This window comes from Bradyrhizobium sp. USDA 4538, assembly GCF_024171045.1.
Taxonomy (GTDB): Bacteria; Pseudomonadota; Alphaproteobacteria; order Rhizobiales; family Xanthobacteraceae; genus Bradyrhizobium; species Bradyrhizobium australafricanum.
This window is the reverse complement of record NZ_JALJZE010000001.1, coordinates 2,643,098-2,697,632: the sequence shown is the minus strand read 5'-3', so window position 1 is coordinate 2,697,632 and position 54,535 is coordinate 2,643,098. Positions and strand designations below refer to the sequence as shown.

The 54,535-nt window shown below is 64.6% G+C and carries 57 protein-coding genes, 1 other RNA gene and 1 pseudogene (1 of these 59 only partly in view); 44 read left to right on the top strand and 15 right to left on the bottom strand.

The features are described from left to right. Positions 1–81: 81 nt before the first annotated feature. The 4 genes from fba to tkt all read right to left on the bottom strand — a co-directional run bounded on the left by fba (position 82) and on the right by tkt (position 5,807). Positions 82–1,149: a class II fructose-bisphosphate aldolase gene (gene fba, locus J2R78_RS11940; protein WP_057016199.1), complete on the bottom strand. Its 1,068-nt coding sequence runs from the start codon at positions 1,147–1,149 to the stop codon at positions 82–84. Between the two features lie 119 nt (positions 1,150–1,268). Continuing rightward, entirely contained in the window at positions 1,269–2,477 is a 1,209-nt protein-coding gene (locus J2R78_RS11935) for a phosphoglycerate kinase (RefSeq protein WP_253604547.1), read from the bottom strand. Positions 2,478–2,656: 179 nt separating this feature from the next. Then, a complete protein-coding gene (gap, locus tag J2R78_RS11930) occupies positions 2,657–3,664 on the bottom strand; it encodes a type I glyceraldehyde-3-phosphate dehydrogenase (RefSeq protein ID WP_016842563.1) in 1,008 nt (335 codons plus the stop codon). Positions 3,665–3,824: 160 nt separating this feature from the next. Then, complete coding sequence (tkt, locus tag J2R78_RS11925) at positions 3,825–5,807, bottom strand: transketolase (RefSeq protein ID WP_253604545.1); 1,983 nt, start codon at positions 5,805–5,807, stop codon at positions 3,825–3,827. Positions 5,808–6,143: 336 nt separating this feature from the next. Here tkt and J2R78_RS11920 point away from each other — a divergent pair, with 336 nt between their 5' ends. From J2R78_RS11920 to J2R78_RS11900, 5 genes are all read left to right on the top strand, one after another. Further along, positions 6,144–6,464: a DUF4164 domain-containing protein gene (locus J2R78_RS11920; protein ID WP_018269681.1), complete on the top strand. Its 321-nt coding sequence runs from the start codon at positions 6,144–6,146 to the stop codon at positions 6,462–6,464. Then, positions 6,461–6,844, top strand: coding sequence for a cell division protein ZapA (locus J2R78_RS11915; protein ID WP_092087615.1), 384 nt, complete (start codon positions 6,461–6,463; stop codon positions 6,842–6,844). Before J2R78_RS11920 ends, J2R78_RS11915 begins: the two co-directional genes overlap by 4 nt. A 240-nt stretch (positions 6,845–7,084) precedes the next feature. Then, positions 7,085–7,245: non-coding RNA, 6S RNA (gene ssrS, locus J2R78_RS11910), on the top strand. Positions 7,246–7,416: 171 nt separating this feature from the next. Beyond that, on the top strand, positions 7,417–7,995 hold the full coding sequence (locus J2R78_RS11905) for a 5-formyltetrahydrofolate cyclo-ligase (RefSeq protein WP_057016202.1): 579 nt from the start codon (positions 7,417–7,419) through the stop codon (positions 7,993–7,995). Positions 7,996–7,997: 2 nt separating this feature from the next. Beyond that, positions 7,998–8,822: a TIGR00282 family metallophosphoesterase gene (locus tag J2R78_RS11900; protein ID WP_253604542.1), complete on the top strand. Its 825-nt coding sequence runs from the start codon at positions 7,998–8,000 to the stop codon at positions 8,820–8,822. Between the two features lie 106 nt (positions 8,823–8,928). On the opposite strand, the gene J2R78_RS11895 is transcribed toward J2R78_RS11900, so the two are convergent. Next, the gene (locus tag J2R78_RS11895; RefSeq protein WP_253604540.1) at positions 8,929–10,353 is read right to left on the bottom strand and encodes a methyl-accepting chemotaxis protein; all 1,425 of its coding nucleotides are present in this window, start codon (positions 10,351–10,353) and stop codon (positions 8,929–8,931) included. A gap of 197 nt (positions 10,354–10,550) precedes the next feature. Continuing rightward, a complete protein-coding gene (locus J2R78_RS11890; protein WP_253604538.1) occupies positions 10,551–12,317 on the bottom strand; it encodes a methyl-accepting chemotaxis protein in 1,767 nt (588 codons plus the stop codon). 212 nt (positions 12,318–12,529) lie between these two features. Between J2R78_RS11890 and J2R78_RS11885 the strand changes: the two genes are divergently transcribed. From J2R78_RS11885 to J2R78_RS11850, 8 genes are all read left to right on the top strand, one after another. Next, positions 12,530–13,276, top strand: a complete 747-nt coding sequence (locus J2R78_RS11885; RefSeq protein WP_016842553.1) for a YebC/PmpR family DNA-binding transcriptional regulator — start codon at positions 12,530–12,532, stop codon at positions 13,274–13,276. Between the two features lie 171 nt (positions 13,277–13,447). Continuing rightward, complete coding sequence (ruvC, locus tag J2R78_RS11880; protein WP_028343970.1) at positions 13,448–13,975, top strand: crossover junction endodeoxyribonuclease RuvC; 528 nt, start codon at positions 13,448–13,450, stop codon at positions 13,973–13,975. Beyond that, entirely contained in the window at positions 13,972–14,589 is a 618-nt protein-coding gene (gene ruvA / locus J2R78_RS11875; RefSeq protein WP_253604535.1) for a Holliday junction branch migration protein RuvA, read from the top strand. The genes ruvC and ruvA overlap by 4 nt, the downstream gene beginning before the upstream one ends. A gap of 193 nt (positions 14,590–14,782) precedes the next feature. Further along, positions 14,783–15,832 carry a Holliday junction branch migration DNA helicase RuvB gene (gene ruvB, locus J2R78_RS11870; protein WP_253604533.1) on the top strand — a complete coding sequence of 350 codons (1,050 nt, stop codon included), beginning with the start codon at positions 14,783–14,785 and terminating at the stop codon, positions 15,830–15,832. Between the two features lie 239 nt (positions 15,833–16,071). Beyond that, the gene (locus J2R78_RS11865) at positions 16,072–16,989 is read left to right on the top strand and encodes a metallophosphoesterase (RefSeq protein ID WP_253604531.1); all 918 of its coding nucleotides are present in this window, start codon (positions 16,072–16,074) and stop codon (positions 16,987–16,989) included. A 192-nt stretch (positions 16,990–17,181) separates the two neighbouring features. Further along, positions 17,182–17,799, top strand: a complete 618-nt coding sequence (locus J2R78_RS11860) for a hypothetical protein (protein WP_076825032.1) — start codon at positions 17,182–17,184, stop codon at positions 17,797–17,799. 100 nt (positions 17,800–17,899) lie between these two features. Further along, a complete protein-coding gene (ybgC, locus tag J2R78_RS11855) occupies positions 17,900–18,349 on the top strand; it encodes a tol-pal system-associated acyl-CoA thioesterase (protein WP_253604529.1) in 450 nt (149 codons plus the stop codon). A 271-nt stretch (positions 18,350–18,620) separates the two neighbouring features. Beyond that, positions 18,621–19,088, top strand: a complete 468-nt coding sequence (locus tag J2R78_RS11850) for a nuclear transport factor 2 family protein (protein WP_057016209.1) — start codon at positions 18,621–18,623, stop codon at positions 19,086–19,088. Positions 19,089–19,940: 852 nt separating this feature from the next. Here the strand turns inward: J2R78_RS11850 and J2R78_RS11845 are convergent. After that, positions 19,941–20,585 carry a glutathione binding-like protein gene (locus J2R78_RS11845; protein WP_229192760.1) on the bottom strand — a complete coding sequence of 215 codons (645 nt, stop codon included), beginning with the start codon at positions 20,583–20,585 and terminating at the stop codon, positions 19,941–19,943. Positions 20,586–20,678: 93 nt separating this feature from the next. Here J2R78_RS11845 and J2R78_RS11840 point away from each other — a divergent pair, with 93 nt between their 5' ends. From J2R78_RS11840 to J2R78_RS11830, 3 genes are all read left to right on the top strand, one after another. Then, positions 20,679–21,338 carry a TetR/AcrR family transcriptional regulator gene (locus tag J2R78_RS11840; RefSeq protein ID WP_253604525.1) on the top strand — a complete coding sequence of 220 codons (660 nt, stop codon included), beginning with the start codon at positions 20,679–20,681 and terminating at the stop codon, positions 21,336–21,338. Between the two features lie 89 nt (positions 21,339–21,427). Beyond that, the gene (locus J2R78_RS11835) at positions 21,428–22,078 is read left to right on the top strand and encodes a dihydrofolate reductase family protein (RefSeq protein WP_253604523.1); all 651 of its coding nucleotides are present in this window, start codon (positions 21,428–21,430) and stop codon (positions 22,076–22,078) included. Between the two features lie 213 nt (positions 22,079–22,291). Continuing rightward, positions 22,292–23,296: a transposase gene (locus J2R78_RS11830; RefSeq protein WP_253636009.1), complete on the top strand. Its 1,005-nt coding sequence runs from the start codon at positions 22,292–22,294 to the stop codon at positions 23,294–23,296. Here J2R78_RS11830 and J2R78_RS11825 read toward each other — a convergent pair. Then, the gene (locus J2R78_RS11825; protein WP_069279857.1) at positions 23,234–24,667 is read right to left on the bottom strand and encodes an IS4 family transposase; all 1,434 of its coding nucleotides are present in this window, start codon (positions 24,665–24,667) and stop codon (positions 23,234–23,236) included. The two genes, J2R78_RS11830 and J2R78_RS11825, sit on opposite strands and share 63 nt — an antisense overlap. A 231-nt stretch (positions 24,668–24,898) precedes the next feature. Here J2R78_RS11825 and J2R78_RS11820 point away from each other — a divergent pair, with 231 nt between their 5' ends. The 4 genes from J2R78_RS11820 to J2R78_RS11805 all read left to right on the top strand — a co-directional run bounded on the left by J2R78_RS11820 (position 24,899) and on the right by J2R78_RS11805 (position 27,450). Continuing rightward, positions 24,899–25,249, top strand: a complete 351-nt coding sequence (locus tag J2R78_RS11820; protein ID WP_253604519.1) for a transposase — start codon at positions 24,899–24,901, stop codon at positions 25,247–25,249. Continuing rightward, a complete protein-coding gene (gene tnpB / locus J2R78_RS11815) occupies positions 25,246–25,590 on the top strand; it encodes an IS66 family insertion sequence element accessory protein TnpB (protein ID WP_027583889.1) in 345 nt (114 codons plus the stop codon). The genes J2R78_RS11820 and tnpB overlap by 4 nt, the downstream gene beginning before the upstream one ends. Positions 25,591–25,664: 74 nt before the next feature. After that, on the top strand, positions 25,665–27,257 hold the full coding sequence (locus J2R78_RS11810) for an IS66 family transposase (protein WP_253604517.1): 1,593 nt from the start codon (positions 25,665–25,667) through the stop codon (positions 27,255–27,257). A gap of 10 nt (positions 27,258–27,267) precedes the next feature. After that, complete coding sequence (locus J2R78_RS11805) at positions 27,268–27,450, top strand: hypothetical protein (protein ID WP_253604515.1); 183 nt, start codon at positions 27,268–27,270, stop codon at positions 27,448–27,450. Between the two features lie 223 nt (positions 27,451–27,673). On the opposite strand, the gene J2R78_RS11800 is transcribed toward J2R78_RS11805, so the two are convergent. Further along, positions 27,674–28,639: a glyoxylate/hydroxypyruvate reductase A gene (locus J2R78_RS11800; protein ID WP_253604513.1), complete on the bottom strand. Its 966-nt coding sequence runs from the start codon at positions 28,637–28,639 to the stop codon at positions 27,674–27,676. 521 nt (positions 28,640–29,160) lie between these two features. Between J2R78_RS11800 and J2R78_RS11795 the strand changes: the two genes are divergently transcribed. The 5 genes from J2R78_RS11795 to J2R78_RS11775 all read left to right on the top strand — a co-directional run bounded on the left by J2R78_RS11795 (position 29,161) and on the right by J2R78_RS11775 (position 32,905). Beyond that, positions 29,161–29,529: a YciI family protein gene (locus tag J2R78_RS11795; protein WP_028332829.1), complete on the top strand. Its 369-nt coding sequence runs from the start codon at positions 29,161–29,163 to the stop codon at positions 29,527–29,529. Beyond that, positions 29,526–30,803: an RNA polymerase sigma factor gene (locus J2R78_RS11790; RefSeq protein ID WP_253604511.1), complete on the top strand. Its 1,278-nt coding sequence runs from the start codon at positions 29,526–29,528 to the stop codon at positions 30,801–30,803. Before J2R78_RS11795 ends, J2R78_RS11790 begins: the two co-directional genes overlap by 4 nt. A gap of 592 nt (positions 30,804–31,395) precedes the next feature. Beyond that, positions 31,396–31,806, top strand: a complete 411-nt coding sequence (locus J2R78_RS11785; protein WP_253604509.1) for a DoxX family protein — start codon at positions 31,396–31,398, stop codon at positions 31,804–31,806. 33 nt (positions 31,807–31,839) lie between these two features. Further along, on the top strand, positions 31,840–32,376 hold the full coding sequence (locus tag J2R78_RS11780) for an SRPBCC family protein (protein ID WP_253604507.1): 537 nt from the start codon (positions 31,840–31,842) through the stop codon (positions 32,374–32,376). 118 nt (positions 32,377–32,494) lie between these two features. After that, positions 32,495–32,905, top strand: coding sequence for a VOC family protein (locus J2R78_RS11775; RefSeq protein ID WP_253604505.1), 411 nt, complete (start codon positions 32,495–32,497; stop codon positions 32,903–32,905). A gap of 188 nt (positions 32,906–33,093) precedes the next feature. Here J2R78_RS11775 and J2R78_RS11770 read toward each other — a convergent pair whose 3' ends face one another. The 3 genes from J2R78_RS11770 to cobT all read right to left on the bottom strand — a co-directional run bounded on the left by J2R78_RS11770 (position 33,094) and on the right by cobT (position 35,112). After that, positions 33,094–33,516 carry a hypothetical protein gene (locus J2R78_RS11770; protein ID WP_057016263.1) on the bottom strand — a complete coding sequence of 141 codons (423 nt, stop codon included), beginning with the start codon at positions 33,514–33,516 and terminating at the stop codon, positions 33,094–33,096. A gap of 113 nt (positions 33,517–33,629) precedes the next feature. After that, positions 33,630–33,920, bottom strand: coding sequence for a hypothetical protein (locus J2R78_RS11765; RefSeq protein WP_253604503.1), 291 nt, complete (start codon positions 33,918–33,920; stop codon positions 33,630–33,632). 178 nt (positions 33,921–34,098) lie between these two features. Next, positions 34,099–35,112 carry a nicotinate-nucleotide--dimethylbenzimidazole phosphoribosyltransferase gene (gene cobT / locus J2R78_RS11760; RefSeq protein ID WP_253604501.1) on the bottom strand — a complete coding sequence of 338 codons (1,014 nt, stop codon included), beginning with the start codon at positions 35,110–35,112 and terminating at the stop codon, positions 34,099–34,101. A 178-nt stretch (positions 35,113–35,290) separates the two neighbouring features. Between cobT and cobS the strand changes: the two genes are divergently transcribed. Beyond that, positions 35,291–36,043 (top strand): adenosylcobinamide-GDP ribazoletransferase, encoded by a 753-nt coding sequence (gene cobS / locus J2R78_RS11755; protein ID WP_253604498.1) that lies wholly within the window; start codon positions 35,291–35,293, stop codon positions 36,041–36,043. Between the two features lie 70 nt (positions 36,044–36,113). After that, a complete protein-coding gene (locus J2R78_RS11750; protein ID WP_253604495.1) occupies positions 36,114–36,680 on the top strand; it encodes a histidine phosphatase family protein in 567 nt (188 codons plus the stop codon). A 209-nt stretch (positions 36,681–36,889) separates the two neighbouring features. Here J2R78_RS11750 and J2R78_RS11745 read toward each other — a convergent pair whose 3' ends face one another. Further along, complete coding sequence (locus tag J2R78_RS11745; protein ID WP_253604493.1) at positions 36,890–37,678, bottom strand: SDR family NAD(P)-dependent oxidoreductase; 789 nt, start codon at positions 37,676–37,678, stop codon at positions 36,890–36,892. 428 nt (positions 37,679–38,106) lie between these two features. Between J2R78_RS11745 and J2R78_RS11740 the strand changes: the two genes are divergently transcribed. The 9 genes from J2R78_RS11740 to J2R78_RS11700 all read left to right on the top strand — a co-directional run bounded on the left by J2R78_RS11740 (position 38,107) and on the right by J2R78_RS11700 (position 43,984). Next, positions 38,107–38,778 (top strand): glutathione S-transferase family protein, encoded by a 672-nt coding sequence (locus tag J2R78_RS11740; protein ID WP_253604491.1) that lies wholly within the window; start codon positions 38,107–38,109, stop codon positions 38,776–38,778. Positions 38,779–38,922: 144 nt separating this feature from the next. After that, positions 38,923–39,294 carry a nuclear transport factor 2 family protein gene (locus J2R78_RS11735; protein ID WP_092087578.1) on the top strand — a complete coding sequence of 124 codons (372 nt, stop codon included), beginning with the start codon at positions 38,923–38,925 and terminating at the stop codon, positions 39,292–39,294. A 134-nt stretch (positions 39,295–39,428) separates the two neighbouring features. Further along, entirely contained in the window at positions 39,429–39,845 is a 417-nt protein-coding gene (locus tag J2R78_RS11730; protein WP_057016223.1) for a YciI family protein, read from the top strand. A 155-nt stretch (positions 39,846–40,000) separates the two neighbouring features. After that, a complete protein-coding gene (locus J2R78_RS11725; RefSeq protein WP_028332843.1) occupies positions 40,001–40,426 on the top strand; it encodes a YciI family protein in 426 nt (141 codons plus the stop codon). A gap of 103 nt (positions 40,427–40,529) precedes the next feature. Further along, positions 40,530–40,895 (top strand): hypothetical protein, encoded by a 366-nt coding sequence (locus tag J2R78_RS11720; protein ID WP_253604489.1) that lies wholly within the window; start codon positions 40,530–40,532, stop codon positions 40,893–40,895. Between the two features lie 194 nt (positions 40,896–41,089). Continuing rightward, positions 41,090–41,620 (top strand): dihydrofolate reductase family protein, encoded by a 531-nt coding sequence (locus tag J2R78_RS11715; protein WP_253604486.1) that lies wholly within the window; start codon positions 41,090–41,092, stop codon positions 41,618–41,620. 122 nt (positions 41,621–41,742) lie between these two features. Then, on the top strand, positions 41,743–42,444 hold the full coding sequence (locus J2R78_RS11710; RefSeq protein WP_092087570.1) for a TetR/AcrR family transcriptional regulator: 702 nt from the start codon (positions 41,743–41,745) through the stop codon (positions 42,442–42,444). 130 nt (positions 42,445–42,574) lie between these two features. Then, positions 42,575–43,066, top strand: a complete 492-nt coding sequence (locus tag J2R78_RS11705) for a DUF2852 domain-containing protein (protein WP_253604484.1) — start codon at positions 42,575–42,577, stop codon at positions 43,064–43,066. Positions 43,067–43,219: 153 nt separating this feature from the next. Beyond that, positions 43,220–43,984: a serine acetyltransferase gene (locus tag J2R78_RS11700; RefSeq protein WP_253604481.1), complete on the top strand. Its 765-nt coding sequence runs from the start codon at positions 43,220–43,222 to the stop codon at positions 43,982–43,984. Between the two features lie 237 nt (positions 43,985–44,221). Here the strand turns inward: J2R78_RS11700 and J2R78_RS11695 are convergent, their stop codons facing one another. Together J2R78_RS11695 and J2R78_RS11690 are read right to left on the bottom strand one after the other, a co-directional pair. Then, complete coding sequence (locus tag J2R78_RS11695) at positions 44,222–45,295, bottom strand: tartrate dehydrogenase (RefSeq protein ID WP_253604478.1); 1,074 nt, start codon at positions 45,293–45,295, stop codon at positions 44,222–44,224. A gap of 20 nt (positions 45,296–45,315) precedes the next feature. Next, the gene (locus J2R78_RS11690) at positions 45,316–46,629 is read right to left on the bottom strand and encodes an MFS transporter (RefSeq protein ID WP_253604475.1); all 1,314 of its coding nucleotides are present in this window, start codon (positions 46,627–46,629) and stop codon (positions 45,316–45,318) included. A gap of 250 nt (positions 46,630–46,879) precedes the next feature. Here J2R78_RS11690 and J2R78_RS11685 point away from each other — a divergent pair, with 250 nt between their 5' ends. The 8 genes and pseudogenes from J2R78_RS11685 to J2R78_RS11650 form a co-directional block, all read left to right on the top strand. After that, complete coding sequence (locus J2R78_RS11685) at positions 46,880–47,797, top strand: LysR family transcriptional regulator (RefSeq protein WP_253604474.1); 918 nt, start codon at positions 46,880–46,882, stop codon at positions 47,795–47,797. 461 nt (positions 47,798–48,258) lie between these two features. Further along, entirely contained in the window at positions 48,259–49,746 is a 1,488-nt protein-coding gene (locus tag J2R78_RS11680) for a hypothetical protein (RefSeq protein ID WP_253604473.1), read from the top strand. Between the two features lie 24 nt (positions 49,747–49,770). After that, the gene (locus tag J2R78_RS11675; RefSeq protein WP_057016230.1) at positions 49,771–50,511 is read left to right on the top strand and encodes a class I SAM-dependent methyltransferase; all 741 of its coding nucleotides are present in this window, start codon (positions 49,771–49,773) and stop codon (positions 50,509–50,511) included. A gap of 46 nt (positions 50,512–50,557) precedes the next feature. Further along, a pseudogene (locus J2R78_RS11670) lies at positions 50,558–50,902 on the top strand (LysR substrate-binding domain-containing protein); the annotation flags it as partial. Positions 50,903–52,027: 1,125 nt separating this feature from the next. Further along, entirely contained in the window at positions 52,028–52,219 is a 192-nt protein-coding gene (locus J2R78_RS11665; protein WP_253604472.1) for a hypothetical protein, read from the top strand. A 5-nt stretch (positions 52,220–52,224) separates the two neighbouring features. Continuing rightward, entirely contained in the window at positions 52,225–52,980 is a 756-nt protein-coding gene (locus tag J2R78_RS11660) for a metal ABC transporter ATP-binding protein (RefSeq protein ID WP_028332852.1), read from the top strand. 5 nt (positions 52,981–52,985) lie between these two features. Continuing rightward, positions 52,986–53,855, top strand: coding sequence for a metal ABC transporter permease (locus J2R78_RS11655; RefSeq protein WP_168857863.1), 870 nt, complete (start codon positions 52,986–52,988; stop codon positions 53,853–53,855). 5 nt (positions 53,856–53,860) lie between these two features. After that, positions 53,861–54,535 carry the 5' portion of a metal ABC transporter substrate-binding protein gene (locus J2R78_RS11650; protein WP_253604471.1) on the top strand. Its footprint extends 198 nt past the window's final position, so the window shows 675 of its 873 coding nt (coding positions 1–675); it begins with the start codon at positions 53,861–53,863; its stop codon lies beyond the right edge, outside the window.

Here is a 54,535-nt window from a genome sequence, read left to right as displayed (position 1 = left end):
TCTAACCGCATTCGTCGCTCGTGGAAGCAGCCCCTCACCCCAACCCTCTCCCCGCGAAGGGCGGGGAGAGGGAGAGATACGTCAGGCGACCTTGGGGTCGAGCTGGCCCGCGGCGTAACGCTTGGCCATTTCGGCCGTGGTCAGCACCTTCTTGATCTTGCTGGCCTGGCCCGCGGTGTTGAACTCCTGCAGGCGCTGCTTGCACAGCTTGGTCATCGCCTCCATCGCGGGCTTCAGGTACTTGCGCGGATCGAACTCTTCCGGATTGTCCTTCAGCACCTTGCGGATCTGGCCGGTCATCGCCATCCGGTTGTCGGTGTCGATGTTGATCTTGCGCACGCCGTTCTTGATGCCGCGCTGGATCTCGGCGACCGGCACGCCCCAGGTCGGCTTCATCTTGCCGCCATTGGCGTTGATGATCTCCTGCAGCTCCTGCGGCACCGACGAGGAGCCGTGCATCACCAGATGCGTGTTAGGCAGCTTGCGATGGATTTCCTCGATCACGTTCATGGCGAGGATGTTGCCGTCGGGCTTGCGGGTGAACTTGTAGGCGCCGTGCGAGGTGCCCATCGCGATCGCCAGCGCGTCGACCTTGGTTTCCTTGACGAACTTCACGGCCTCGTCCGGGTTGGTCAGCAGCTGGTCGTGCGACAGCTTGCCCTCGGCGCCATGGCCGTCTTCCTTGTCGCCCATGCCGGTCTCGAGCGAGCCGAGCACGCCGAGCTCGCCTTCCACCGAGATGCCGCCGAGATGGGCCATGCCGGTCACGGTCTTGGTGACGCCGACATTGTAGTCCCAGTCGCCGGGGGTCTTGCCGTCGGCCTTCAGTGAGCCGTCCATCATGACCGAGGTGAAGCCGGCCTGGATCGCGGTCATGCAGGTGGCGGGCTCGTTGCCGTGGTCGAGATGCACGCAGACCGGGATCTGCGGGTAGATCTCGGTGACGGCGTCCATCATATGCTTGAGCATGACGTCGTTGGCGTAGGACCGCGCGCCGCGCGAAGCCTGGATGATGACGGGTGCGTCGACCTCGGAGGCTGCCGCCATGATCGACAGCGCCTGTTCCATGTTGTTGATGTTGAAGGCAGGTACGCCGTAATCATGCTCGGCCGCGTGGTCGAGCAGTTGCCGCAACGTTATGCGAGCCATTCCATTTCTCCCTGTAGTGCAAGTTCGCGGATGTGAAGCGCGATGAGCTCATTTTCATCGCGCTTTTGCTCTTTGTTTGAGCATGATCTCTTCGGAAAACCGCTTCACACTTTTCCGGATCATGCTCTGGACCAACGGTTTTTCAGAACTTCGACGCCCGGCAGCGGCTTGCCTTCCATCCATTCAAGAAACGCGCCGCCCGCGGTCGAGACGTAGGAAAAATCGCCGCCCACGCCCGCCTGGTTCAGCGCCGCGACAGTGTCGCCGCCGCCGGCGACCGAGATCAGCTTCCTGGCCTTGGTGCGTTCGGCGGCATGTTTGGCCGATACCACGGTGCCGCGGTCGAACGGCGTCAGCTCGAAGGCGCCGAGCGGGCCGTTCCAGACCAGCGTCGCCGCGTCGTCGATCGCGGCATGGATGCGCGCGATCGATTGCGGACCGACGTCGAGGATCATGCCGTCGGCCGGGATCGCATCGAGGCCATAGGCATGCGACGGCGCGTTGGCGGCAAACTGGTTGGCGACGACAGCGTCGACGGGGAGGATGATCGCGCAATTGGCCGCGTTGGCCTTCTCCATGATCCGCAGCGCGGTCGGGGCAAGATCCTTTTCGGCGAGCGACTTGCCGACGGCGACGCCCTGCGCGTGCAGGAAGGTGTTGGCCATGCCGCCGCCGATCACCAGCGCGTCGACCTTGCTCACGAGGTTTTCCAAGAGGTCGATCTTGGTCGAGACCTTGGCGCCGCCGATGATCGCGATCACCGGCTTGGTCGGCGCTTCCAGCGCCTTGCCGAGCGCGTCGAGCTCGGCCTGCATGGTGCGGCCGGCATAGGCCGGCAGCTTGTGGCCGAGGCCTTCGGTCGAGGCGTGGGCGCGATGCGCGGCGGAGAAGGCGTCGTTGACCCAGATGTCGCCGAGCTTGGCGAGCTCTGCAACGAAGCCGGCGTCGTTCTTCTCTTCCTCCTTATGGAAACGCGTGTTTTCCAGGCAGAGGATGTCGCCGTCCTTGAGGGCCCCGACAGCGGCGGCCGCGGGCTCGCCGATGCAGTCCTCGGCGAAGGCCACCGGGCGCTTGATCACTTTCGACAGCGCTTCCGCGACCGGCTTCAGCGATTCCTTGGGATCGCGTCCCTTGGGGCGGCCGAAATGGGCCAGCAGGATCACCTTGCCGCCCTTGTCGGATATTTCGGTGATGGTGGGGGCCACGCGCTCGAGCCGGGTGGCGTCGGTGACGCGGCCATTTTCCATGGGGACGTTGAGGTCGACGCGCAGCAGCACGCGCTTGCCCTTCACGTTGACGTCGTCGAGGGTGCGGAACGATTTTGTCATGGGGGGTGTCGAACTCCTGGGGTCATTCCGGGGCGATGCGGAGCATCGAACCTCAGATGCGCAATTGCGCATCGGGGAATCTCGAGATTCCGGGTCTGGTCCTGCGGACCATCCCGGAATGACGGAGCGGCAAACACGCAGATGCCCGGCGGTGAGCCGAGCATCGCGAACAGTCGAACTTAAACCAGCTTGCCGATCGCGACGGCGGTGTCCGCCATACGGTTCGAGAAGCCCCACTCATTGTCGTACCAGGACATCACGCGCACGAAGTTGCCGTTCTGCACCTTGGTCTGGTCCATGTGGAAGGTCGACGAGTGCGGATCGTGGTTGAAGTCGATCGAGACGTTCGGCGCGTTGGTGTAGCCGAGGATGCCCTTGAGCTGCTGCTCGGACGCACGCTTCATCGCCTCGTTGATCTCCTTGACGTCGGTTGCGCGCTTGGCGACGATCTTGAGGTCGATCACGGAAACGTTCGGGGTCGGAACGCGGACCGAGACGCCGTCGAGCTTGCCCTTCAGCTCGGGCAGCACGAGGCCGATCGCCTTCGCGGCACCGGTCGAGGTCGGGATCATCGACATCGCCGCAGCGCGGCCGCGATAGAGATCCTTGTGCAGGGTGTCGAGCGTCGGCTGGTCGCCGGTATAGGCATGGATCGTGGTCATGAAGCCGGTCTCGATGCCGACGGTGTCGTTCAGGACCTTGGCGACCGGCGCGAGGCAGTTGGTGGTGCAGGAGCCGTTCGAGATCACCAGGTGATCCTTGGTCAGCGTGTCGTGGTTGACGCCGTAGACGATGGTGGCGTCAGCACCGTCGGCGGGCGCAGACACCAGCACGCGCTTGGCGCCGGCGGTGAGGTGGGCCGAAGCCTTGTCCTTCGCGGTGAAGATGCCGGTGCATTCCAGCGCGACGTCGACGCCGAGCGCCTTCCACGGCAGCTTGGAGGGATCGCGCTCGGCCGAAACCTTGATCTTGTTGTCGCCGAGGCTGATCGTGTCGCCGTCGACCGTGACGGTGCCGGGGAAGCGGCCGTGCACGGAATCGAAGCGCAGCAGGTGTGCGTTGGTCTCGACCGGGCCGAGGTCGTTGATGCCGACCACCTCGATGTCCTTGCGGCCGGACTCGGCGATGGCGCGCAGAATGTTGCGGCCGATACGCCCAAACCCGTTGATCGCGACGCGGATTGCCATGCTCGTCTCCTCTAATGCTGTTGTCAGCCCCGCGGGAGCGCTCCCACGAGGTTTTTACGGCGGAACGCCCGGTTCGGCCGGGCGCGTACGGAAAAGATGGAGCTTAGGTAATCCTTTTTTGCGACAAGCTCAACCTTGGCCGACAGGTGTCAGGCCAGCGTCAGACGCGCTTCGTGGCAGCGTTAACGACGGCTTCAGCAGTAATGCCGAAATGCGGGAAAAGGTCCTTCGCCGGGGCGCTGGCGCCGAATCCGTGCATGCCGATGAATTCGCCGTCATGGCCGATCACGGCATCCCAGCCCCAGCGCACCGCGGCCTCGATCGCGATCTTGACCGGGGCGTTGCCGATAATGGCATTTTGCCGCTCGGCGGGCTGTGCCAGCAGCAATTCCAGCGACGGGACCGAGACCACCCGCGTCGCGATGCCGCGTCCGGCGAGCTGCTTCTGCGCCTCGACCGCGATCTGGACCTCGGAACCCGACGCGAACAATGACACTTTTGCGTCACCCTGCGCCGCGACCAGCTCATAGGCGCCGTGGCTGCACGGGTTGTCGTTCGGCGCCGTGGTGCGGAGCTGCGGCAGGTTCTGGCGGGTCAGCGCCAGCACCGTCGGTCCGTCGACGCGGTTGAGCGCCAGTTCCCAGCACTCGGCGGTCTCGACCGCGTCACAGGGACGGAACACGCGCATGTTGGGCATCGCGCGGAGCGCGGAGAGATGCTCGACCGGCTGGTGCGTCGGGCCGTCCTCGCCGAGGCCGATCGAGTCATGGGTCATGACATAGACGACGCCGGTGCCCATCAGCGCCGACAGCCGCATCGCGCCGCGCGCGTAGTCGGTGAACACGAGGAAGGTGGCGCCGTTCGGCGCGAAGCCGCCATGCAGGAAGATGCCGTTGAGGCACGCCGCCATGCCGTGCTCGCGGACGCCGTAATGGATGAAGCGGCCCTTCGGCGTCTTGGCACCGAACGCCGTCGCCGACTTCGCCTTGTTGTTGTTGGAGCCGGTGAGGTCGGCGGAGCCGGCGACGAATTCCATCGGCATCGCAGCCGCAATCACCTCGATCGCGGCTTCCGACGATTTGCGGGTCGCGACGTTGAGCGGATTTTCCAGAAGCCCCTTCTTGAAGGCGCGCAGCCCCTTGGCGAGCGACTGCGGCCGCTCGTGGCGAACGCGGCGTTCGAACTCGGCGCGCTTGCGGCTGCCGAGCTGCGCGAACTGCTCGTCCCAAGCCTTGTGCTCGGCGGCGCCGCGGGCGCCTGCCTCGCGCCAGGCCTTCAGCACATCGTCGGGCACCGAGAACGGCTCGAGCGAGATGCCGAGCTTCTCCTTGGCCGCCTTGAGCTCGTCGGCGCCGAGCGCCTCGCCATGCGCCTTGGCGGTGCCGGCCTTGTGCGGCGCGCCGTAACCGATCGTGGTCTTGCAGGCGATCATCGAGGGCTTGTTGGATTTCTGCGCGCGGGTGATTGCAGCGGCGATCGCCTGCGGATCGTGGCCGTCGATCAATTCGGCGGCCCAACCTGCGGACTTGAAGCGCTTCACCTGATCGACGGAATCGGAGATCGAGGTCGGGCCGTCGATCGAGATGCCGTTGTCGTCGTACAGCACGATCATCTTGTTGAGCCGCCAGACACCGGCGAGCGCGATCGCTTCCTGCGAGATGCCCTCCATCAGGTCGCCGTCGGAGGCGAGCACATAGGTGTGGTGGTTGACGATCTTCTTGCCGAACTCGGCGGCCAGCATCTTCTCGGCGAGCGCCATGCCGACCGCGGTCGCGATGCCCTGGCCGAGCGGACCGGTGGTGGTCTCGATGCCCCTGGTGTGGAAGTTCTCCGGGTGTCCCGGTGTCAGCGATCCGAGCTGGCGGAAATGCTTGAGCTGGTCGAGCGTCATGTCCTTGTTGCCGGTGAGGTACAGCAACGAATAGAGCAGCATCGAGCCATGGCCGGCCGAGAGCACGAAGCGGTCGCGATCGGGCCACGCCGTGTCGGCCGCATCGAATTTCAGGAATTTTGTGAACAGGACGGTCGCGACGTCGGCGGCGCCCATCGGCAGGCCGGGATGGCCGGAATTAGCCTTCTCGACGGCGTCCATGGCAAGGCCACGGATCGCATTGGCCATACGGGTGTGATCGACCTGCGTCATGATGAAAAGTCCGCCTAAAATGAGGAGCTGATTGCTGGACGGATCGGGGCGGGCAGCCGCGATACGCGCGTGGATGGCCTTACGGGTTGGGGGTGGATTAGCACCTCAATTCCGCAAGTCCAAGGCGATGAAACACCTCAAAACGGGGAAAAGTGGCCCGAAATCGCCCTATTTCATTCAACGGTGCATAGTTCTGCGCCGCCGTTGCGCTGGGCTCGCTTGCCACGTAAATTTCGTCCCGTAAACGCTTGCCGAACCGCCAGTTTTGCCGTGCGGCAGGCCTGTCTTCCGCAGGCTACCAAGGCCAACCGACTTGAAAGGTCCACGCCGCGTGTCATGAGTGATCGTCTCGCCAACGGGTCTGGCAATACCGAGGCACCGCTTGCCGATATCGATGCTGCGACCAAGCGGCTGATGGCAGCGCTTGATGCGCTGGAAAGCTCGGTGGAGCGGCGCCGCGAGGCCGACCGCGACGAGAACGAATTGGCGAGCCGCATCCAGGCGCTCGGCGCCGATCGCTCCAGGCTTGCCGACGAGCTCGACGGATCGCTGGTGAAGACGCGCAAGCTCGAGCGCGCCAATCGCGAGATCGCGGAAAAACTCGACGCGGCAATCGGCAGCATTCGCGCCGTGCTCGACGGCGGAGACAGCAGATGAGCCACATCAACGTCACCATCAATGGCCGGCAATACCGGATGGCCTGCGAGGAGGGCCAGGAGGTGCGGCTCCTAAAGCTCGCGGAAAATCTCCAGCAGCGCGTGGAATCGCTGCGCGGCAAGTTCGGCGAAATCGGCGATGCGCGGCTGACGGTGATGGCGGCGCTCACCGCCTGCGACGAACTGGTTGACGCCAGCGCACGCATCCGCAGCCTCGAGGAAGAGGTCGAGCAGCTGCGCAATGCGCGCGTCGCCGCCATCGACCGCGCCCGCGCGACCCAGACCGCGGTTTCCAACGCGCTCAACGCCGCCGCGGAGCGGATCGAGCGCACCACGCAGGTGCTCAACCGCACTGTCGGCGGCGGCATCGCGATCGGGTGATCTTATCCTCCCCTGGAGGGGGAGGATCGACGCTCATGAATGAGCGGCGAGGTGGGGTGACGGTCTTTCCACACGCGCAGTGCCCGCGTTGAGAGATCACCCCACCCCGGTTCGCATTCCGCTACGCTTCATGCGTACCGACCCTCCCCCTCCAGGGGAGGGTGGAGAGAAGTGCATGAGTCTCGGCTGCGTCTTCCTTACCGCTGGCGGATTGGGGCAACGATGGCTAGATTAGCCCCCGCGAAGCTGCGTCGTGCGTCAGGAGCCATATATCCCCGGGGCCTTATCGATCCTTTAGGGAACTGTCCCTGGCCGGGTCCGTGGACCCGGACATATGGTGCCCACCTACTTTCGTAGGGAACTCCGGGATCGAGCGCTCCAACGGCCTCTGCGGCTTCGCACTGATTTTTGCTGTTGCCTTGTCGTCGCGCTGCGGCGGTTGAATTGTCTAGCAGTGTTGTGCCCCGCGATACGGGTCGTCCAGCGCGCCGCGGCCTGGCCTTAACGAAAGCTAGCGTCTCTGGGATGATGGATCGTCCGTTGTCGCGGACGACGACAGCGGAAGATGGATCATGCACGCATCTCCATCGAAGGCCGAGCTCCGGGCACTTGCTCTCGCCAAGCGCGATGCGCTGAGCGACGAGCAGCGCGCGACGGCTGCCGAAGCGCTCGCCAAGCGCGGCGCGCCGTTCGAGATCGCGCCGGGCATGATCGTCTCGGGCTATGCGCCGATCCGCAGCGAGCTCGATCCGGCGCCGTTGATGAAGAAGCTTGCCGACAGGGGCGCGCGGCTCGCGCTGCCCTGCATCAATGCGCGCGGCCAGTCGCTGACCTTCCGCAGCTGGTCGCCGCAGGACCGGCTGATGCTCGGGCCGCTCGGCATTCCCGAGCCGTCGCCGGCCGCCGCCGAGGTGCATCCGGACGTGATGCTGGTGCCGCTCGCGGCATTCGACAAGCTCGGTCACCGCATCGGCTACGGCGCCGGTTATTACGACTATACCTTCGCGCATCTGCGCAAGGCCAAGCATGTGATCGGGGTCGGACTTGCCTTTGCTGCACAGGAAACCAAGGCGATTCCGGCGCTGTCGCACGACGTCCCGCTCGATTTTGTGCTAACGGAGCGCAAGACGTTCGATTTCCGGAGTAGCTAGCCTTGCGAATTCTCTTCGTTGGTGACGTCGTCGGCAGGACCGGCCGCACCGCCATCGCCGACCACCTTCCCGGCATGATCAGGGACTGGTCGCTCGATCTCGTGGTCGTCAATGGCGAGAATTCCGCCGGCGGCTTCGGCATCACCGAGGCGATCTATCAGGAGCTGCTCGACGCCGGCGCCGATGCGATCACGCTCGGCAACCACGCCTGGAATCAGAAGGAGGCGCTGGTCTTCATCGAGCGCGCGCCGCGCCTGATCCGCCCGCTGAATTTTCCGCGCCATTCGCCCGGCCGCGGCGCCACGCTGGTCGATACCAAGAGCGGCAAGCGCGCGCTGGTCCTCAACGCGATCGGCCGCGTCTTCATGGAGCCGTCCTCGAACGATCCGTTCAGCGCCATCGAGCGCGAGCTCGAGGCCTGCCCGCTGCGCGAGGGCTGTGACGCCATCGTGCTCGATTTCCATGCCGAGGCGACCAGCGAGAAGCAGGGCATCGGCTTCTTCTGCGACGGCCGCGTCAGCCTCGTGGTCGGCACCCATACCCATGTGCCGACCGCTGATCATCAGGTGCTGCCGGGCGGCACCGCCTATATGAGCGATGCCGGCATGACCGGCGACTATGACTCGGTGATCGGCATGCAGAAGGAGGAGCCGCTGCAGCGCTTCCTCACCGGCATTCCCTCCGGTCGTTTCGAGCCGGCGGGCGGGGTGGCGACACTGAGCGGTATCGCGGTCGAGACCGACGATGCAACCGGGCTTGCGGTGAAGGTCGCGCCGGTGCGCGCCGGCGGGCGGCTCGAGCCTGCGGTGCCGGGGTTTTGGACCTAGCGAGGAAACGTAGCCCCGGATGAAGCGAAGCGTAATCCTTGGTTCTGAAAGGTTGCACGACCGGTCCCGGATTACGCTTCGCTCCATCCGGGCTACGGAGCTGCCGTCAGCCCTGCCGAAAACCCATCCGGAATGCGCCCCAGTGGCGGCCGTTCACGACGATCGGCGATGACAGGTCCTTCATCAGCACGAAATTGCCGCCGCCCATGTCGCGGCGATAGGTCTGCAGCAGGAACGGTTTTGTGTTGGCCGCGACCTTGCTCACCGCGCGGTCGTTGAAAAGGCGGCGGTTGCGGCAATTGGCGTTGTTCCACACCGGGTCCGGCCCCTGAGGCTGTCGGTAGTTCGGATTGTGGGTCGGCAGATAGCCGCTGCGCGCCCAGGCGACGCAGAACACGATGCGCGGATCGCTCTTCTGGATCGGGTCCTGGATCGCGGGCAGCACGCGATCGGTAAACGCGACGTAGTCGGTCAGGTACTGCTTCGGATTGGTGCCGGCGATCTCGCGATAATTCTCGTCCATCAATTGCGCGAGCGTGATCTCGCCGCGCGCCACGGCATTCTCGAACAGCTCCGAGATCTGCCTTGCGGTGTCGATCACGACGCGGATCAGCGGCGTGTCACTGGTCTCCACGCCGCTGTCGGCGATGGTCACGATCAGGCTCTCGGAGAGCTCGAGCAGTTTCGCGACGCGGCTGTCGGCGTGCTTGAGGTCGCGCGAGGAGAGATCGACGCCCTTGGCCAGCTCGTTCAGCTCCGCGATCACACTGTCGCAATGGCCGAGATTGGAGGTCGCGGCGCGCGCCACGCTGCCGATCTCGGCGCCGACGGATGAAAAGCCTTCCTGCACGCGCATGATGATGCCCGAAATCTGCTGTGCGCCTTCGCCGGCGCTTTTGGCGCGCAACGAGGCATCGCTGCTCTCGCCGATCAGGCTGCCGATCTGGCCGTCGAGATCGCGCACGGTGTCGGAAATCTGATGTGTCGCCTGGCGGGTTGCTTCCGCAAGGTTCTTGACCTCGCTCGCGACCACGGCAAAGCCGCGGCCGGCATTGCCGGCGCGCGCCGCCTCGATGGTGGCGTTGAGCGCCAGCAGATTGGTCTGCTTGGCGATCGCCTCGATCGAACCGGAAACCTTGGCGACCTGGCTCAGCGCGGAGCCGACCGCGGCGAGCCGCGCCTCGATCCGTCCGACCGCCGCGACGAGCTCCGCGATATGGCTGACCGCCGTCTCGACCACATGGCGGGACTCCGCGATCTGGCCGACCGCGGCGGATGCGGTCGTTTGCACCGCCTGTGATGCGTTGGCGATGTCGTGATTGGCGGCGACCATCGTCTCGGCCGTCGTCTGCAAATGATGGAAGCGCTCGGACTGGCTGCTGACGCGGTTCGCGACTTCCTGGACGTTGCCGGCGATGTCGGCGAGTTCGACCCCGAGGCCGCCGATGCGGTCGGCGAGCTGGTCCACCAGCCGCTCGGCCAGCGTTCGGTCCGATGACGTATCCAGAACTGCAAGCTGCGCGGCCGACATGTCGACGCTTCCTCCGTTACAGCGGCCTGTCGGCCGCCGCAGCATTCCCCATTCCAACCCTAAAGCGTGATTCGCGCTGCCGGTCTTGCCTGAGCGCGCACTGTGTAGCCCGGATGCAGCGCAGCGAAATCCGGGACTCCTGCCCGTGGAAACATGCATCCCGGATTACGCTTCGCTGCATCCGGGCTACGAAGCGTTCAAAGCTTGTAGGCGGTGCGGAACCCGCCCCAGTGCCGGCCGCGCACGCGGATCGGTACGTCGATCTCGCGCATCATCACCGTGTTGCCGCCTCCCATGTCGCGCGCATAGGTCTGGATCAGATAGGCGCGCTGGTTGCGGCCGGCGGCGAGGCCCGCGGCGTCGTTGAAGATGCGGCGGTTGCGGCTGTTGGCGGTGTTGTATGCCACGTCGCCCGGCCGCTGCGGCTGCGAGTAGAGCTTGTTGTGGACGGGCAGATAGCCGTTCTGGTCGATCATCACGCAGAATGCCATTCGCTTGTCCCTGGCGAGGAATGCGTCCTGGAACGCCGGCAGCGTGCGCTCCGCCCAGTCCAGCATTTTGGTGCGGTACTGCACCGGGTTGGTGCCTGCGATCTCGACATAGTCGGTGTCGAACATGTCGGCGATTGTAATCGCGCCGCTCGCCAGCCCGTTCTCGAACATCTTGCTCAGCGTGCTGCCGGCTTCGATCGCGCGGGTGACGAGCTCGGCGTTCTCCTCGTGGATCGCCCACATCCGGTCTTCGATTTTTTCGCGCAGCTCGGCCGTTGCCGCCTCGAAGCGGGCCTGGCTGCCTGCCTTGGAGCGCTCGCCGATCCGGATCCGGCACGCGCCGATCTCCGGCAATGTCGCGTTCAGTGTCTCTTGCGCCGGCAGCTTCTCGGCATCGGCGCCGCCGATCAAAATGCCGTCCATCGCGATCTCGTAGACCGGTGCGGTGACGATGCCGCGCGTGGTCGTGATCTCGATCTTGAGGCTGCAAGGCAGGCGCTCGTTCTTGCGCGGATCGCCGCGCTCGTCCTGGCGCAGCAGCACCGCGCAGCGCGCTTTCAGCTTCTGCGCGAACGCAGTCACCGCCTTGCCGGCCTTGGCGACATTGTCGCCATGCGCGGCGGCTTCGCGCGTTGCCGAGTCGATCTCGCCGGCGCTGGTGCCGACCGAGACGATGAAGTGCGAGGCGGAGGCGGCGTTCTGCCCCATCTCGCCGGTGATTTCATTCTGCTCGGCGACCGCGCCGTTGACGTTCTCGAACACCGGGCGGATCTTTTCGATCGCCTGGGAGATGCGGTGCACCGCGTCGGCCGATCCGGTGGCGTCCTTCTGCAACGCCTCGATCTTGCGGGTGATCTCCTCGGTCGCGCTCTGGGTCTGCACCGCCAGCGCCTTGACCTCGGTTGCGACCACCGCAAAGCCCTTGCCGGCGGCACCGGCGCGCGCCGCCTCGATCGTCGAGTTCAGCGCGAGCAGCGTGGTTTGCCGCGCGATCTGCGCGATCAGATTGACGACGTTGCCGATCGCGGCTGAAGACTCGCGCAGGCGATCGACGTTGGCGGTGGCCTCGCGCGCCGCGGCCGCGGCGTCGTCGGCGAGCTGGCTCGCGCTGCGCACCTGTGCCCCGATGCCCTCGGCGGAGTGGGTGAAACGGTCGGCGGCTTGCGAGAACGTCGTCGCGGTGCTCTGTGCATCGCTGCTGCGGCCGGTCAGCGCGTCGGTGCGGGCGCGGATGGTGGCGAGCTTGGCTGCCGTCGCCTCGGCGCCGTCGGCGACCGAGCTCGCGGCGCGTTCGAGCTGGCGGATCATCGCGCCGAGCTCGAGTTCCAGCAATTCCAGGATCTCCTTGGAGGAATCCTTGGCCGAATCAGTCTCGGCCGAGACCTCAGGGGTTGCGGCCGCGGTTGGAACCTGCGGCGCGACGGCCGGCGCAGCCGGCTCCGGCACTTGCTTTCGAAACAAACCGAACGCCATGTGGGCTCTTTGGGGCTGTGGAAAGTTGCGGCGGGACGGGGCGATCCTCGCATCCGGGCATGAAATCATGGTTAACAAGTGCCTCATATTCCGGCTTGCGGTAGTATTCCTCCGCCGGAAGGCCCCGCCGATCCTTTGATTTTGACCGTGAGGGGCCTATAAGGCCGCGTTTTCCATTCCTGTTCAGACCCTAAGCTCCGAAGAGACGTCGCATGGCCGGCCATTCCCAATTCAAGAACATCATGCACCGCAAGGGCCGGCAGGATGCCCAGAAGTCGAAGCTTTTCGGCAAGCTGGCCCGCGAAATCACCGTGGCGGCCAAGCTCGGCACCCCGGACCCGGCGATGAATCCGCGGCTGCGCGCCGCCGTGGTCGCGGCCCGCGCCGAGAACATGCCCAAGGACAATATCGACCGTGCCATCAAGAAGGCCGCGGGCAATGAGGGCGAGAACTATGACGAGATCCGCTACGAGGGTTATGGCCCCGGCGGCGTCGCCGTCATCGTCGAGGCGCTGACCGACAACCGCAACCGCGCCGCTTCCGATATCCGCTCCTTCTTCACCAAGTCGGGCGGCAATCTCGGCGAAACCGGCTCGGTCGCCTTCATGTTCGACCGCACCGGCATCATCGAATACGACGCCAAGGTCGCCTCCGACGACGCCATGCTGGACGCCGCGATCGAGGCCGGCGCCGACGACGTGGTCTCCAGCGAAGGCGGCCACGAGGTCTACGCCTCGCAGGACACTTTCCGCGAAGTCGCAAAAGCGCTGGAAGCGAAGTTCGGCGAGCCGCGCAAGGCGGCGCTGACCTGGAAACCGCAGAACACCGTCGCGGTCGATGACGAGACCGGCGAAAAACTGCTGAAGCTGATGGACCTGCTCAACGAGCACGACGACGTGCAGAACGTGTTCGCCAATTTCGAGGTGTCCGACGCGCTGATCGCGAAGATGGGCGGGTAGTTTGCTTTGTCATTGCCGGGCTTGACCCGGCAATCCATCGAAAGCAAAGGCTTCTCTGATCGATGAATGCGCGGGTCAAGCCCGCGCATGACGATTGCGGGTGCTGTGCTTTCCCGGGTATGAGGCTCCGTTTGTGTTTCGTTCTCCCGGCGCAGGCGGTATCACTACCCCATGACATCCCAGCCGATTCGCTCCCCCGTCCGCATCATCGGTATCGATCCGGGTCTCCGCCGCACCGGCTGGGGGGTGATCGAGACCGAAGGCAATCGTCTCGTCTATATCGCCTGCGGTTCGGTCGAGCCGCCGGACGATCTGCCGCTGGCGAGCCGGCTGCTTGCAATCCATGAGGGGCTGGCCGCCGTGCTCGGCGATTACAAGCCTGCGGAGGCGGCGGTCGAGCAGACCTTCGTCAACAAGGACGGCGTTGCCACCCTGAAGCTCGGCCAGGCGCGCGGCGTCGCCATGCTGGCGCCCGCAATGTTCGGTATCTCGGTCGCCGAATACGCGCCGAACCAGGTCAAGAAGACCGTGGTCGGCGCCGGACATGCCGAGAAGAACCAGATCCAGGTGATGCTGAAGATCCTGCTGCCGAAAGCCGAGCCGCCGTCCGCCGACGCCGCGGACGCGCTCGCGGTCGCGATCACCCACGCCCATCACCGCCAGAGCACCGCGCTGCGGCTCAGGGTGGCGAGCCTATGATCGGCAAGCTGAAGGGCCTGATCGATTCCTATGGCGAGGATTACGTGATCCTCGACGTCGGCGGCGTCGGCTATCAGGTGCACTGCGCGGGCCGCACATTGCAGGCGTTGCCGTCGCCAGGCGGCGCCGCCGTGCTCTCGATCGAGACCTATGTCCGCGAGGATCAGATCAAACTGTTCGGCTTTCGCAGCGATCACGAGCGCGAATGGTTTCGCCTGCTGCAGACGGTGCAGGGGGTCGGCGCCAAGGTCGCGCTCGCGGTGCTCGGCACGCTGCCGCCGACCGATCTCGCCAACGCCATCGCGCTGCGCGACAAGGCGGCGGTGGCGCGGACGCCGGGGGTCGGGCCGAAGGTCGCCGAGCGCATCGTCAGCGAATTGAGGGACAAGGCGCCGGGCTTTGCCGATGTCGATCCCGCGGTGGTGCAGCTCTCGGGCGCAATCGACAACAACCGCGCGCCGCGTCCGGTCACCGACGCGATCTCGGCGCTGGTCAATCTCGGCTACGGCCAGCCGCAGGCCGCCGCCGCCATCGCCGCCGCCTCGCGCAGCGCCGGTGAGAAGGCCGAGACCGCGCAGCTGATCCGGCTGGGGTTGAAGGAACTGTCGAAGTGATCAGTGGATTGGAGCGCCTCTGTTCTTCACCTCGCCCCGCTTGCGGGGAGAGGTCGGATCGCATCGCAGATGCGATCCGGGTGAGGGGGTACAGGTCTCGACACACATTGCGCTCGCGGAAGGAGCCCCTCACCCCAACCCTCTCCCCGCAAGAGCGGGGAGAGGGAGAACAATCTCGTGTTAGTCTCGCATCATGAATACGCCCTCGCGCATGGTCTCGCCTGAACGCCGCTCCGACGATGTCGGTGACACCGCGCTGCGGCCGCAGTCGCTGACGGAGTTCGTCGGTCAGGCCCAGGCGCGCAAGAATCTCTCGATCTTCATCGAGGCTGCGAAGAAACGCGGCGAGGCGCTCGATCACGTGCTGTTCGTCGGTCCCCCCGGCCTCGGCAAGACCACGCTGGCGCAGATCGTCGCGCGTGAGCTCGGCGTTGGCTTTCGTGCCACCTCCGGCCCTGTCATTGCGAAGGCCGGCGATCTCGCGGCGCTGCTGACCAATCTCGAAGAACGCGACGTGCTGTTCATCGACGAGATCCATCGCCTCAGCCCGGCGGTCGAGGAAGTGCTCTATCCCGCGATGGAGGATTTCCAGCTCGACCTGATCATCGGCGAAGGTCCGGCGGCGCGTTCTGTAAAAATCGAATTGTCGAAATTCACGCTGGTCGGCGCGACGACGCGTGCGGGGCTGCTCACCAATCCCTTGCGCGACCGCTTCGGCATTCCGATCCGGCTCAATTTCTACACCGAGGAAGAGCTCGAGAAGATCGTCACCCGCGGCGCCCGCGTGCTCAATATCGGCATGAGTCCTGATGGCGCAAATGAGATCGCGCGCCGCGCCCGCGGCACGCCGCGCATCGCCGGCCGCCTGCTGCGCCGGGTGCGCGACTTTGCCTCCGCGGCGGACGCCGATTCCGTCGACCGCGGCATCGCTGACCGGGCGTTGAGCGCGCTCGAGGTGGACAGCGTCGGGTTAGACGCGATGGACCGGCGCTATCTCACCACCATCGCGTTGAACTATGGCGGCGGGCCGGTCGGCGTCGAGACCATGGCGGCGGCGCTGTCGGAGCCGCGCGATGCGATCGAGGACATCATCGAGCCCTATCTGATCCAGTGCGGCTATCTGCAGCGTACTCCGCGTGGCCGGCTCCTGACCTCGCATGCTTTCCGTCATCTCGGTCTCGCCGAGCCGAACCGCGATCCCTCGCAATTCGGCCTGTTCGGCGGCAATGGCGACGAGGACTGACGCATGATCCGGAAGAGCGCGAAGCGGTTCTTCATGCTGAAGCAAAAGCCCTCCGCTCCCAAAGACGTGAATGACGTGTTGATGCAGCGCGTCGCGCTTGCCGGTAACCTTGCCTACTAACCATTGCGGCATCCCTGCAGGCCGTCTGCACAAACGCGGCCCAATTTCGCTCCAATCAAAGGGCCTATGATAGCCCAGAGTGTTTTCGACAAGCGCCAGGCATCACCGATCACACGTCCATGATTTCACGTCGTCATTTTCTGCGCGGGTTCGGTGGATTGACCGCCGCCACCGCCTCGACCGCGGCCTATGGCTTGAGCGAGCCGGTCGTCCGCCTCGCGCTCACGCGCTACGATCTGTCGCCGCGGCAATGGCCGGCGGACTTTCCGCTCAAGATCGCCGCACTCGCCGACATCCACGCCTGCGATCCCTGGATGTCGCTCGATCGCATCGCTGAGATCGTCGAGCGGACGAACGCCCTGAACCCCGACATCATCGTACTGCTCGGCGACTATGTCGCGGGGCTACGCCACGTCACCCGCTTCATTCCGGCCTCCGACTGGGCCGCGGTGCTGAAGGGCCTGAAGGCGCCGCTCGGCGTGCACGCCGTGCTCGGCAACCACGACTACTGGGAAGACAAGGCGGTACAGCGCTTGGGGCGCGGCATCCCGCTGGCGCGCCGCGCGCTGGAGGGGGCGGGGATTCCGGTCTACGAGAACGACGCGGTGCGGCTCGCCAAGGACGGTCGTCCGTTCTGGCTCGCCGGTCTCGGTGACCAGCTCGCCTTCATGGCGGCGCGGCCCTATCGCCAGGTCACGCGCATCGGCGTCGACGATCTCAACGCGACGCTTGCCAAGGTCACAGACGACGCGCCGGTGATCCTGCTCGCGCATGAGCCCGACGTCGCGCTCCGCGTGCCCTCGCGTGTCGCGTTGCAGCTGTCCGGCCACACCCATGGCGGACAGGTCCGGCTGCTCGGCTGGTCGCCGGCTGTACCGGTGAAGCACGGCATGCGGCTCGCGTATGGCCATATCAAGCTGAAATGCGACGTCGTCGTCTCCGGCGGCCTCGGCTGCAGCATCATGCCGTTCCGCCTCGGCGTGCCGCCCGAGATCGTGCAGGTCACGCTCGGCGCAAAGGGGCCGGTGGTGTCATGACTACGCTTTGCGTGGGCGAGAGCTGCGCATCGGATGCGGGCCGACGGCGGTTCCGTCGAAAGTAACCGCGCTGTATCCGTTCCGGTTCCGGAGTGGCGCCTTTCGACATGGCCGCGATGAAGGATCGTAAGTTGCCGCATATTTCTGTGGACGGTACCCTTCACCCTAAGGTAGCGGGAGGGATTACGCAAAATGCAGGATTGGTATCCCAAGAAGCTCGTCGTCGGTGTCCAGGGGACGACAGGCACCTACGAGTTCATGAAAACCGTTTTCGGCCGGGAGCAGCCGTTCCGTTACGCCGAATTTGGAATCTACATGGCGGATACCGCAAGAAACGTCTGCCAGCTGTTTCCCGAGTGTGAGCTGCATCTTTTCGATTTCAACGATGCGGTTCAGCGCGCGGAGACAAAGCTCAGCGCCTACCCCAACAAGATCTCATATTTCGGCAACACCCAGAAGTTCAACGATTCCTACAACTGGTCTCTCATGAAGCTGATCAGGCAGTATGAGGGCGCTCCGATCTATGATTATTGCTTTCTCGACGGCGCGCACACGGTCGCAGTCGACGCTTTGAACTACTTCTTGTGCGACAAACTGCTCAAGGTTGGCGGTTACATGGATTTCGACGACTATGAATGGCGTCTGAGGGGATCGTCACTCGATCCGACGAAAATTCCGGCAATCGGCGATCAATATACCGATGAGCAGATCGACGCTTTTCAAGTCAAGATGATCGTTGACGACCTGGTCAGAACAGATCATCGGTACCAAGAGGTCGTCAGAAACAAGGTATTCCAGAAGGTCGCCTGATCCAGATCGCCAGCCGATCCCAAGATTTCCCGACCGTGCTTGCGTCGGCCGGCGATTTTGCGCAATACGAACCAAAGTCTTGCGCAATCGGGGGCTGCAAATGACCTCACCCATTCTCGACGGCCAGATCCGCGACGGCCGCCACCATATGCAGGTCCGCGTCTATTACGAAGACACCGATTTTTCCGGCATCGTCTATCACGCCAATTACCTGCGCTTCATGGAGCGCGGCCGTACCAATCATCTTCGTCTGATGGGCGCCGAGCAGCAGGCGCTGTTCGATGAAGCGCAGGAGGAGACCGGCGGCTTCGCCTTTGTCGTGCGCTCGATGACGCTCGACTTCCTCAAGCCGGCGCGGATGGACGACGTGCTCGACGTCGTGACCTGGCCGATCGCTGTGAAGGGCGCCTCCATCATGCTCGCTCAGGAAGTCCGGCGCGGCGATGACGTGCTTGTGAAGGCCGAGGTCCGCGTCGCCTTCATCAGCGGCGGCCGCGCGCAGCCGATTCCGAAGGCTATTCGCGCGCTGATGAAGGCCGATCTGTCTTAGAGCGTTTTCGAGCGAAGTGGGTACCAGTTCGCGTGAAGAAAACGCGTCAAAACAGGAATCCGGAGCCCCGTTCCGATACAACCGGAACGGAATAGGCTCCAGCTATCGGGCGATAAGAAACGACCCATCGACTCGGCGCGGCGCGGCGATAGATTTGCGCCTGACAAAGCGCGATCAGATTGATCGCGTTTGTCTTACATTTCGAGCATGATCTTTTCGGAAAACCGCTTCACACTTTTCCGGATCATGCTTCAACCGCGAGGGATCGCCGATGTCACGCCCGCCGCTGCCACCCTTCACCCGCGAGACCGCCGCACAGAAAGCGCGCATGGCGGAGGACGCCTGGAATTCGCGCGACCCGGTTCGGGTTGCCGGCGCCTATACCGAGGACAGCCGCTGGCGCAACCGCTCCGAGGTGTTTCAGGGCCGCGAGGCGATCGTGGCCTTCCTGACCCGCAAATGGGAGAAGGAGCAGGAGTATCGCCTGATCAAGGATCTCTGGGCGTTCGACGGCAACCGCATCGCGGTCCGCTTCCAGTACGAATGGCACGATGCCGGCGGCAACTGGTTTCGCTCCTACGGCAACGAGCAGTGGGAGTTCGACGAGCACGGCCTGATGCGCCGCCGCGAGGCCTCGATCAACGACATCGCGATCTCGGAGAAGGACCGCCGCTTCCATTGGCCCGCCCCGGGCCCGCGTCCGGCCGACGTGCCGGGCCTGGGGCAGGAGCCGTTCTGATCGGCTCTCCGTAGCCTTGTAGCCCGGATGGAGCGAAGCGAAATCCGGGACGATCTCTCCTGTTGTGCGGTCGATCCCGGATCGCGCTGCGCTCCATCCGGGGCTACGGGTCGTTGTGGGGACTCATCGAAAACGTTTGCGCGTCTCGAAGAGGGCTGATTTATGCTGGTCGGCGATTGCAACCTCACCGCGTCCGCCGGATCCATTACATGCCAATTGAACGTTCTACAGCCGTAGTGCTGGCAGGCCTCTTGCTCGCGACTGCTCTCATCCTTGCCCAGCCCGCGGCTGCGCAGAGCAGCGCAGACCATTCCGCAAAATGGGGGCCGCTGTTTCGCTCTCAGGTCACCAAGTGTTGGCGTAAACCTGCCCCCGTTGGGGACGAGGCAGCGAACATAAAGTTGGTTCCGAGATCAGGCTGACGCCCGAGGGCTCGCTGGCGGAGCAACCGTCGGTGTCGTCGCAGAACAGTCCGGCCGTGTCAGACTACTCCCAAGCCTATCGCAAGAGCGCGCTGCAAGCGATCACGCTATGCCAGCCATATTCCTTGCCGGCCGAATACTACGATGAATGGAAATACTTCATGCCGGTGTTTCTAGAGACGCCGTCCCCTCCCGGCGGGAAGGGGAAGCCTGCAGCCGGGGAGCTCGATAAGCGCAAGCTTTCGATTTGCCGAGGATGCTGACCGCGGCACCCCTTCACCTCGCCCCGCTTGCGGGGAGAGGTCGGATCGCATCGCAAGATGCGATCCGGGTGAGGGGGGACAGGTCTCACCGCATTCGCAACTCGCGGAAGCAGCCCCTCACCCCGACCCTCTCCCCGTAAGAACGGGGAGAGGGAGACGAGAGTGCCCTACGCCGCAGCCTTATGCCGCGCGATCTCGGCCTTGTAGAGTTCGAACTCCTCCGCGATCGCCTTCGCGACCGAGGGACGGGCGCGCAGGCGCTCGTAATAGGCCTTCAGCGCCGGCCATTTCGCGAGCTCGATCGGCGGCGTTGCCATGGTCCAGTTGATCACGGTGACGAGATAGGCGTCGGCGACGCTGAAATGATCGAGCAGATAGTCGCGGCCCTTCAGGTGCTCCTCGAGATAGTCGAGCCGCGAGACGTATTTCTCCAGCGCATAGGTCTTGGCCTCCGGCGGCGCCTTCTTGTCGAGCAGCGGCAGGAACAGGCCCTTGTGCAGCTCGGTGCCGATGAAGCACAGCCATTGATGCAGCTTTGAACGCTCGGCGTTCGACGCCGTGCCGATGCCGGCGCGCGGAAACTGGTCGGCGACATATTGCAGGATCGCGGCGTTCTCGGTCAGCACGACGCCGTCGTCGGTGCGCAGCGTCGGCACCAGGCCGAGCGGGTTGACCTTGTTGAAGTCGGAGCCGTCGTTGCGCACCGCCTTGGTCTTCGGATCGACCTCGAGATAGTTGGCCGGCTGGCCCGCTTCATAGAGCGCGACGCGGGTCGCCATCGAGCAGGCGAGGGGCGAGAAATAAAGGTCCATGGGTGCCTCCAGTGTCTGGCGCGGGGATCCGGCCGTTATTGATTTTTGTACTGTCTTGGATAATATTAGTGGCGTCAAGGAATTAAATGCGAAATGGTACAAAAAAGTAAGAAGCCGCCGTCTGCTGCCAAGATCGTGGCGCCGGTCGCGCCGAAGCGCCGCGGGCGGCCGCGCGCCTATGAGCCTGATGTTGCGCTCGGCAAGGCGCTGGATCTGTTCCGGCGCGACGGCTTTGCCGCGACCTCGCTCGATGATTTGAGCGCCGCGACCGGCATGAACCGGCCGAGCCTTTATGGCGCGTTCGGCGACAAGCGCGAGCTCTACATCAAGAGCTACCAGCGCTATCGCGACGACGCGCGCGCCGCGATGGTCGATATCTTCCGCGCCGACGCGCCGCTGCGCGAGCGGCTCGAGCGCATCTATCGCATCGCGCTCGACATCTATCTCTCCGGCGAGTCCGGCCCGCGCGGTTGCTTCACCGTGATGACGGCGGCGTCCGAGGCGGTGTCGGATCCGGACATCCGCACCATGGTGGTCGAGGGACTGACCGAGCTCGACAAGGCGTTCGGCATCTGCTTCCGCCATGCCAAGGAACGCGGCGAACTGCCTGAGGGGACCGATCCGGCGTCGCTGGCGCATCTGGCCTCTGCCACCATCCATACCATCGCGATCCGCGCCCGTGCCCGCGTGCCGCGCAAGGAGCTCGAGGCGATCGTGAAGGGTGCGATCGACGTGCTGTGCGGGGCGAAATAGCCGTCCAATTTTCTTGCCGGGCAAATGTCGGGCGCTGGCTTTCCCGCCCGTCTTCCGTAAGGTCTCCCCACTCACGGAAGCGGAACATCATGGGAAAAGTCAGGACTTCAGTATTCACGGTCTCGATCGACGGATTTGGCGCGGCGCTGAATCAGAGCCTCGAACATCCGTTCGGCGTCGGCGGCCTGGCGCTGCCCGCGGCCTGGTTCTTCGAGACGCGAACCTTTCGCGCGATGACCGGCCAGGATGGCGGCACCACCGGTCTCGACGACGAGATCGCGCGCAAGTCGATGGAGGGGATCGGCGCCTGGATCCTGGGCCGCAACATGTTCGGCCCGATCCGCGGACCATGGCCGGATCATGCCTGGAAAGGCTGGTGGGGCGACAATCCGCCGTACCACACGCCGGTGTTCGTGCTGACCCATCACGCACGGCCCGACATCGAGATGGAAGGCGGCACCACGTTCCATTTCGTGACCGACGGCATGCTCGCGGCGCTCGAGCGGGCGCGCGCGGTTGCCGGTGACAAGGATATCCGCGTCGGCGGCGGCGTCTCGGTGGTGCGGCAATTCCTGCAGGCGCGTCTGCTCGACGAGCTGCAACTGGTGCTGCCGCCGGTCGTGCTCGGCGCCGGCGAGAGTTTGTTCGCGGGCATTGATCTGCCCGCCCTCGGCTACGCCGTCGTCTCGCATGTCGCGAGCCCGCACGCGACCCACGTCACCTTCGCGCGCAAATCCTAGACCGCTCACGCCTGCGTCAGCAGCGTCACCTCAATCCCGGTATCGAGAAGGGCGTCGAGCTCGCCTACGACCGGCTCGCCGAACTCGTTGCCGGGATGGGCTGAGAGGCGGCCTCTCCATTTGTCGTCCCGGCTTTCGCCCATAGGCGCTAAAATAGGATTTGCGCCTTGGATTCGCTTGTGATTCCAAGATGGAATGGCACACGAATCGCTTGTGAACAAAGATTGGGCGCGCGTTGTCGCCCGACTTGGCGGAGCCGAGGCTCTGAACATTAGCGCGCGCAAGACGAAGGCGTTTGTCCGTCCGCGGGAGATCAGCAATGCGGTCGACTTGCTGCGCCTGATCTTGGCTTATTGCCTTGGTGAGAAAGGGCTGCGGTTGACGGCGGCATGGGCCACGTCGGTTGGGCTTGTCGATATCTCCAACGTGGCTCTGTTGTATCGCTTACGTCAGTGCGGAGATTGGCTGGCAATCTTGGTCGAGCAGGCGCTTGCCGCCGCGGCGCCGAAGGCGAGCCGCGGTCGTCTGATCCGTATTGTTGACGCCACGACGGTCCCCAAGGCTGGGACGAGCGGCAGGAACAAGAACGCAGTGTGGCGTATCCATAGCGCGTTCGATCTTCCGCAGGAGCGCTTTGGTCACTTCGAACTGACCGATCAGCGAGCGGGCGAGACGCTGGATCGGATACCGGCGGTTGCCGGTGAGATCCGTCTTGCCGATCGCGCCTATCTGCAACCGGAGCGCATGGCGCATCTCGTCGATGCCGATGCGGACTTCGTGATCCGGGCCGGCTGGAAGAGCGCGCGCTGGCTCGATGCCGAAGGTAATCTTGTTGACCTCACTGCCGAACTGCGCAACGCCTCGGCGCGTGGCCTGATCGATCGGCCGATTTGGATAAAGCGCAAGTCAGGTGCGCCGCCGCTCGCAGTGCGTCTGGTTGCCGCGAAGAAGCCGGCGCAAGCTGCTGCGGCTGCGCGACGCAAGGCGCGCCGGACTGCACAAAAGGGAGGTCATCAGCTCTCCAGGCAAACACTTGACGCCGCAGATTGGGTGATCCTGGTGACCTCACTCAGGCCAGAGGACTTCACGACTGCAGATATCCTCGCCCTCTATCGGCTGCGATGGCGCATTGAGCGTAAGCGGCAAGGAGACCTTTCAATTACCCATAATTGTTGCCTCGATTGCGGCTCCAAGTTCGATGTCGGTCAGCCGCGATAATCCGCGCCAGATCACGGTATTTCCTGGAGGCGGATCGTTGGCTCGGGCTAAATATCCTCCGAGCCGCGCGATCTTGACGACATAGTGCGAGAGCGTGCTTCGTCGAGAGCAATCACCACCCCTGTCTTTCACCAAATGATCAAGAAGCCTGATTTCGGGATCCGTCAGCGCCGTTTGCGGTACGGCATTCGGCGAGGAGCGATTGAGCATCGTCATCCAGAAGACGCGCCAACTCACAATGCAGAAGACCGCGACCAGATTGACCAGACGCTCAGCAGTTCGCAATTTTGAGTCCTCTGCTTTGCAGCCCGATTTGAGGATTTTATGGAAGACCTCGATCTTCCACCTCAACGCGTACCATTCAATCTTCTCGATGGCGTCCTTGCGCGATTGGACCGGAAGATCGGTGAGGAGCTTCCACTCGATTTTCTTTCGCCGCTTCGGCCTTCCTCGCTCTTGAGCATGGATCACGGTCAGAGTGAGTGCGGGATATTTCGTCTGTTTGCCGATCGGCGGCAGGACGCGTATCTTGCGGTACCTGATCTCAAGAACGGCGTCGTCGGGATCGCCTTTGTCGTCCTTGACCTTGATCCGATGTAGACCCTTGATCGTAACCTCGTCCATTTCGTCGGCAATTGTATGATTGCCGTCCCCGGCAAGCCGATCAACACAGGTTCGCACCAGGAAATGCGTTCCGACCTCCTCGGCCAGGCAAAACAGCTCATAGATGTCGCTCTCGCGATCACCAATATGAACGCATCGCCCGGGAGCAGCGAGAAGGTCGGTCGATTGCCGTAAATTCTCGAGCCAGCGGATGCTCTCCTTCTGCTCGATCGGCACCCGTGTCGGATTGATCTTTCGCTTCAGCGCCGTCGTCCCCTTGAACTTCTTGCGGGTCCAGAACTTGATTGCCGACAGTCCGAGCGGAAGCCCCTCGGTCGTCACGGCGAGACTCGAATGCATCAGGATGCCGCACTGCGTGCGTCCTGCCGTCTTACCCGTAAAGCCGATCAGATCCGGCTTCTCGCGCTTGAAGCTGAATTCCGTCGTGTCATGGAGGACGAGGATCGGTCCCTCCGTCGCCGCTACGCGCCCGCGCGTCGCCTCGAAATGACCGCAAAGAATATCCGCCTCGTTGACCCGTTCGTTGGAGAGGAAGCGATAAGCGGCCTTCGTGTTGGCCCAATCCTGACAAACCAGCGGGATGCTTTGACCCATGTCGCTCCCGATTTGTGCGAGCAATTTGCAGAACCGGCGACCAAGCCGCTCATCCTTAAACTCGCATCCCGCAGCTTCCCGATCAACCCACGTCTCGATACCAGTCGTCAATCGCTGAGCACGCGCCCCGGCACGTTCCTTCACCAAGCCCATCGAGCACCCCGCGCTTCCGAATCAGGTGCTCAACAACGAATCACAACAGATTCTACCGATTCAAGATTTCGCCCGCGGCGCCTCGCTCAAATCCGACGTCAAATGTGGGTAATTGAAAGCAAGGAGACCCCGTCTGGCGGAGGGGGTGAACGATCGGCTATCGGCTGCTAAGTTTGTGAGCCGATGTGAGCTTCTATGTCTGCGCCTAGTTCTGGAACTAGAACCTTCCATATGATCGAAGCGGTCCCCGACCGTCTTGAGGGAGCGCCGCGGCAGCTTCGCCGACGCTGGTCGGACGAGTTTAAGGCCCAAGTCGTGATGGAGGCGCTGGAGCCTGGCGCGAGCGTCTCGGCGATCGCCCGCCGGATCGGCATTCACCCGTCGCAGCTGTTCGCCTGGCGCCGTGACGCTCGGGCCGAGCGGCGGCGTTATCGCTCACGGCACTCGAGTTGCGAGGGTGTGGTGGCGCCTGTGGCAGGCGCGGTGATCGAGATTGCCATTGGCGAGGTGATCGTGCGCGCCGGCGTGGACGTCGACGAGGCGCAGTTGCAGCGGGTGATCCGGGCGGTCCGTTCGGCATGATCCCCTCCGGCGTGAAGGTGTTCCTGGCGAGCCATCCAGTCGACTTCCGCAAGGGTATCGATGGCCTTGTTGCGCTGGTGCGCGATGCCGGCTCAGATCCGTTCGACGGTGCGCTTTATGTGTTCCGCGCCAAAAGAGCCGACCGAATAAAGATCGTATGGTGGGATGGCTCCGGCGTGTGCCTCTATTTAAAACGGCTTGAGAAGGCGAGGTTCTGCTGGCCGCGGATCGGGCATCATCGGGTGCAGCTGAATGCTGCGCAGTTGATGGCACTGGTGGATGGGATGGACTGGAAGCGGGTCCGGACCGCGGCGGTCAAGCCGCCGGAGATTGTTGGGTAAAAGCACTGCGGCGAAGTGAATCAGCGGCCTGAAAGGGCAAGAGAACCGGGGCAAAATGTGCTCTGGTCGGGTCAATGACGCCGCCCGATCTCAGCCTCCCGAATGACGTAGAGACGCTGAAAGCCATGGTGCTTGCCATGGCCGAGAAAGCGGCCCGCGCCGATGCTCTGGAGAGCGAAGTCGCCGATCTCAAGGCCCGCAACGCCGATGCCGATGCGCGCATCGAGCGGCTGACGCAAATCCTGAAGGCCTTCGACCGCGCCCGGTTCGGCCGACGATCGGAGAAGCTCGGCTCGGCGAACGGCGACGATGAACAGCAGGCCCTCGTCTTCGAGGAGATCGAGACCGGCATCGCCGCGATCAAGGCCCAGGTCAGCAAGGGCCGTGCGCAGGCGGATGGCAAGCGTGCACCGCGTCGGCGCAAGGGCTTTGCGCCCCATCTGGAACGGATCGAAACCGTCATTGAGCCGGAAGAGCTGGCTGAGCATGCCGGCAAGCAGAAGGTGCTGATCGGCGAGGACGTGTCGGAGCGCCTGGATGTGGTGCCGGCGAAGTTCCGGGTGATCGTCACGCGCCGTCCCAGGTATGCCTTCAAGAACGCGGACGGCGTCATCCAGGCGCCGGCCCCGGCCCATATCATTGAAGGAGGCATTCCGACGGAAGCGCTTCTGGCCCAGATAGCCGTCGCCAAATATGCCGATGGCCTGCCGCTCTACCGGCAGGAGGCTATCTACGCCCGCGATCATGTCGAGCTCGACCGCCAGCTGATGGCGCAATGGATGGGCAAGCTCGGCTTCGAGCTCGAGATCGTGGCCGACTACATCTTCAGCGAGGTCAAGAAGGCCGAACGGGTCTTTGCCGACGAAACCACTTTGCCGACGCTCGCTCCGGGCTCCGGATCGACAAAGACGGCCTACTTATGGGCCTATGCCCGGGATGACCGAACCTTTGGCCGCAGCGGTCCCCCGATGGTGGCTTATCGCTTCGAAGACAGCCGCTCCGGCGAATGCGCGGTCCGCCATCTCAATGGTTATCGCGGCATCCTGCAAGTGGATGGCTATGCCGCCTATAACAAGCTCGCGCGATCCGATCGCGGCAATGATGGCATCACATTGGCTGGCTGCTGGTCACACTGCAGACGCAAGTTCTACGAGCTGCATGTTGCAGGGAGCTCGGAAGTGGCAACGGCGACGGTCGAGCGGATGGCAAGGCTCTGGCAGGTCGAGAAGACCGTGCGCGGTCAAAGCCCCGACGCTCGCGTTGCCGCGCGCCGGCAAGCCTCCGCGGCGATCGTCGCAGATCTCTTCGATCTCTGGCAGCAGACCTTGCGGCGGATCTCCGGCAAATCAAAACTGGCTGAGGCGATCCGCTATGCCGTCTCGCGGCGTGCCATCTTCGAACGCTTCCTGACCGATGGTCGCATCGAGCTCGACTCCAACGTCGTCGAACGCGCCATCAGGCCACTAACAATCACGAGAAAGAATAGCCTCTTCGCTGGCAGCGACGGCGGCGGACGAACCTGGGCGACCATCGCAACGCTGCTGCAGACGGCGAAAATGAACAACGTCGATCCGTTCGCCTGGCTCGCCTTAACACTTCAGCGTATCGCCAACGGCTGGCCGAGCAGCCAAATCGACGCGCTTATGCCATGGAACCACGCAGCCTGACGGCCTCAGCTTGCCGCTTACCATTGAGCTCGGCTTCAAGCGGCTGAAAAGCCTGATTGGCCTGAAGGGACCTCCCGGAACCGACGAGCGGTCCGCCAGACCCCATATCCTCGCTCATCTGCTGATCATTCTATTGCTCGAGCCGCTCGTCGACGAACTCGAAGACTCTCCCCGCTTGGCCGACGCCGCCTGACCCACCCAGTGACGTGGCGTCTGCTGCGCCAGCTCGTAGCTTCGCTACGGCAAGCGATCATTCCACAGCCCGCAATCGCTCTACTCTGCAGAGCCAGTCACGCTCTCCGGCGACATCTACGCGAGCCACCCAGACATAAGCGCCACTATCAGACTATGATCAAACTATCTTAGCGCCTATGGGCTTTCGCCGGGACGACGCTCTGTGTGGGGTGACGGCGGTGCTAATACCCCCGCTTGCGATCGACGAGGTTCTCCAGCGCGCCGCCGGCCTCGAATCGCGCGATCTGCTGCGCGACATATTTCGAGATCTCGTCGGCGTCGGTGTCGGCGGCGTTGTGCGGCGTCAGCACGACCTTCGGGTGGCTCCAGAACGGACTCGCCTCGGGCAGTGGCTCGGTCTCGAAGACGTCGAGCGAGGCGGCGCCCAGCGTGCCTTCATCGAGCGCGCGCAGGATGTCGGCCTCGTTCTGCAAGCCGCCGCGGCCGGCATTGATGATGACGGGCGCGCCGAGCGGGCTGTTGCGGTTCAGCTTCGCGAACGCGTCGCGGTTGAGCACGTGCCTTGTGTCCGGCGTCAGCGGCAGCAGGCAGACCAGGATGTTGGTCTCGCGCAGGAATGCGTCGAGCCCGTCCGCGCCGTGATAGCAGGCGATGCCGTCGATCCGCTTCTCGCTGCGGCTCCAGCCGACGACGCAGAAGCCGAGCGCGCGCAGTGCCTGCGCCGAGGCGGCACCGAGCGTGCCGAGCCCCATGACGCCGACGGTGATCGCGCTCGCCGCCCACTGATAGTCCGGCGCCCAGCGCTTCACCCGCTGCGACTCCCGCAGATAGAGCTCCTGGCGGTGATGCATCAGCACGTGCAGCACGACATATTCGGTCATGCGGTCGGTGAGATCGGAGACCGCGACCCGCACCAGCGGCACGTCGGGCAGCGAGCGATCGGCCATCAGCGCGTCGACCCCGGCGCCGAGGTTGAAGATAACGCGCAGGTTCTTGAATGCCGCGAGCTCGCCCGGCTTCGGCTTCCACACTGCGGCGTAATGCACCTCGGCGGGATCGAGCGCGCCGTCCGGCAGCAGCACCACGCGGCGGTCCGGGCAGACCGCGTCGAACCGCGCCTTCCAGCGCGCCGACGACCAGTTTTCCGAGCCGCCATTGATCAGCAGCGCGAGCGCGCCCTTACTCATCCCGATACCTCCAGCGTATATGTGATATATGTCACAGAGCGGGTCCGGCCCGCTCTCATCTCCTGCCATCAACAGGGGAGAACTTCCATGTGCAAACTGATCCTGGTGTCGGCTTTCATCCGCGCCGCCGTCGCCACGGCCCACGCCCGTGGTCGCAAACGCTGACACGCCGGCTCAGGCTCACCGGCCGTTGCTCCAACGCAGAGCGAGGTCCAGCCAGCCCCATCGCAGGCTCAGGCGCAACCCGTGGAGTCTCCGCGGCGGCAGGCGCCCCGTCCGAGGAGCCACATCCGCCATCGCGAGAGCGATAAAGCCAAGGCACGCCGGATCGCCGCCCGCGACGGCGTCTATTGGTAACCGCACGTTCATCGTCGCCGCGACAAACGTCCCGTCCGTCGAAGCTCGCCATGGAGCCTCAATCAAAATCGACCGTCGGCATCCGGAACCTAAATTTCTTTCGCGCCCCCTGTCGGCAGCGGGCATAATTGTTCGTTCTTGCAATGAACGGAGATGCCTTTTCGATGCTGTACGCCATCCTCTGCTATCATGACGAAGACATGGTCGGCTCCTGGAGCAAGGAACACGACGCCTCCGTCATGCAGAAACTGTCCGTCGTGCAGGACAAGCTCGCCAAGCAGGGCAAGCTCGGCCCGGTGGCGCGGCTGTTGCCGACCACCGCGGCGACCACGCTGCGCAAGGAAAACCCGCCGCTGGTGCTGGACGGCCCGTTCGCCGAAACCAAGGAACAGCTGCTCGGCTTCTATCTGGTCGAGGGCAAGAACCTCGACGAGGTGCTCGACATCGCGCGCGACCTCGGCGAGGCCAATCCCGGCGGCACCTATGAGATCCGCCCGGTCGGCTACTTCAATCAGGGAGGTACCAAGGCGTGAGCGTGACCGACACCGCCTGGATCGATGCTGCGTTGACGTCCGCGCGTCCCCAGGCGGTCGGCGCCCTGCTGCGCTACTTCCGCAATCTCGACACCGCCGAGGAGGCGTTCCAGAACGCCTGCCTGCGGGCGCTCAAGAGCTGGCCGCAGAACGGCCCGCCGCGCGATCCCGCGGCGTGGCTGATCATGGTCGGCCGCAACGTCGCGATCGACGAGGTCCGCCGCAACAAGAAGCAGCAGCCGCTGCCCGAGGACGACCAGGCGATCTCCGACCTCGACGACGCCGAGGACGAGATCGCAGAGCGGCTCGACGGCTCGCATTACCGCGACGACATCCTGCGGCTGCTGTTCATCTGCTGTCACAAGGATCTGCCGGCGACGCAGCAGATCGCGCTCGCGCTGCGCATCGTCTCAGGTCTCACGGTGAAGCAGATCGCGCGCGCCTTCCTGGTCTCGGAAGCGGCGATGGAGCAGCGCATCACGCGAGCCAAGGCGCGCGTCGCCGATGCCAACGTGCCGTTCGAGACGCCTGGCGCGGTCGAGCGCAGCGAGCGGCTCGCCTCGGTCGCGGCGATGATCTATCTGATCTTCAACGAGGGCTATTCGGCGAGCGGCGACACCGCCGAAATCCGCGCGCCGCTGTGCGAGGAGGCGATTCGCCTCGCCCGCCTGCTGCTGCGGCTGTTCCAGAGCGAGCCCGAGATCATGGGGCTGACGGCGCTGCTGTTGTTGCAGCATGCCCGCGCCGAGGCACGCTTCGACGCCGATGGCCAGGTGATCCTGCTCGACGACCAGGACCGCAGGCTGTGGAATCAGAAGCAGATCGCCGAGGGCCTCGCGCTGATCGACAAGGCGATGCGTCACCGCCGCAGCGGGCCCTATCAGGTGCAGGCGGCGATCGCGGCGCTGCATGCCCGCGCGGAAAAGCCCGAGGATACCGACTGGACCCAGATCGACCTGCTGTACGGCGCGCTCGAGGTCATGCAGCCGTCGCCGGTGATCACGCTCAACCGCGCCGTTGCGGTCTCCAAGGTAAAGGGGCCGGAAGCCGCGCTCGAGATGATCGAGCCCTTGGCGCCGCGGCTTGCCAACTACTTCCACTATTTCGGCGTCCGCGGCGCCTTCCTGATGCAGCTCGGCCGCAACGAGGACGCCCGCATCGCCTTCGACCGCGCCATCGCGCTCGCCAACACCACCGCCGAAGCCGCCCATATCCGCATGCACATCGACCGCCTGATGCGCGACAGCCAGCCGCGCAACGCGAAGGCGAAGTAGCGGTCAGCAACAGCGCACCGGCATACTCGCTGCACCTCCCCCGCAAGCGCAGGGCTATCGCATATGGCTGTCGGCCATGACGACGTGGAAACGTCGCTTGCAGAAGCGCGCGAATGCCATATGCCCGCCGGGGGCGAGCGTGCGTCTGGGTGATTTCGGAATATTGGAAAACTATCCCTGAGTTGCCCGACGTGTCAAGTAGCCCGGTCGGACGCCGGCCACCGCCGGCTACTTTGCATGGGGTTGTTTTCGATATTTTGGCAACGCGCCTCCCCCGCGAGTGCAGGGCAATCGCATATGGGCTCGATAGCTCCACAAACTCGTCATGCCCGGCCCTGTGCCGGGCATCCACGTCTCGGTTTCCGCGACAGAAAGACGTGGATGGCCGGGACAAGCCCGGCCATGACGGCGCGGAAACATCGGTGCTAGAGCCATATGCGATTGCCCTGCCCGCAAGCGGGAGAGGGAGCTTGTCGCAGCTCTCAATCGACTCTGCCTGACTTCTGAAAAAATCTTCGCCCGCCTTGTCGGCCCCGTACTCCGCCGTTCGTCATGAAGGCAGAGTGCATCACCAAGCGTTACGGAGCCTGTCATGCCGACGATCGTCGACACCGAAGTCTCAAAGCCCGCCCGCATCGCCGGCCGCGTCATGAGCGGCGTGGTCGTCCTGTTCCTGCTGTTCGACGGCGCGATCAAGCTGGTGCCGTTGTCGGTCGTCACCGAGACCATGGACAGGATGGGCTTCGGCGCGAGCGATGCGCTGGCGCGCAGCCTCGGCATCATCACCATCGTCTGCACGCTGCTCTACTCGGTGCCGCCGACCTCGATCCTCGGCGCGATCCTGCTCACCGGCTATCTCGGCGGCGCGATCGCATCGCATGTGCGAATCGGCAGCCCGCTGTTCACCCACACGCTGTTCGGGCTCTATCTCGGCCTGATGCTGTGGGGCGGGCTCTATCTGCGCGACGGCAATCTGCGCGCAATGCTTCCATTTCGCCGGTGAGGTATTGTTCAATCCATCCCTGTGGAGACTGACATGTTCGAGACCATTGCCATCATCGCGATTGTCCTCGGCGTCGCGATCGCCGTCATCCTCATCCTCGCGGCGACCAAGCCGGGCACGCTCCGCGTCACGCGTGCGATCAGCATCAACGCGCCGGCCGAGCGGATATTTCCATTGATCGACGATTTCCATCAGTGGACGCTCTGGTCGCCCTACGAGAACCGGGATCCGGCCATGAAGCGGATCTATAGCGGTGCCGGGCGCGGGCAGGGTGCGGCCTATGCCTGGGACGGCAACAAGAATGTCGGCGCCGGCCGCATGGAGATCCTGCAATCCTCCGCGCCGTCGAAGATCGTCATCAAGCTCGACTTCATCAAGCCGTTCGAAGGCCACAACACCGCCGAGTTCACAATGCTGCCGCAGGGAAATGCGACCAGCGTCACATGGACCATGTATGGTCCGGCCGTCTTCATGTCGAAGGTGATGCAGGTGTTCATGAACCTGGATCGCATGATCGGCAGGGATTTCGAGGTCGGTCTCGCCAATCTGAAGAAACTGACTGAGAAGTAGCGCGTTTTCGAGCGAGGTGGTTACCTGTTCGTGTCGGGAAAACGCGTCAAGGTAACAATCCAGAGCCCTCGTTCCGATACCATCGGGACGAGGCTCGAATGACCCAAGGGAGCATGCGATGCAGGTCAACCCCTATCTCTCCTACGACGGCAATTGCGGCGCCGCGCTGAAATTCTACGAGAAGGTTCTCGGCGCCCGGATCGAGGAAACTTTTCCCTATGGCGAGGGCAGTGCGGAGATGCAGACGCCGCCCGGCTGGAAAGACAAGATCATGCACGCCCGCCTCGCGATCGACGGCGAGATCATCATGGCCTCCGACGCCCCGCCCGGCCACTTCCAGAAGCCGCAGGGCTTCCACGTCGCGTTGCAGGTCGAGGATCCCGCGGAAGCCGAACGCCGCTTCAAGGCGCTGTCCGAGGGCGGCACGGTGACGATGCCGTTCGGCAAGACCTTCTTCTCCAACGGCTTCGGCATGTGCGTCGATCAGTTCGGCATCCCCTGGATGGTGAACTGCCCGCAGGGGATGTAGGCACGGACGTTCCGTCCGCTCGCGCTGACGGAGATGGTGTGTGCCGCGCTATCCACGTCATTGCGAGCCAGCGGGTCGCGCGTAAGCGCGCCCGATGACAGGCTCCGCGAAGCAATCCTTCGCTCCGCAAGCGGGGACATGGATTGCTTTGTCGCTTCGCTCCTCGCAATGACGGTGTAAATTTGCCGCTACCTGCACCGCGGATAGATCGCCGCGAGCTCGCGGCCGCGCAGCAATAGCAGGCGCGAGGTCAGGCCGCCGCGGCGGGCGATCCAGCCGCGCACCGGTGCTGGATAGGCTTGCAGCACCGCCACGGACGCTTCCGGCTCTGCATAGGTGCGGCCGCGCTGGTCGATCGAGCGCGCGGCGTGGAAGCCGAGCACGGCGCGCCGCGTCACGCAGATGCGGTCGCCTGGCACCATCGAGAGCACCAGGGTGCAGGCCGACAGGCAGGGCCCGTCGATCACGACGCGCTCGCCCGATTCGCGCACCTTGTCGAACAGTTCGATGAACGGGCCGACCTGCCCGCCGGGGCTGGCGAGGATACGAACATCTGCTTGCGCGCAGCTAACCGTTGCGCAGAGAGCTGCCGCCGCGACAAGTATTTTCATGCGCGCAATCCCTGCCACGATGCGATCGAGGTGCCGCCGCATCTCAAGCCGGAAGCCTCGCGCCGGAATGGGGCATCGTCAAGACCGATGTCCCGGTCGCGACAGCAGGTGGCTCAGGCCGCGCGGTTCTTGAGCGCCCCCACGATCACAGTGAGCACAGCGCCGGCAACGCCGCCGCCGGCGACCTGGCCGATGATGCTGCCGATGTCAGGCGTCGCGCCGGAATTGGCGAGCAGCGGGATCAGCATGCCCAGAAGCTGTCCGCCCGCGCCGCCGCCGATGGCGCCTGCGATGGTGTTACCGAGCGTGCCGAGATCGATGTTCTTGGCCGCTCCCGCCGCGACATTGCCGCCGACGGCTCCGCTGATGACCTGAATGATCAGATTGATGAGAACGCCCGACATGAGGTGATTTCTCCCCGGTATCTGGTTCAGCACGGCTGAGACGTCGGCCGGCATCCCACCGCCGCGAAGGTTAGGCCTCCAGCGCGCAGAGGTCATGCTGCACACGCGAAGATTGTCGACCCGCGCCGACGCTATGCACCGGCTTTTTTGAGGGAACCCTCCGGCTCTCCCGGGAGCCTCAGTCCGCGCCGGAGACGCCGGCCTCGGCAAAGGTCGCCATGCCGCCATGACAGGCGAGCGCCGCCCGCAACAAAAGGATCGCAACCCCCGCGCCGGAGCCTTCGCCGAGCCGCATGTTAAGGTCGAGCAAGGGGGCGAGCTCGAGCTCGCGCAGCAATTCGCGGTGGCCAAGCTCGGCCGACACATGTCCGGCGCGGCAATGCGTGAGGCTATCGGGCGCAAGCCGCGCCAGCGGCAGCACCGCCGCTGTCGCCACGAAGCCGTCGAGCAGCACCGGAATGCAGCGTGCGCGCGCTGCCAGCACGGCCCCCGCGATCGCCGCGAGCTCGCGTCCGCCGAGCGACATCGCGGTGACGAGCGGATCGTCGATCACGCCGCGATGCAGCTTGAGCGCCGCATCGATCGTGGTGCGCTTGCGTATCAGCCCGGCATCGTCGACGCCGGTGCCACGGCCGGCCCAGCGTACGCCGCGCCCGCCCATCAATGCCGCGCACAGCGTCGCGGCGACCGTGGTGTTGGCGATGCCCATCTCGCCGACCACGAGCAGATCGCATTGCTCGGGCACCGTGCGCCAGCCGGTATCGAGCGCGACGAGGAAATCGGCAGCGTCCATCGCCGGTCCGGTCGTGAAATCGCGGGTCGGGCGCGCGAGCTCGAGCGGCTCGACGCACAACTCCGCACCGGCAAGCCTGGCGATCTGGTTGATCGCAGCGCCGCCGGCGGCGAAGTTCGCCACCATCTGCGCGGTGACCTCGGAGGGATAGGCTGAGACGCCGCGCTCGGCGATGCCGTGATTGCCGGCGAACACGGCGATCGTGACGTGGTCGAGCCGGGGCAGCTCGCGCCGCTGCCAGCGCGCCAGCCAGATCGCAACCTCCTCCAGGCGGCCGAGGCTTCCCGGCGGCTTGGTCAGGTTCTGCTGGCGCTGCGTGGCGGCCGCGGCACTGGCCTCGTCGCCCTGCGGCAGGTCGCGACAAAAGCCGCGGATGTCGTCTAGAGTACTGAACTGCATGCGATTCCCTCGTCGAGCGGGCCGCAAGCTAATGCATGATCCGGAAACGTGTGAAGCGGTTTTCCCTCGCGACAAATGCGTAGCATTTGCGCGGAGATCATGCCCTAACAAGAAGCTAAAGCGCGATGAGATCGAGCCCGATCTCGTCGCGCTTTAGCCCAATTTCCAGGCCTTCACCATGAATCAATGGCTCGACGATCTCCGGACCGCGACGGCCTTCCTGACCCGCCTGCCGATGCCGCATCCGGACGGCGCGCGGACGGAGAGCTTTGCGCGGGCGCAGCGGCTGTTTCCCCTGGTCGGGGCCGCCATCGGGGCGGCGATCGGCCTGATTTGCCTGCTGCTGCGGGCGATCGGTGTGCCGGATCTCGCCGCCGCGGCGCTCGCGCTCGGCGGCGGTGCGCTGCTCACCGGCGCGCTGCATGAGGACGGGCTCGCCGATGTCGCCGACGGGTTCGGCGGCGGCCGCGATGTCGCGGCCAAGCTCGAGATCATGCGCGACAGCCGGCTCGGCACCTATGGCGCGCTGGCGCTGGTGGTGAGCTTTGCCGCCAAGCTCGCGGCGCTGGCTGCACTTCCGAACGGATTTGTGGTGCAGAGCCTGATATCTGCGCACGCGCTGGGCCGCGGCGTGCTGCCATGGATCGCGATCAGCCTGCCCTATGCGCGCAAGGACGGGCTCGCCGCCAATGCCGGTAGGCCCGATGGGACAATTGCCGTGGTCGCGGCCGGCCTGGCGCTGCTGATCGCAGTCCTCGCCTTGCCGTTCGGCAGCGCGCTGCTGGCGGCGATCGCGGCCGGTGCGAGCGCACTGGTCATGGTGCTCGCGGCAAAGCGGCAGATCGGCGGCCAGACCGGCGATGTGCTCGGCGGTGCGGAGCAGGTCGCGGAAACCGCGATCCTGGTACTGCTCGCGGCGCGGTTAGGTTAGAGCGTTTTCGAGCGAAGTGGAGACCGGTTCGCGTGAAGAAAACGCGTCAAAATGAAAGCGTAAGCAGAACATGAATCGCGAAACGCGTTTCTGGCTGATCCGTCATGCGCCGGTGGACGGTCCGCGCGGCGTGATCCACGCGCCGGATGCGCCCGCCGACCTCGGCGATGCCGCGGCATTCGCGTCGTTGCAGGCGAGGCTGCCGGCCCACGCTCGCGCGGTCTGCAGTCCGGCGCGGCGCACCCGCGAGACCGCAGCAAAGCTCGGCCTGACTGCAACGGAGGACGACGCCTTTCGCGAGCAGGATTTTGGCGATTGGACCGGCCGGCGTCACAGCGAGATCGAAGCCGAGCTCGGCGCGGCCTATCGCGCGTTCTGGCAGTCGCCGGGCAGCAACCGGCCGCCGCGCGGCGAAAGCTTTGCCGATCAGATCGCGCGGGCGCGGGCAGGGCTCGCGCGTCTGCCGGCCGGCGACGTCGTACTGGTCGTGCATTCCGGTACCATCCGCGCCGTGCTCGCGATTGCACTCGATCTCGCGCCGGAGCTCGCGCTGCGCTTCGTCATCGATCCGCTGTCATTGACGCGGATCGACCGGCTGCCGAATGCCTGGCGCGTGGTCTCGGTGAACGAGCGCTGATAGCGCAGTGACTCTGCTTTACCTCGCCCCGCGTGCGGGGAGAGGTCGGAACGCATCGACAGATGCGTTCCGGGCGAGGGGGAGTCTCCGCGAGACTAACTGGTATTGCGCGCGCGGAGAGGGCCCCTCACCCCAACCCTCTCCCCGTAAGAACGGGGCGAGGGAGTGCAGTCCCGTCGCGGTGTGACATTAGTTCGTTCGATCAACCGTTACCCATTCCGTCGCGCGCCGCGCAGGGTCGGCAGGCCGATGCCGGCGGCGTCGAAGCCGCCGTCGACGGCGAGGATCTGTCCGGTGATGTAGCTGGCGCGATCCGAGCACAGGAAGAAGATCGCCTCCGCCAGCTCCTCCTCCAGCCCATAGCGGTTGAGCGGGATGGCGTCGTGATAGTCAGCGCGGATCTCCGGCGTGTGGACGGCCTTGGCCATCGCGGTCTCGACCGGCCCGGGCGCGACGCCGTTGACGCGGATGCCAAGCGAGGCGAGCTCGACCGCGAGCTGCTTGGTGAGATGCGCAAGGCCGGCCTTGCTGGTGCCGTAGGCCGAGCGCAGCGTCGAGGCGCGCACCGCCGAGATCGAGGTGATGTTGACGATCGCACCGCCGCCATGCTCGCGCATCACAGGCGCGGCCGCCTTGGTGCACAGGAACGGGCCGGTGAGGTTGACCGCCATGATCCGGCTCCAGTCGGCGTCCGAGGTCTCCAGCACCGGCGTGAACACGGCAATGCCGGCATTGTTGACCAGCGCGTCGAGCCGGCCGAACCGGTCCGTGATCGCAGAGATCGCGGCTGCCACGCCAGCGGCGTCCGATACGTCGCAGGTCAGCGCCAGCGTGTCGTCGGGCTGCTTCAGCGCCGCGACCGCCGCGCGCAGCAATTCACCCTCGATGTCGAGCAGCGCGACGCGCCAGCCGTCGGCGAGAAAGCGTTTCGACGCGGCAAGCCCGATGCCACGCGCGGCGCCGGTCACGAGTGCGACTTTGGGGGAAGCGGGATTCATCGGATGGTCCATCGGTTCGGGCAGGAAATCCCGACCGTCTGCGACCTTTACCTGGTGATGTCAACCTGAGAGGCGCTCAGCTGGCTCGGCCGTCATTGCGAGGAGCGATAGCGACGAAGCAATCCATTCTTCCCGTGTGGCGAGGTGGATTGCTTCGCGGAGCCTGTCATCGGGCGCGCTTTCGCGCGACCCGTTGGCTCGCAATGACATGGGTGCGTCGGCCGTTCTATACTCTTTCAGCATGGGAACAAGGCGCGTCTCGCGTCCTCGATGAATGTGCGTCGCGTTCGATGCTTGGGTCTCCACGCCCGCCGACCGCAATAAGTATCCATACGAAAAGTATCCATACGAAAAAAATCGCCGCACGAGATGTCGGAAGGGCGGTCCCGGGCTCGTCCTCCGGTCACTCATTCCATGATGGAGTTCCGATGTCGCTTACCCTGCATTACCACCCGCTGTCCTCGTTCTGCTGGAAGGCGCTGATTGCGCTCTACGAGAACGGCACGCCGTTCACGCCGAACATGGTCAATCTCGGCGATCCTGCCGAGCGCGCGGCGCTGCTCGCGCTGTCGCCGATCGGCCGCTTTCCCGTGCTCCGCGACGAGACGCGGGGCGAGACGGTGCCGGAATCGAGCATCGTCATCGAATATCTCGACCGGCATTATCCCGGTGCCGTCAGGCTGATCCCCGAGGATCCGGACCTCGCACTGCAGACCCGGCTGCGTGATCGTTTCCTCGATCTCTATGTCCACCTGCCGATGCAGAAGGTCGTCGGCGACCGGCTGCGGCCCGCGGACAGCAAGGATCCGCATGGCGTCGCCGAGGCGCGGGCGCAACTCCGCACCTCCTATGCGATCCTGGATCAGCAACTGATCCTGAATCAGCAACGAGCGCGTGGCGGCTGGATGATGGGCGAGTATTTCTCGTTGGCCGATTGCGCGGCCGCGCCGACGATGTTCTACGGCAACAAGGTCGAGCCGTTCGGAGATGGCCATCGGCATCTGGCCGCCTATCTCGAGCGGCTGATGGCGCGGCCGTCCTTCGCGCGCGTTCTGAAGGAGGCCGAGCCCTATTTCGGCATGTTCCCGCGGGAAACCTGACGCAAGCCGGCCTCCGACCCGGTTCCAAAAATAAATCGTGGCGGGATGTCGCTTTCGCGCCACCCCGTTCGTCATCTCGCTGAGGCCCGGGTTTCCGGAGCGCTGGTCGCTCCGGGGCCCCGGGCGACACGTGTGGGAGACGACATGGCTGCAGCTGGCAACAGGGCGGAGATCATCCGCTCCCTCTTCGCCGCCTACCTCGCCAATGACCGCGCGAGCGTCGAGGCGGCGTTCGCGGAGGATTTTCGCTTCTCGACGCCCTATGGCGAGAACATCGACAAGCCGACCTATTTCGCCCAGTGCTGGCGCGACTCCGGCTGGATCGGCCGCCACGAGATCGAGCGCATCATGGTCGACGGCGTCGAGGCCTTCGTCACCTATCGCTGCGTCGCCCGCGACGGCAAGAGCTTTCGCAACACCGAGTTCTTCGTGTTCGACGGCGACAAGGTGTCGCGCATCGACGTCTATTTCGGCCCGTCGCACCAGGACGGCGAACTTGTCAGGCAGGACCGCTGAGGGCTGTGGCGCGCGATGCAATGACCTCCGAAATAATTTCGCTTGGCCTGTCGGCGTGGCAAGCCCCGCGTCGTCCTTGAGACGAGCACCGGAGATACCGGCAAGGCAGCTGAACAAGACAACGGAGCAGGACAATGAAGTTCATGGTGATCGTGAAGGCGAACAGGGACACCGAGGCCGGCGTGATGCCGAGCACCGAGCTGCTCGCGGCGATGGGCAAGTTCAACGAGGAGATGGTCAAGGCCGGCGTGATGCAGGCCGGCGAGGGGCTGCATCCGACCAGCAAGGGTGCCCGCGTCAAATATGCCGGCGGGCAGAGCACGGTGTCGCGCGGCCCGTTCGGCCTGAGCAGCGATCTGGTCGCCGGCTTCTGGCTGATCGAGACCAAGTCGCTCGACGAAGCGATCGACTGGATGAAGCGCGCGCCGTTCGACGGCGGCTCCGAGATCGAAATCCGCCAGGTGTTTGCCGCGGAGGATTTCGGCGAGGCGCTGACGCCCGAGCTGCGCGAGCGGGGAGAGCGCCTGCGCGCGCAGGTGGGCAAGAAATGACACCCGACGTCATTCCGCGATATCGCGCCGGCGATGCGCTCCGAATACATGATCACCGTCGCAAGTCATGGATTCCGGGCCGGCGCCGCGTGGGGCTTCCCGGCATGACGAGGGTGAAGATTGCGAGTGATTCAACAGGCAAGGAAATCCGACCAATGCGTTTCATGATGCTGATGATCCCGCTCGGCTACGAGTCCGCGCCGGCCAAGCTCGAACTCGACCCCGAACGGGTCGCCGCGATGATGCGGTACAATCAGGCGCTGAAGGACGCCGGCGTACTGATCACGCTGGAAGGCCTGCATCCGCCGGCTGCCGGCGCGCGCGTCAAGTTCGACACCGGCGTGCCGGTCGTGATCGACGGCCCGTTCACCGAGGCCAAGGAAGTGATCGGCGGCTTCTGGATGATCGAGGTCGCCTCGCGCGCCGAGGCAATCGAATGGGCCAGGAAGTGCCCGGCCACCGCGAACGAGATGATCGAGATCCGCCAGGTGCAGGAGATGGCCGATTTCTCCGAAGAGGTGCAGCAGGCGGCCGCCACCTTCGAGCATCCGCAGGGCGGCTGGGGCAAGGCGCTGCGCTGACACCGCATGATCCGGCCTTGCAACACGTAGCGATGCCGCCGCACAGCGTCATCGCGTCAGCAAACGATCGTCAAACCAGCAACGACCACAACGGAGATGCAAGATGAGCACCAACACCTTTCTCGCGGTCTATCTCGGCGGCGCCAGCACCGGCTCGCGGATGGCAGCCTGGAATGCGCTGCCCGAGGCCGAACGGCGTGCCAAGGAGCAGCAGGGCATGGCGGCCTGGGGCGCCTGGGTCGAGAAGCACCATGACGTGATCGTCGAGATGGGCGGACCGCTCGGCAAGACCAAGAAGGTCGGGCAGGGCGGCGTCACCGACATCGCCAATCTGATGACCGGCTTCACGGTGGTGCGCGCGCCCTCGCATGAAGCGGCGGCAAAGCTGTTCGAGAACCATCCGCATTTCTCGATCTTCCCGGGCGAAGCCGTGGAGATCATGCCGGTGCTGCCGATCCCGGGCCGATAGGCAATCGTTTTGGGCCATGGGCTCCCTGAACCTCTCCCGCTCGCGGGGGAGGTCGTCGCGCGCAGCGCGGCGGATGGAGGTCCTCTCCACTGTGTAACTCGCGGAGAGGGCCTCCGCTCGCCAGTGGCCGACTTCGTGTCCAGGTCACGCCGGCCCGAGCAAATCTGAAAGCCCTGGAGTGGAGGTCTTGCGCCATGGCGAAGCTTGTCTTCGGACTGAACCAGTCGCTCGACGGCTATGTCGATCATCAGGCGATGGTGCCGGACACCGGGCTCTTTCGTCATTTCATCGAGCAGGTGCGCAGCGTGGCCGGCATGTTGTACGGCCGCCGCATGTACGAGGTGATGCGCTATTGGGACGACGACCTTCCTGATTGGGATGCAGAGGAGCGCGACTATGCGGCAGTGTGGCGGAGACGGCCAAAGTGGGTCGTGTCGCGCTCGCTGAAATCCGTCGGACCCAACGCGACACTGGTCGAGGGGGACGTTGAGGCGGCGGTGCGCGGGCTGAAGGCCCGGCTCGACGGGGAGATCGAAGTCGCCGGGCCGGACCTGGCGGGGAGTCTGACCGAGCTTGGCCTGATTGACGAGTATCGACTGTACCTCCGGCCCATCGTGCTCGGGCGCGGCAAGCCATTCTTCGTCGGGCCCCGCGCGCCGCTCCGCCTGGTGGCAAGCGACCGGATAGGCGAAAACACGATCAGGTTGACCTACGTCCCCGCCTAGTCATGCAACGTGCCTGACGGCGTTGCGCGGAAGCCCCCCGACTGACTGGTCCGTTAATCTTGATTGACGCGCCGCCGCCCCGCTAGTGACCTTTACCGCCAGCTCATGTAAAAGCCGTTCACATGAGCTGGCGCAAGGACCAAGGCCGCGCCGAGCGCGGTTATCATCACGGCAATCTCAAAGAGGCGTTGCTGCAGGCCGCACTCGACCTGATCTCGAAGAAGGGGCCGGCCGGCTTCACCTTCGCCGATGCCGCGCGGATGGCCGGCGTCAGCCCGGCCGCGCCGTACCGCCACTTCCGCGACCGCGACGAGTTGATCGCCAGCATCGCGCAGCGCGGTTTCGAGCAGTTCGAATCGCTGTTGACGCAGGCCTGGGACGACGGCCGCCCCGACACTGTCACGGCGTTCGAGCGGGTCGGCAAGGCCTATCTCGCCTTCGCCCGCGAGGAGCCCGCGTTCTATTCCGCGATGTTCGAATCCGGCCTGCCGGTCGATTCCAATCCGACCTTGATGGCCGCAAGCGAGCGCGCCTTCGCGATCATCCGCGCCGCTGCCGAACGGCTTGCGGCACTGGCGCCGCCCGGCATGCCGCGTCCGCCGGCGATGATGATGGCGCTGCACATCTGGGCGATGTCGCACGGCGTCGCCTCGCTGTTCGGCCGCGGCGATGCCGCGCGGCGCAAGCTGCCGATGTCGCCGGAGGATCTGCTCGAGGCCGAAGTGCTGATCTATCTGCGCGGCCTCGGCTTCCCGACCGACCGCCGGCCTGGAACCGCGGCCGCCGACGACAAGCCGGCCGGTCCGTGGGGCAAGCCGAAATAAGGTTCAACGGCCAAGCCAAAAATAATCCGAGGGGTGCGTCACCCGCGCTGCTTGACTTTCCCAAGGGATCGGCTACCTATGTAAATGTTATTTACATTCACAACGGCGTGATGCCGTGATGGAGAAGGAAATGGCCTACACCGCTGATGTCAATCGCTGGCGCGGCCCCGTCGAAGAGCCCTACCGTCCCTACTTCTACGCGACGCCGTGGCATCCCCTGAAGATCGCCGGGATCATCCTCGGCTTCATGATCTGGTGGCCGATCGGCCTCGCCCTTCTCTTTTTCACACTCGGGAGCAGAAAGATGGCCTGTTGGAGTCACTACGATCAGGATCGCTGGGCGAACAAGATGGAGCGCATGCAGGACAAGATGGAGCGGATGAAGAGCCGCATGGAGCGCCGCGGCTTCCCGTTCGGCGGCTTCGGTCCGCCCTCCAGCGGCAACCGTGCCTTCGACGAGTACCGCCAGGACACGCTGCGCCGTCTCGAGGAGGAGCAGGTCGAGTTCAAGAACTTCCTCGATCGCCTGCGCCACGCCAAGGACAAGGAAGAGTTCGACGCCTTCATGGCGCAGCACAAGACCCGTCCGACCCCGCCGACCGACCAGCCGCCGCAGGGCTGATCGCGCGAGGCAATAGCTAGCCTTCAGGCGATGTGCCCCCATAGAACCTGATGGCCCCGAGCCGCCCGTTTGCGATGAGCAAGCGGGCGGTTTGCATTTTGGGATGGTGACGCCCACTCTATCGTTTGGGATCCGGACGATGAGGTGAAGACCATGGCGGGATCAGCGACAGTGACGGCCGGCGAGCTCTGGCTCGCGATCCGGCGCGAAGCGGAGGCGGCGATCGCGGCCGATCCGTTCCTCGAGGCGTCGGCCGCCTTCATTCTCGATCAGGGCGACCTCGGCGGTGCGCTCGCTTTTCTGATCGGCCGGCATATCAGCCGCGCGAATGAGGATCGCGCGCAGTTCGCGCGGACCGCCCGCGAAGCCTATGCGGCCGAGCCCGTGCTGGTCGATGCCGCGGCCACCGATCTCACGGCCATCGTGCGCCGTGATCCGGCGATCACGGGCTTCCTGCCGCCGCTGCTCAACTTCAAGGGCTTCGTCGCGCTGCAAGCCTGGCGGGTATCGAACTGGCTGTGGCGCGAGGACCGCCCCGACCTTGCGCTCATGATGCAAAGCGCGACGGCGGACCAGTTGCAGATCAGCATTCACCCGTCGGCCCGGATCGGAACCGCTGTTTTCCTCGATCACGGCACCGGCATCATCATCGGCGCGCTGGCCTCGGTCGGTGACGAGGTCACGATTTTGCAGAACGTCACCATCGCGCGGCATCAGGATGATCCGCGCCGCGCGCCGAAGATCGGCCACGGCGTGCTGCTCAGCGCCGGCGCCACCGTGATCGGACATCTCTCGATCGGCGATTTCGCCAGGATCGGCGCCGGCGCGCTGGTGACGACGGATGTGCCCGCCGGCTGCACCGCCATCGGCGTGCCCGCGCGGCTGACCAATTGCGCGGAGGCGGGTACGCTTTCGTGAGGTGAGCACCCCTCTCAGGCTCCCTCTCCCCTTGTGGGAGAGGGTGGGGTGAGGGGTGGCCCCGGGCGAGACGGCGAGAGATAGGGCAATCGTTGATCAGCGTGCGCAGCGGGCGTCGCTAATCCTCATGGAGAGCGGAGCAAGTGGTACCCTCTCCCCAACCCTCCCCCACAAGGGGGAAGGGAGTCTGACTAGCGCGCTCGCCTCACTGCGTGATGCGACGAGACCGTCGCCGCCTTACACATTCGATCCATGGATCGCGTCGATCACCGCGTCGGTCACTTCCCTGGTCGTCGCCTTGCCGCCGACGTCGGGCGTCAGCACGCCGGCCGCGCACACCTTCTCGACCGCGGCCATCAGGCGCGCCGCGGCGTCCTTCTCGCCGAGATGCTCCAGCATCTGCGCACCGGTCCAGAAGGTCGCGACCGGGTTGGCGATACCCTTGCCGGTGATGTCGAAGGCCGAGCCGTGGATCGGCTCGAACATCGAGGGATAGCGGCGCTGCGGGTCGATGTTGCCGGTCGGCGCCACGCCGAGGCTGCCGGCCAGCGCGCCGGCGAGGTCGGAGAGGATATCGGCATGCAGATTGGTCGCGACGATGGTGTCGAGGCTCTTCGGATTGAGCGTCATGCGCACCGTCATGGCGTCGACCAGCATCTTGTCCCAGGTGACGTCGAGGAAGTCCTTCGCCACCTCGGCGGCGATCTCGTCCCACATCACCATGCCGTGGCGCTGCGCGTTCGACTTGGTCACCACGGTGAGGAATTTGCGCGGCCGCGACTGCGCGAGCTGGAACGCATAGCGCATGATCCGCGTCACGCCGACCCGGGTGAAGACAGCGACTTCGGTGCCGACCTCTTCCGGCAGGCCCTTGTGCGCGCGGCCGCCCATGCCGGCATATTCGCCTTCGGAATTCTCGCGCACGATCACCCAGTCGAGATCGCCGACGCCGACATTGCGCAGCGGCGAGGCGACGCCGGGCAGGATCTTGGTCGGCCGCACATTGGCGTATTGGTCAAAGCCCTGGCAGATCGGCAGGCGAAGGCCCCACAGCGTGATGTGGTCGGGCACATCGGGCGCGCCGACCGCGCCGAAATAGATCGCGTCGAAGTTCTTCAGCTCCGCGAGCCCGTCGGCCGGCATCATCACGCCGTGCTTCTTGTAATAGTCCGAGCCCCAGTCGAAGGTCTTGACGTTAAAGCTGATGTCGCCGCTGCGCTTCGCCAGCGCCTCCAGCACGCGGACACCCGCGGAGATCACTTCGGGGCCGATGCCGTCGGCGGGAATGGCGGCGATGGAATGGATACGCATGGGATCTCTCCGATCGATGGTTAGCGGGTTCGCACGGGATTGGGTTGCGGTTCGGATTGTGCCGGCGCGCTCTGCGCGCGCGACAGCAGCAGCGTGAGCACGGCCGAGAGCACCAGGAGGCCGGCGACGAAATAAAGACCGCCGTCGAAACTGCCGGTGCGCTCCTTGATCCAGCCGATCATTGCCGGCCCGACGAAGCCGCCGAGATTGCCGATCGAGTTGATGGTGGCGATCCCGGCCGCTGCGGCCGAGCCGGACAGGAACATGGTCGGCATGCTCCACAGCGGCGGCTTCGACGAGGAGATGCCTATATTGACCAGGGTCAGCGCCGCGATCACGGCGGCAAGGCCGGTCCACAGCCCGGCGAGCGCAAGTCCCGCCGCGGCCATCAGGCAGGCCAGCACCACGTGCCAGGTGCGCTCGCCGGTGCGGTCGGAATGTCGCGCCCATAGCACCATTGCGATGACGGCAACCGTCGCCGGTACGGCGTTGAGGAAGCCGACCTGGATCGACGACAGGCCGAACGCCTTGATGATCTGCGGCGCCCACACCCCAAGTGTGTAGAGCCCGGCCGAGGTGCCGAAATAGACCAGCGCCAGCGCCAGCACCCGCGGGTCGGCGAGGCCGCGCCAGATGCTGTGGCTCGCGGTCGTGGCCTTGCCGTCGTTCTCGGCCTTCATGGTCTTGACCAGCCAGGCGCGCTCGTCGTCGGCCAGCCAGCTGGCCTGCTCCGGCCGGTCGGTCAGGAAGCCCAGCACGACGAAGCCCAGCAGCACGGCGGGCACGGCCTCCAGCACGAACAGCCATTGCCAGCCCTTGAAGCCGAGCATTCCGTCCATCTCCAGCAGTGCGCCGGAGAGCGGCGAGCCGAGCACGGTTGAGAGCGGCGCCGCCGCCATGAACAGCGCGGTGACGGCGGCGCGCTGCCGCGCCGGGAACCAGTAGGAGAGATAGAGAATGATGCCGGGGAAGAAGCCGGCTTCGGCGGCGCCGAGCAGGAAGCGCAGCACGTAGAAGCTGGTCGCGCCCTGCACCAGCGCCATCGCCGCCGAGACCAGGCCCCAGGTGATCATCACCCGCGCGATCCAGATCCGCGCGCCGATCTTGTGCAGGATGATGTTGGAGGGCACCTCGAACAGGAAGTAGCCCCAGAAGAAGATACCGGCGCCGAAGCCATAGACGGTCGGCGACAAGCCGATGTCCTTGTTCATGGTCAGCGAGGCGAAGCCGATATTGACGCGGTCGATGAAGGCCACGAAGTACAGCAGCATGATGAACGGCACGATGCGCAGTGAGATCTTGCGCAATACGCGCGCGCCAAGCTGGCTTTCCATGGGCTTCTTCCCGGGTTCGTCTTGTTTGTTGGGACGGCGCCTGTCGCGCGCCACCGGGAAGCCTAGAAGCTCGCGCCCTTCCGCTTCAATCCGCGCCGGTTTATACAAAAAAATGATATAATCGGACCCGACCTCACTTGGCGTCATGCCCGGCCTGTGCCGGGCATCCACGTCTTGGCGGCAAAGAAAAGACATGGATGGCCGGGACAAGCCCGGCCATGACGAACGCGGGGCATAAGGAAGCGACGTCTTGGAACTGCACCAGCTTCGTTGCTTCGTCGCGGCTGCCGAGGAACTGCATTTCGGCCGCGCGGCGCAGCGCCTGCAGATGATGCCGTCGGCGCTCGGCCGCCACATCAAGCTGCTGGAGGAGGATCTCGGGGTGCGGCTGTTCGCGCGCACCACGCGCGCGGTGTCGCTGACCGAGGACGGCGCTGTGCTGCTGCGCGAGGGCCGCGCGCTGCTCGGCCGCGCTGAGGCGATCGAGAACGGCTTTCGCCGTCGGCTGCGCAAGCCACAGGCGCGCCGCTTCCGGATCGGCGCGATCGACAGCGCGGCGGCCGGCCTGCTGCCGCCGCTGCTGCGCGACCTCCGCGCCGCCCATCCTGATGTTGCCGTGCAACTGCTCGAGGAGAAGACCATCCGCCTGCTGCCGAAGCTGCTGTCTGGCGCGCTCGACCTCGCCTTCGTGCGCCCGCCGGAGCGGCCCGACCGCCGCATCGAGTTTGTCCCGCTGTTGCAGGAGACCGCCGTGGTGGCGCTGTCGCACAAGCACGCGCTGGCGCGGCGCAAGCAGATCGTGCTGCCCGACATCGCGGATCAGCCCCTGATCGTGCCGGAGCGCCGCTCGCGGCCGCACAGCCACGATCTGACGACAAAACTGTTCGACGAGGCCGGGCTGACGCCGCGTATCCAGGAGATCGCCGACGAGAAGCAGACCATCGTCAACATGGTCGCAGCAAGGCTCGGCGTTGCCATCGTGCCGCGCTGGACCGCACGGATGGCGATCCCCGGCGTCCGCTTTGTGCCGCTCCGCCTGACGCGCGGCAGCAGCGCCGGCCGCCTGCCCCTCGCCGCCGCCTGGCTGAAAGGCTCCCGCGATCCGGTCCGCGACCAAGTGATCGCGGTGCTTGAGGCAAGGTTGAAGAGTTACGCGCGCGAGGCGTGAACACGTCTCTCTCTCTCTCTCTCTCTCTCTCTCTCTCTTCATTCCGGGGCGTGCGAAGCGCGAGTTCGGAATCCATTCCACCACGCGTTTTGCGGATCGATGGATTCGGGACCTGTGTTGCAAAACGCGGAGCCTCTGTCTTCAACCAATGGAAGGATCATTCGATTTTTCAACCGTGTCGTCGCGAGGCATGGAGCGCGGTAACGCCTGTGCCCATTTCGGCGGCAGAAAGTTCCTCGATCAACTGAAACGCATGGCGCAGAAAGTTCCACCGATCCCGTTCTGCTTCGACCTAATGTGAATCGCGGCGCAATGCTCGCGAGAACCAAGGCAAGTCTGATGTCACGCTGTTGCATCGATGTTCCGCTTCAACGGATACGATTGCAGTGCGCCGCCACATAAGCGCCCTTTGTTACTTCTTGAATGCATGTCGAGTAACAACCGAAATCCCGAGCCGCATCATGGCGGCTTTGGACCAAGGGAAAGTGATGATGTGGACAGCCCGACACTGCTCGATCCGTCTGCTTGTTGTGCTTGCGACGGCAGTCTCCTCATTCCCAGCCATGGCTCAGGTGAGCAAGGGCAGTCCTTCCGCCGTGGCACCCGCAGCGCCCGCCGCACCAACTGCGGCACCGGCCTCGTCGAGCAAGGTCTCATTAGGTGCCATTCGGTGGGACAATTGGAGTCTCGACAGTCCCTATGGGCAGGTCCTGGCCGACCCTGGATTGCGCGCGCGCGCTCCGTATTACACAGAGCGTCTGCCGAACGGAAATCTCGGTTTTCCCGGAAACACCGAACGAGCACTGAATGCGGACGTGCATTACGCGAAGTCCGCAGGCTTGGATTATTTCATCTTCGGCTACTACCTGGAGAGTTCTTCCTGGGGACGCGATCCCAGTCGAGCCGTGGCGCTCAATCGGGCGTTGGGAAATTTTCTTCGGCTTCCAGACAAGCTCGGCATCAAATACGCGCTGAATTTCAACCTGTCATTCCCCCCTCGTGATGTGCCGATGGTGAGTGATGCAATCAGCAAAGCGGTAGCTGGGCCGGATTACATGCGGGCGAGCGACGGCTCGGCGCCTGTGTTCTTCCTGCTTGGTACGATGACCCCGTGGATAAAGGGGCTTGGGGGTGAAGAGGGTACAAAGGCGGCCCTGAAGGATATGAGGGATCGGGTCAAGGCCGCGACCGGCCGAGATCTCTACCTGGTTGCCTTGCTCTTCAACCTGTCCGAGACGGAGCCCGTTGCTCACAGGATAGGATTTGATGCGGCGAGTACATATGCGACCGCCCTTGGGTCGAATGGAAAATCCCTGCCGTACGCCAGTTGCGCGGCTCTTGCACAGAAAGCCTGGCAAGCCGAAGCCCAGAATGGTTCTGGAGGCTTCCTACCAACCGTGACGCTTGGCTGGGATTATCGACCGGCTTTGCGCGATCCTCAGGAACTGAAAACTCGCAAGCCGAATCCGGACTGGTGTCAACCTGCCACCGATGAGGAATGGACACGGCAAATCCGTGCTGCAATCAGTCAGGCGGCCAACAATCCGCGCAACGATCGCTTCAAGAGCGTTGTGATCTATGCCTGGAACGAGAGCTCCGAAGGCGGCTGGATTCAGCCGACGCTGTCTGAAGGCGTGCGGCGTCTCAAAGTGATCGCCAACGCGGCGGGCCGACGCCCGACACTTCCGCCGTTCAAGCTGGTGTGGCCGACGCGGATCGATCCGAAGGCGTGTGCCGTCGGTTCGTCATCGATCTCAACTACAACGGCTGGCGCCGGATGCAAATCGGCCAGTGATTCGATGACAACTGCGTGGCCATGTCCGCCAGGCATGCAGATTGCAGGCGAGGAATTGCGCCAAGCACCGTCGGAGGATGGAGAAAAAATACCGCTTATCTGGCAGGAGAGGCTCTGCACGCCACAGGGCAAACAACAGCGATCAGTTAATTGAGTCAATATCGACAGGGGGTTCCCAATGGATGAAGTCTGGAGTGATGAGAATACCTTCGTGATCAACAACATGAAGTTTGGCCTGATCAGGCAGAACTTCAATGATGCCAGGACGACGAAGGATTCCATCGCGATCATCAAGAACCGCGGGATGATTGATCGCTACAAAAGCCTCATTCGCGAGAACGGGGTTACCAATATCCTGGAATTCGGCATCTTCGAAGGTGGTTCGGCTTTGCTTCTTGCCGCGATCGAGGAACGTATCAAGTTCGTCGGGATCGATATCAGACCTGCGAGCCCAGCGGTGCTTGGCCTGATCCGCGACCACGGTCTGACGGACCGCGTCAAATTATACTACAATACGTCGCAAGGCGACACCGCGCGCGTCCAGACCATCATCAGGACGGAATTCCCCGGCCAGCGAATAGATATGATTATCGACGACGCCTCGCATCAATACGAGCTCTCGCGAGCAAGCTTCGAGGCGTCCTTCCATTATCTCAAGAGCGATGGTCTCTATCTGATCGAAGATTGGGCCTGGGCTCATTGGGAGGAGCCCTATCAGACGCAGCAATGGACCGATATGCCCGCCCTCACCAATCTGATCTTCGAGCTCGTCATGCTCTGTGGGAGCCGGCCCGATATCATTTCGGAAATGAGCGTTCAGAAGGCGATAGCCATTTTCCGCAAGGGCGAACAAGAGGTCGGAAACTTCAGCCTGTCAAAGCTCTACCGTCATCGCAACAGGTGGACCCCCGCACTGTGACGATGCGCCCGGCTCTTGCCGGAGAGCACACGAGCTCGATCGCTTCCCCCACAACGCGTCATGCCCGGCCTTGCGCCGGGCATTCACGTCTTGGCCGCATAAAAAGATGTTCGAGGCCGGGCTGACGCCGCTTATCCAGGAGATCGCCGACGAGAAGCAGACCATCGTCAACATGGTCGCAGCAAGGCTCGGCGTCGCCATCGTGCCGCGCTGGACCGCACGGATGGCGATATCCGGCGTCCGCTTTGTGCCGCTCCGCCTGAAGCGCGGCAGCAGCGCCTGCCGCCTGCCGCTCGCCGCCGCCTGGCTGAAAGGCTCCCGCGATCCGGTCCGCGACCAGGTGATCGCGGTGCTTGAGGCAAGGTTGAAGAGTTACGCGCGCGAGGCGTGAGGCTGCCTCGTTGCGTGATGCCTCGACGGCCGACGAATGATTTTGGCCGGTTGACCTAGGTCAACGCGACCTGCGCCGGCCGGGTGAGCGTGTCCGGCATGGCGAAGCGTCAGGACTGGGTCATGATCGCAGGGTGCGTCGCTACCGCTTTGGCGGTGGTGGCGCTCGTCGCCCTTTTCTCTGCCTGAGCTGTGTCGCCCCGTAGTGTTACGGGGTGTCCAGCTAGGTACCTGAGATAACTGGGTAATTCCCAAAGCTCGAACACCGGTGGCACAAACTGCACTGGCTTGCCGAGTTCCTCCCGGCATAGCTTCCCCTTCCAACGTAGGGCGGCGTTATGGGCAACCTACTTTACAGCGTGTTTGTCGTGCTGATGGGGCTGAGCCCGGTCATCCTCGTGGCGATTGCCATGTTCATAAATTGAGGGCCGGAGCTGTGTCTTCCGGCGTGCCAACCACCAATCCATTCCGCTGGCGTGCTTAGTGAATCAATCCGCGATGCCTTAACCTGGTGAAAGGTTGGCGTCAGCGCGGGCGTGTACGCTCGCGCCCATGAATTGGGATCTGCTGTATTTCCGCCTCTCGCTCGTCTGGATGGCGATCACCGCTGCCATGCTGGTCTATGTGCTGGTCGCATAGGGCTGCCGCTCCGTCGCCGAAGCCTTCCGCCGGTATTTTCCGCACGTGCCAATCGGAAACATGCCGCCAGAATGCGAAGCTGCGTCACCATTAAAGCTTGTCATCGCCCGGCTCGACCGGGCGCCCAGTACGCCGCGGCCTCTCGGCTCAAGCACGACTGCCTCTGGAATACTGGATCACCCGCCAGCGCACGCCCGCGCGGGTGATGACACCGCGTGCTTGAATCTGCTCTACATCCCGTCATCCTGAGGTGCGAGCTCTTGCGAGCCTCGAAGGATGCACGGCCACCAGCCGGGCCGTCGCCCTTCGAGGCTCGCTCTGCTCGCACCTCAGGGTGACGGGATTGGCAGCCCTGGGTCTAGCTCACATAGACAAGCCGGTAGACAAACGACCTGCCCCCCGCAGCTCAAATCTCCCCGGTTTTGCGGGTCGGCCATGAGTTCCTCGTTTGTAGACTCGCGTTATGTTATAATATAACAGTCGTTCCATGGCGCATACGCACACCCACGAGCACCACCATCACGGCCACGCCCCCCACGGGCACAGCCACGCCCCGCACGCGCATCCGGCGCAGGCCGCGCACTGGTCGATCCTGCGCATGCCCGTGCCGGGCCGACTGCTCGCGGCGCTCGCGGTCAGTGCCTGCCTGTGGGCTGTCGTCTGGCTGGCGATGAGGTGAGACCGGTGGCTGCTCTTGTTACCTTCCGTGACGTCACGCTCGGTTATGACCGCCACCCGGCGGTGCACCATCTCAATGGCGCCGTCGAGGCCGGTGCGCTGCTCGCCGTGATCGGCCCGAACGGCGCCGGCAAGTCGACCCTGCTGCGCGGCATCGCCGGCGTGCTCAAGCCGCTGTCGGGCGTGATCGATCTCGACGGGCTGGATCATCGCGACATCGCCTATCTGCCGCAATCTGCAGACATCGACCGCAGCTTCCCGATCTCGGTGTTCGATTTCGTCGGCACCGGGTTGTGGCGCTCCACCGGCTTCTTCGGCGGCATCGGCAAGGCCGCGCGCGAGAAGATTTTGGCGGCGCTCGCCGCCGTCGGCCTCAACGGATTCGAAAACCGCCCGATCGGCACGCTGTCCGGCGGCCAGACCCAGCGCATGCTGTTCGCGCGCGTGCTGTTGCAGGACGCCCGGCTGATCGTGCTCGACGAGCCGTTCAACGCCATCGACGCCAAGACCACCGCCGACCTGCTGGCGCTGGTGAAGCGGTGGAACGGCGAGGGGCGCACCGTGCTGGCGGCGCTGCATGACCTCGACATGGTGCGCAACAATTTCCCGGAGACGCTGCTGCTGGCGCGCGGCCCGGTCGAATGGGGACCGACCGCCGAGGCGCTGACGGCGGACAATCTGATGGTCGCAATGCGGATGTGCGAGGCGTTCGACGATAGCGCCGCGGCCTGCGCCGCCGATCCACGCTCGCGGGCCGCCTGACGCCGATGCTATCCGACGCGCTGGTCACGCCCTTCACCGAATTCGAGTTCATGCGCCGCGCGCTGGCGGCGGTGATCGCGCTGTCGCTCGGCGGTGCGCCGATCGGCGTGTTCCTGATGCTGCGGCGGATGAGCCTGGTCGGCGACGCCATGGCGCATGCGATCCTGCCGGGGGCGGCGATCGGCTTCCTGCTGTCAGGGCTCAACCTGTTCGCGATGACGACCGGCGGCCTGATCGCGGGCTTTGCCGTAGCGCTGCTCGCCGGCCTCGTCGCCCGCACCACCGAGTTGAAGGAGGATGCCTCGCTTGCGACCTTCTATCTGGTCTCGCTCGCGCTCGGCGTCACGATTGTTTCGATCAAGGGCACCAATATCGACCTGCTGCACGTGCTGTTCGGCAACATCCTGGCGATGGACGACCAGACCCTGCTGGTGATCGCGTTCAACGCCACCCTCACGCTCCTGGTGCTCGCGGTCATCTATCGCCCGCTGGTGATCGAATGCGTCGATCCGGTATTCCTGCGCACCGTGAGCCGGGCCGGCGCGCCGGCGCATCTCGCCTTCCTCGCGCTGGTCGTGGTCAACCTCGTCAACGGCTTCCACGCGCTCGGCACGCTGCTCGGAGTCGGACTGATGATCCTGCCCGCGGGCATTGCGCGGTTCTGGTCGCGCGACATCACCACCATGATCTGCATCGCGGTGGTGAGCGCGATGCTGTCGGGCTATGCCGGACTGGTGCTGTCGTACCAGACCCGGATTCCATCCGGCCCCGCGATCATCCTGGTCGCGGCGGGGCTGTATATTGTGTCGCTGCTGTTCGGTAATGTCAGCGGCCTGGTGCGGCAGCTGTTTCCCGGCCGCCATCTCGAGGCGTGAGTACGATGCGGCGATTGTTCGGTTTGATTGGTCTGGCGCTGCTGCTGGCGAGTGGACCGGCGCGCGCCGCCGAGCGCATCAATGTCGTCGCGAGCTTCTCGATCCTCGCCGACATGGTGCGCAATGTCGGCGGCAATAATGTCGACGTGACGGCGCTGGTCGGGCCCGACGGCGACGCGCATGTCTACGCGCCGACGCCGGCGGATGCCAAGAAGGTCGCCGACGCCAAGCTCGTGGTGATCAATGGTCTCGGCTTCGAGGGCTGGATGCCGCGGCTGCTGCAGGCCTCGGGCAGCAAGGCGCCGGTCGCGGTGGCGACCAAGGGGATCATGCCACGAAAGATGGGCGGGCATGACGATCCGCATGCCTGGCAATCCGTGGCCAATGCGAAGATCTACGTCGTCAATATTCGCGACGGGCTGATCGCCGCGGCCCCCGACCACACAGCCATCTTCAAGGCCAATGCCGACGCCTATCTGGCCAAGCTCGAGGCGCTCGACCGCGAGGTGCATGAGGCGGTGGCGAAAGTGCCGGAGGCGCGGCGCAAGGTGATCTCGACCCATGGCGCCTTCGGCTATTTCGCCGACGCCTACGGCGTCACGTTCTTCTCGCCGCTCAGCGTGTCCACGGATTCCGAGCCCAGCGCGCGCGATATCGCCGCCATCATCGCCCAGATCAAG

Excerpts from the sequence above, each read along its gene's own strand:
- J2R78_RS11680 (WP_253604473.1), top strand. The coding sequence starts at position 48,259 with ATGGCGGCTTTGGACCAAGGGAAAGTGATGATGTGGACAGCCCGACAC.
- J2R78_RS11780 (WP_253604507.1), top strand. The coding sequence starts at position 31,840 with ATGTTCGAGACCATTGCCATCATCGCGATTGTCCTCGGCGTCGCGATC.
- J2R78_RS11730 (WP_057016223.1), top strand. The coding sequence starts at position 39,429 with ATGAAGTTCATGGTGATCGTGAAGGCGAACAGGGACACCGAGGCCGGC.
- J2R78_RS11735 (WP_092087578.1), top strand. The coding sequence starts at position 38,923 with ATGGCTGCAGCTGGCAACAGGGCGGAGATCATCCGCTCCCTCTTCGCC.
- J2R78_RS11935 (WP_253604547.1), bottom strand. The coding sequence starts at position 2,477 with ATGACAAAATCGTTCCGCACCCTCGACGACGTCAACGTGAAGGGCAAG.
- ybgC (WP_253604529.1), top strand. The coding sequence starts at position 17,900 with ATGACCTCACCCATTCTCGACGGCCAGATCCGCGACGGCCGCCACCAT.
- J2R78_RS11710 (WP_092087570.1), top strand. The coding sequence starts at position 41,743 with ATGAGCTGGCGCAAGGACCAAGGCCGCGCCGAGCGCGGTTATCATCAC.
- J2R78_RS11860 (WP_076825032.1), top strand. The coding sequence starts at position 17,182 with ATGCAGGATTGGTATCCCAAGAAGCTCGTCGTCGGTGTCCAGGGGACG.
- J2R78_RS11795 (WP_028332829.1), top strand. The coding sequence starts at position 29,161 with ATGCTGTACGCCATCCTCTGCTATCATGACGAAGACATGGTCGGCTCC.
- J2R78_RS11810 (WP_253604517.1), top strand. The coding sequence starts at position 25,665 with ATGACGCCGCCCGATCTCAGCCTCCCGAATGACGTAGAGACGCTGAAA.
- J2R78_RS11820 (WP_253604519.1), top strand. The coding sequence starts at position 24,899 with ATGATCGAAGCGGTCCCCGACCGTCTTGAGGGAGCGCCGCGGCAGCTT.
- J2R78_RS11715 (WP_253604486.1), top strand. The coding sequence starts at position 41,090 with ATGGCGAAGCTTGTCTTCGGACTGAACCAGTCGCTCGACGGCTATGTC.
- J2R78_RS11825 (WP_069279857.1), bottom strand. The coding sequence starts at position 24,667 with ATGGGCTTGGTGAAGGAACGTGCCGGGGCGCGTGCTCAGCGATTGACG.
- cobT (WP_253604501.1), bottom strand. The coding sequence starts at position 35,112 with ATGCAGTTCAGTACTCTAGACGACATCCGCGGCTTTTGTCGCGACCTG.
- J2R78_RS11775 (WP_253604505.1), top strand. The coding sequence starts at position 32,495 with ATGCAGGTCAACCCCTATCTCTCCTACGACGGCAATTGCGGCGCCGCG.
- J2R78_RS11740 (WP_253604491.1), top strand. The coding sequence starts at position 38,107 with ATGTCGCTTACCCTGCATTACCACCCGCTGTCCTCGTTCTGCTGGAAG.
- fba (WP_057016199.1), bottom strand. The coding sequence starts at position 1,149 with ATGGCTCGCATAACGTTGCGGCAACTGCTCGACCACGCGGCCGAGCAT.
- J2R78_RS11655 (WP_168857863.1), top strand. The coding sequence starts at position 52,986 with ATGCTATCCGACGCGCTGGTCACGCCCTTCACCGAATTCGAGTTCATG.
- ruvB (WP_253604533.1), top strand. The coding sequence starts at position 14,783 with ATGAATACGCCCTCGCGCATGGTCTCGCCTGAACGCCGCTCCGACGAT.
- J2R78_RS11915 (WP_092087615.1), top strand. The coding sequence starts at position 6,461 with ATGAGCCACATCAACGTCACCATCAATGGCCGGCAATACCGGATGGCC.
- J2R78_RS11745 (WP_253604493.1), bottom strand. The coding sequence starts at position 37,678 with ATGAATCCCGCTTCCCCCAAAGTCGCACTCGTGACCGGCGCCGCGCGT.
- J2R78_RS11690 (WP_253604475.1), bottom strand. The coding sequence starts at position 46,629 with ATGGAAAGCCAGCTTGGCGCGCGCGTATTGCGCAAGATCTCACTGCGC.
- J2R78_RS11675 (WP_057016230.1), top strand. The coding sequence starts at position 49,771 with ATGGATGAAGTCTGGAGTGATGAGAATACCTTCGTGATCAACAACATG.
- J2R78_RS11800 (WP_253604513.1), bottom strand. The coding sequence starts at position 28,639 with ATGAGTAAGGGCGCGCTCGCGCTGCTGATCAATGGCGGCTCGGAAAAC.
- ruvA (WP_253604535.1), top strand. The coding sequence starts at position 13,972 with ATGATCGGCAAGCTGAAGGGCCTGATCGATTCCTATGGCGAGGATTAC.
- J2R78_RS11720 (WP_253604489.1), top strand. The coding sequence starts at position 40,530 with ATGAGCACCAACACCTTTCTCGCGGTCTATCTCGGCGGCGCCAGCACC.
- J2R78_RS11905 (WP_057016202.1), top strand. The coding sequence starts at position 7,417 with ATGCACGCATCTCCATCGAAGGCCGAGCTCCGGGCACTTGCTCTCGCC.
- tkt (WP_253604545.1), bottom strand. The coding sequence starts at position 5,807 with ATGACGCAGGTCGATCACACCCGTATGGCCAATGCGATCCGTGGCCTT.
- J2R78_RS11770 (WP_057016263.1), bottom strand. The coding sequence starts at position 33,516 with ATGAAAATACTTGTCGCGGCGGCAGCTCTCTGCGCAACGGTTAGCTGC.
- J2R78_RS11920 (WP_018269681.1), top strand. The coding sequence starts at position 6,144 with ATGAGTGATCGTCTCGCCAACGGGTCTGGCAATACCGAGGCACCGCTT.
- J2R78_RS11840 (WP_253604525.1), top strand. The coding sequence starts at position 20,679 with ATGGTACAAAAAAGTAAGAAGCCGCCGTCTGCTGCCAAGATCGTGGCG.
- J2R78_RS11665 (WP_253604472.1), top strand. The coding sequence starts at position 52,028 with ATGGCGCATACGCACACCCACGAGCACCACCATCACGGCCACGCCCCC.
- J2R78_RS11895 (WP_253604540.1), bottom strand. The coding sequence starts at position 10,353 with ATGTCGGCCGCGCAGCTTGCAGTTCTGGATACGTCATCGGACCGAACG.
- J2R78_RS11865 (WP_253604531.1), top strand. The coding sequence starts at position 16,072 with ATGATTTCACGTCGTCATTTTCTGCGCGGGTTCGGTGGATTGACCGCC.
- J2R78_RS11835 (WP_253604523.1), top strand. The coding sequence starts at position 21,428 with ATGGGAAAAGTCAGGACTTCAGTATTCACGGTCTCGATCGACGGATTT.
- J2R78_RS11695 (WP_253604478.1), bottom strand. The coding sequence starts at position 45,295 with ATGCGTATCCATTCCATCGCCGCCATTCCCGCCGACGGCATCGGCCCC.
- cobS (WP_253604498.1), top strand. The coding sequence starts at position 35,291 with ATGAATCAATGGCTCGACGATCTCCGGACCGCGACGGCCTTCCTGACC.
- J2R78_RS11845 (WP_229192760.1), bottom strand. The coding sequence starts at position 20,585 with ATGGACCTTTATTTCTCGCCCCTCGCCTGCTCGATGGCGACCCGCGTC.
- J2R78_RS11750 (WP_253604495.1), top strand. The coding sequence starts at position 36,114 with ATGAATCGCGAAACGCGTTTCTGGCTGATCCGTCATGCGCCGGTGGAC.
- J2R78_RS11890 (WP_253604538.1), bottom strand. The coding sequence starts at position 12,317 with ATGGCGTTCGGTTTGTTTCGAAAGCAAGTGCCGGAGCCGGCTGCGCCG.
- ruvC (WP_028343970.1), top strand. The coding sequence starts at position 13,448 with ATGACATCCCAGCCGATTCGCTCCCCCGTCCGCATCATCGGTATCGAT.
- gap (WP_016842563.1), bottom strand. The coding sequence starts at position 3,664 with ATGGCAATCCGCGTCGCGATCAACGGGTTTGGGCGTATCGGCCGCAAC.
- tnpB (WP_027583889.1), top strand. The coding sequence starts at position 25,246 with ATGATCCCCTCCGGCGTGAAGGTGTTCCTGGCGAGCCATCCAGTCGAC.
- J2R78_RS11700 (WP_253604481.1), top strand. The coding sequence starts at position 43,220 with ATGGCGGGATCAGCGACAGTGACGGCCGGCGAGCTCTGGCTCGCGATC.
- J2R78_RS11785 (WP_253604509.1), top strand. The coding sequence starts at position 31,396 with ATGCCGACGATCGTCGACACCGAAGTCTCAAAGCCCGCCCGCATCGCC.
- J2R78_RS11850 (WP_057016209.1), top strand. The coding sequence starts at position 18,621 with ATGTCACGCCCGCCGCTGCCACCCTTCACCCGCGAGACCGCCGCACAG.
- J2R78_RS11765 (WP_253604503.1), bottom strand. The coding sequence starts at position 33,920 with ATGTCGGGCGTTCTCATCAATCTGATCATTCAGGTCATCAGCGGAGCC.
- J2R78_RS11705 (WP_253604484.1), top strand. The coding sequence starts at position 42,575 with ATGGCCTACACCGCTGATGTCAATCGCTGGCGCGGCCCCGTCGAAGAG.
- J2R78_RS11885 (WP_016842553.1), top strand. The coding sequence starts at position 12,530 with ATGGCCGGCCATTCCCAATTCAAGAACATCATGCACCGCAAGGGCCGG.
- J2R78_RS11725 (WP_028332843.1), top strand. The coding sequence starts at position 40,001 with ATGCGTTTCATGATGCTGATGATCCCGCTCGGCTACGAGTCCGCGCCG.